The sequence below is a fragment of the Clostridium sp. AF15-41 genome (assembly GCF_003604095.1).
Taxonomy (GTDB): domain Bacteria; phylum Bacillota; class Clostridia; order Lachnospirales; family Lachnospiraceae; genus Coprococcus.
Window position 1 is genome coordinate 80,607 of record NZ_QTMQ01000004.1, and the last position, 57,671, is coordinate 138,277.

At 41.2% G+C, this 57,671-nt stretch carries 57 protein-coding genes and 1 pseudogene (1 of these 58 only partly in view); 5 read left to right on the forward strand and 53 right to left on the reverse strand.

Translation table 11 applies throughout. The features are described 5' to 3' along the window. Window positions 1-144: 144 nt before the first annotated feature. The 17 genes from DWW43_RS04215 to gabT all read right to left on the reverse strand — a co-directional run bounded on the left by DWW43_RS04215 (window position 145) and on the right by gabT (window position 15,771). The gene (locus DWW43_RS04215) at window positions 145-525 is read right to left on the reverse strand and encodes a VOC family protein (protein WP_008402179.1); all 381 of its coding nucleotides are present in this window, start codon (window positions 523-525) and stop codon (window positions 145-147) included. Between the two features lie 62 nt (window positions 526-587). Beyond that, window positions 588-1,010 (reverse strand): PPC domain-containing DNA-binding protein, encoded by a 423-nt coding sequence (locus DWW43_RS04220; protein WP_119962817.1) that lies wholly within the window; start codon window positions 1,008-1,010, stop codon window positions 588-590. Between the two features lie 23 nt (window positions 1,011-1,033). Further along, window positions 1,034-1,459: an N-acetyltransferase gene (locus tag DWW43_RS04225; protein ID WP_117785785.1), complete on the reverse strand. Its 426-nt coding sequence runs from the start codon at window positions 1,457-1,459 to the stop codon at window positions 1,034-1,036. A gap of 81 nt (window positions 1,460-1,540) precedes the next feature. Next, the gene (locus DWW43_RS04230; RefSeq protein ID WP_117808274.1) at window positions 1,541-1,747 is read right to left on the reverse strand and encodes a helix-turn-helix transcriptional regulator; all 207 of its coding nucleotides are present in this window, start codon (window positions 1,745-1,747) and stop codon (window positions 1,541-1,543) included. A gap of 300 nt (window positions 1,748-2,047) precedes the next feature. Further along, window positions 2,048-2,635 carry a helix-turn-helix transcriptional regulator gene (locus DWW43_RS04235; RefSeq protein ID WP_044945802.1) on the reverse strand — a complete coding sequence of 196 codons (588 nt, stop codon included), beginning with the start codon at window positions 2,633-2,635 and terminating at the stop codon, window positions 2,048-2,050. Between the two features lie 155 nt (window positions 2,636-2,790). After that, window positions 2,791-3,099 carry an AzlD domain-containing protein gene (locus tag DWW43_RS04240; protein ID WP_118662450.1) on the reverse strand — a complete coding sequence of 103 codons (309 nt, stop codon included), beginning with the start codon at window positions 3,097-3,099 and terminating at the stop codon, window positions 2,791-2,793. A 2-nt stretch (window positions 3,100-3,101) separates the two neighbouring features. Continuing rightward, window positions 3,102-3,803 (reverse strand): AzlC family ABC transporter permease, encoded by a 702-nt coding sequence (locus tag DWW43_RS04245; protein ID WP_008402167.1) that lies wholly within the window; start codon window positions 3,801-3,803, stop codon window positions 3,102-3,104. 19 nt (window positions 3,804-3,822) lie between these two features. Continuing rightward, the gene (truA, locus tag DWW43_RS04250; RefSeq protein WP_021943194.1) at window positions 3,823-4,572 is read right to left on the reverse strand and encodes a tRNA pseudouridine(38-40) synthase TruA; all 750 of its coding nucleotides are present in this window, start codon (window positions 4,570-4,572) and stop codon (window positions 3,823-3,825) included. A 78-nt stretch (window positions 4,573-4,650) separates the two neighbouring features. Then, window positions 4,651-5,637, reverse strand: coding sequence for a 2-hydroxyacid dehydrogenase (locus tag DWW43_RS04255; RefSeq protein WP_119962818.1), 987 nt, complete (start codon window positions 5,635-5,637; stop codon window positions 4,651-4,653). 324 nt (window positions 5,638-5,961) lie between these two features. After that, the gene (locus DWW43_RS04260) at window positions 5,962-7,122 is read right to left on the reverse strand and encodes an SGNH/GDSL hydrolase family protein (RefSeq protein ID WP_243104390.1); all 1,161 of its coding nucleotides are present in this window, start codon (window positions 7,120-7,122) and stop codon (window positions 5,962-5,964) included. 17 nt (window positions 7,123-7,139) lie between these two features. Then, complete coding sequence (locus DWW43_RS04265) at window positions 7,140-8,729, reverse strand: MBOAT family O-acyltransferase (protein ID WP_044945800.1); 1,590 nt, start codon at window positions 8,727-8,729, stop codon at window positions 7,140-7,142. 11 nt (window positions 8,730-8,740) lie between these two features. Then, window positions 8,741-8,968, reverse strand: a complete 228-nt coding sequence (locus DWW43_RS04270) for an acyl carrier protein (RefSeq protein WP_008402160.1) — start codon at window positions 8,966-8,968, stop codon at window positions 8,741-8,743. 18 nt (window positions 8,969-8,986) lie between these two features. Then, complete coding sequence (locus DWW43_RS04275; RefSeq protein ID WP_119962820.1) at window positions 8,987-10,546, reverse strand: AMP-binding protein; 1,560 nt, start codon at window positions 10,544-10,546, stop codon at window positions 8,987-8,989. A 33-nt stretch (window positions 10,547-10,579) separates the two neighbouring features. Continuing rightward, on the reverse strand, window positions 10,580-12,157 hold the full coding sequence (locus DWW43_RS04280; protein WP_119962821.1) for a HAMP domain-containing sensor histidine kinase: 1,578 nt from the start codon (window positions 12,155-12,157) through the stop codon (window positions 10,580-10,582). Window positions 12,158-12,179: 22 nt separating this feature from the next. Then, on the reverse strand, window positions 12,180-12,935 hold the full coding sequence (locus tag DWW43_RS04285; RefSeq protein ID WP_243104391.1) for a response regulator transcription factor: 756 nt from the start codon (window positions 12,933-12,935) through the stop codon (window positions 12,180-12,182). Window positions 12,936-13,127: 192 nt separating this feature from the next. Continuing rightward, entirely contained in the window at window positions 13,128-13,895 is a 768-nt protein-coding gene (locus DWW43_RS04290; RefSeq protein WP_119962822.1) for a YdcF family protein, read from the reverse strand. 517 nt (window positions 13,896-14,412) lie between these two features. After that, the gene (gabT, locus tag DWW43_RS04295; RefSeq protein ID WP_119962823.1) at window positions 14,413-15,771 is read right to left on the reverse strand and encodes a 4-aminobutyrate--2-oxoglutarate transaminase; all 1,359 of its coding nucleotides are present in this window, start codon (window positions 15,769-15,771) and stop codon (window positions 14,413-14,415) included. Between the two features lie 419 nt (window positions 15,772-16,190). On the opposite strand from gabT, the gene DWW43_RS04300 reads away from it, so the two are divergent. Then, window positions 16,191-17,447, forward strand: coding sequence for a PucR family transcriptional regulator (locus DWW43_RS04300; RefSeq protein ID WP_119962824.1), 1,257 nt, complete (start codon window positions 16,191-16,193; stop codon window positions 17,445-17,447). Between the two features lie 59 nt (window positions 17,448-17,506). On the opposite strand, the gene DWW43_RS04305 is transcribed toward DWW43_RS04300, so the two are convergent. Together DWW43_RS04305 and trkA are read right to left on the reverse strand one after the other, a co-directional pair. Further along, a complete protein-coding gene (locus DWW43_RS04305) occupies window positions 17,507-18,967 on the reverse strand; it encodes a TrkH family potassium uptake protein (RefSeq protein ID WP_119962825.1) in 1,461 nt (486 codons plus the stop codon). Window positions 18,968-19,004: 37 nt separating this feature from the next. After that, window positions 19,005-20,414, reverse strand: a complete 1,410-nt coding sequence (trkA, locus tag DWW43_RS04310; RefSeq protein WP_117808263.1) for a Trk system potassium transporter TrkA — start codon at window positions 20,412-20,414, stop codon at window positions 19,005-19,007. Between the two features lie 179 nt (window positions 20,415-20,593). On the opposite strand from trkA, the gene DWW43_RS04315 reads away from it, so the two are divergent. Beyond that, entirely contained in the window at window positions 20,594-21,160 is a 567-nt protein-coding gene (locus DWW43_RS04315; protein ID WP_119962826.1) for a chromate transporter, read from the forward strand. Further along, a complete protein-coding gene (locus DWW43_RS04320; RefSeq protein ID WP_119962827.1) occupies window positions 21,157-21,738 on the forward strand; it encodes a chromate transporter in 582 nt (193 codons plus the stop codon). Before DWW43_RS04315 ends, DWW43_RS04320 begins: the two co-directional genes overlap by 4 nt. Before the next feature lie 91 nt (window positions 21,739-21,829). On the opposite strand, the gene DWW43_RS04325 is transcribed toward DWW43_RS04320, so the two are convergent. Next, window positions 21,830-22,420, reverse strand: coding sequence for a zinc dependent phospholipase C family protein (locus DWW43_RS04325; protein WP_119962828.1), 591 nt, complete (start codon window positions 22,418-22,420; stop codon window positions 21,830-21,832). 322 nt (window positions 22,421-22,742) lie between these two features. Between DWW43_RS04325 and DWW43_RS04330 the strand changes: the two genes are divergently transcribed. Beyond that, entirely contained in the window at window positions 22,743-23,045 is a 303-nt protein-coding gene (locus DWW43_RS04330; protein ID WP_207665993.1) for a hypothetical protein, read from the forward strand. Window positions 23,046-23,241: 196 nt separating this feature from the next. Here the strand turns inward: DWW43_RS04330 and DWW43_RS04335 are convergent, their stop codons facing one another. The 12 genes from DWW43_RS04335 to DWW43_RS04390 all read right to left on the reverse strand — a co-directional run bounded on the left by DWW43_RS04335 (window position 23,242) and on the right by DWW43_RS04390 (window position 35,221). Further along, a complete protein-coding gene (locus tag DWW43_RS04335) occupies window positions 23,242-23,826 on the reverse strand; it encodes a restriction endonuclease subunit S (RefSeq protein WP_119962829.1) in 585 nt (194 codons plus the stop codon). 39 nt (window positions 23,827-23,865) lie between these two features. Further along, a complete protein-coding gene (locus DWW43_RS04340) occupies window positions 23,866-24,015 on the reverse strand; it encodes a hypothetical protein (RefSeq protein ID WP_330584394.1) in 150 nt (49 codons plus the stop codon). 29 nt (window positions 24,016-24,044) lie between these two features. Further along, window positions 24,045-24,368, reverse strand: a complete 324-nt coding sequence (locus tag DWW43_RS04345; protein WP_117808258.1) for a cupin domain-containing protein — start codon at window positions 24,366-24,368, stop codon at window positions 24,045-24,047. A 147-nt stretch (window positions 24,369-24,515) separates the two neighbouring features. Then, a complete protein-coding gene (locus DWW43_RS04350) occupies window positions 24,516-25,256 on the reverse strand; it encodes a hypothetical protein (protein WP_119962830.1) in 741 nt (246 codons plus the stop codon). Window positions 25,257-25,496: 240 nt separating this feature from the next. After that, window positions 25,497-26,567, reverse strand: a complete 1,071-nt coding sequence (gene trpS, locus DWW43_RS04355; RefSeq protein WP_008402142.1) for a tryptophan--tRNA ligase — start codon at window positions 26,565-26,567, stop codon at window positions 25,497-25,499. Between the two features lie 81 nt (window positions 26,568-26,648). Beyond that, complete coding sequence (locus tag DWW43_RS04360) at window positions 26,649-28,715, reverse strand: ABC transporter permease (RefSeq protein WP_119962831.1); 2,067 nt, start codon at window positions 28,713-28,715, stop codon at window positions 26,649-26,651. Continuing rightward, on the reverse strand, window positions 28,702-29,469 hold the full coding sequence (locus DWW43_RS04365) for an ABC transporter ATP-binding protein (protein ID WP_119962832.1): 768 nt from the start codon (window positions 29,467-29,469) through the stop codon (window positions 28,702-28,704). The genes DWW43_RS04360 and DWW43_RS04365 overlap by 14 nt, the downstream gene beginning before the upstream one ends. 490 nt (window positions 29,470-29,959) lie before the next feature. Further along, window positions 29,960-30,979 (reverse strand): sensor histidine kinase, encoded by a 1,020-nt coding sequence (locus tag DWW43_RS04370; protein WP_119962833.1) that lies wholly within the window; start codon window positions 30,977-30,979, stop codon window positions 29,960-29,962. Next, window positions 30,976-31,638, reverse strand: coding sequence for a response regulator transcription factor (locus tag DWW43_RS04375; protein WP_119962834.1), 663 nt, complete (start codon window positions 31,636-31,638; stop codon window positions 30,976-30,978). The genes DWW43_RS04370 and DWW43_RS04375 overlap by 4 nt, the downstream gene beginning before the upstream one ends. 893 nt (window positions 31,639-32,531) lie before the next feature. Beyond that, complete coding sequence (locus DWW43_RS04380; RefSeq protein ID WP_044945817.1) at window positions 32,532-33,374, reverse strand: MetQ/NlpA family ABC transporter substrate-binding protein; 843 nt, start codon at window positions 33,372-33,374, stop codon at window positions 32,532-32,534. 139 nt (window positions 33,375-33,513) lie between these two features. Beyond that, entirely contained in the window at window positions 33,514-34,176 is a 663-nt protein-coding gene (locus DWW43_RS04385) for a methionine ABC transporter permease (protein ID WP_008402135.1), read from the reverse strand. Beyond that, window positions 34,157-35,221: an ATP-binding cassette domain-containing protein gene (locus DWW43_RS04390; protein ID WP_119962835.1), complete on the reverse strand. Its 1,065-nt coding sequence runs from the start codon at window positions 35,219-35,221 to the stop codon at window positions 34,157-34,159. Before DWW43_RS04390 ends, DWW43_RS04385 begins: the two co-directional genes overlap by 20 nt. A 667-nt stretch (window positions 35,222-35,888) precedes the next feature. Here DWW43_RS04390 and DWW43_RS04395 point away from each other — a divergent pair. After that, window positions 35,889-37,364 carry a hypothetical protein gene (locus tag DWW43_RS04395; RefSeq protein WP_119962836.1) on the forward strand — a complete coding sequence of 492 codons (1,476 nt, stop codon included), beginning with the start codon at window positions 35,889-35,891 and terminating at the stop codon, window positions 37,362-37,364. Window positions 37,365-37,585: 221 nt separating this feature from the next. Here the strand turns inward: DWW43_RS04395 and DWW43_RS04400 are convergent, their stop codons facing one another. From DWW43_RS04400 to DWW43_RS04495, 21 genes and pseudogenes are all read right to left on the reverse strand, one after another. Beyond that, window positions 37,586-38,437 carry a DUF11 domain-containing protein gene (locus DWW43_RS04400; protein ID WP_119962837.1) on the reverse strand — a complete coding sequence of 284 codons (852 nt, stop codon included), beginning with the start codon at window positions 38,435-38,437 and terminating at the stop codon, window positions 37,586-37,588. A 72-nt stretch (window positions 38,438-38,509) separates the two neighbouring features. Continuing rightward, on the reverse strand, window positions 38,510-40,624 hold the full coding sequence (locus tag DWW43_RS04405) for a SulP family inorganic anion transporter (RefSeq protein ID WP_119962838.1): 2,115 nt from the start codon (window positions 40,622-40,624) through the stop codon (window positions 38,510-38,512). A gap of 150 nt (window positions 40,625-40,774) precedes the next feature. After that, the gene (locus tag DWW43_RS04410) at window positions 40,775-42,118 is read right to left on the reverse strand and encodes an acetyl-CoA hydrolase/transferase C-terminal domain-containing protein (protein WP_008402129.1); all 1,344 of its coding nucleotides are present in this window, start codon (window positions 42,116-42,118) and stop codon (window positions 40,775-40,777) included. A 37-nt stretch (window positions 42,119-42,155) separates the two neighbouring features. Next, on the reverse strand, window positions 42,156-43,223 hold the full coding sequence (locus DWW43_RS04415) for an iron-containing alcohol dehydrogenase family protein (RefSeq protein ID WP_192919814.1): 1,068 nt from the start codon (window positions 43,221-43,223) through the stop codon (window positions 42,156-42,158). Window positions 43,224-43,579: 356 nt separating this feature from the next. Continuing rightward, a pseudogene (locus DWW43_RS04420) lies at window positions 43,580-43,753 on the reverse strand (ABC transporter); the annotation flags it as partial. After that, window positions 43,734-43,880: a hypothetical protein gene (locus DWW43_RS12075; protein ID WP_165853014.1), complete on the reverse strand. Its 147-nt coding sequence runs from the start codon at window positions 43,878-43,880 to the stop codon at window positions 43,734-43,736. The gene DWW43_RS12075 and the pseudogene DWW43_RS04420, both read right to left, overlap by 20 nt. Before the next feature lie 94 nt (window positions 43,881-43,974). Next, window positions 43,975-44,580 (reverse strand): TetR/AcrR family transcriptional regulator, encoded by a 606-nt coding sequence (locus DWW43_RS04425; protein WP_243104392.1) that lies wholly within the window; start codon window positions 44,578-44,580, stop codon window positions 43,975-43,977. Between the two features lie 158 nt (window positions 44,581-44,738). Beyond that, a complete protein-coding gene (locus DWW43_RS04430) occupies window positions 44,739-46,631 on the reverse strand; it encodes a hypothetical protein (RefSeq protein ID WP_133302396.1) in 1,893 nt (630 codons plus the stop codon). 201 nt (window positions 46,632-46,832) lie between these two features. After that, entirely contained in the window at window positions 46,833-47,312 is a 480-nt protein-coding gene (locus DWW43_RS04435; RefSeq protein WP_008402123.1) for a GNAT family N-acetyltransferase, read from the reverse strand. A 39-nt stretch (window positions 47,313-47,351) separates the two neighbouring features. Next, a complete protein-coding gene (locus tag DWW43_RS04440; protein ID WP_021943411.1) occupies window positions 47,352-47,639 on the reverse strand; it encodes a hypothetical protein in 288 nt (95 codons plus the stop codon). Between the two features lie 225 nt (window positions 47,640-47,864). After that, a complete protein-coding gene (locus tag DWW43_RS04445) occupies window positions 47,865-48,575 on the reverse strand; it encodes a phage tail tape measure protein (protein ID WP_008402121.1) in 711 nt (236 codons plus the stop codon). A gap of 98 nt (window positions 48,576-48,673) precedes the next feature. Beyond that, complete coding sequence (locus tag DWW43_RS04450; protein WP_008402120.1) at window positions 48,674-49,687, reverse strand: DUF4238 domain-containing protein; 1,014 nt, start codon at window positions 49,685-49,687, stop codon at window positions 48,674-48,676. Between the two features lie 53 nt (window positions 49,688-49,740). After that, complete coding sequence (locus tag DWW43_RS12080; protein ID WP_008402119.1) at window positions 49,741-49,944, reverse strand: hypothetical protein; 204 nt, start codon at window positions 49,942-49,944, stop codon at window positions 49,741-49,743. Window positions 49,945-50,114: 170 nt separating this feature from the next. Beyond that, complete coding sequence (locus tag DWW43_RS04455; RefSeq protein WP_008402118.1) at window positions 50,115-50,687, reverse strand: CDP-alcohol phosphatidyltransferase family protein; 573 nt, start codon at window positions 50,685-50,687, stop codon at window positions 50,115-50,117. Then, a complete protein-coding gene (locus tag DWW43_RS04460; RefSeq protein WP_117785758.1) occupies window positions 50,677-51,741 on the reverse strand; it encodes an FUSC family protein in 1,065 nt (354 codons plus the stop codon). Before DWW43_RS04460 ends, DWW43_RS04455 begins: the two co-directional genes overlap by 11 nt. A 33-nt stretch (window positions 51,742-51,774) precedes the next feature. Beyond that, window positions 51,775-52,818: a HAMP domain-containing sensor histidine kinase gene (locus DWW43_RS04465; RefSeq protein ID WP_005421561.1), complete on the reverse strand. Its 1,044-nt coding sequence runs from the start codon at window positions 52,816-52,818 to the stop codon at window positions 51,775-51,777. Further along, a complete protein-coding gene (locus DWW43_RS04470) occupies window positions 52,818-53,528 on the reverse strand; it encodes a response regulator transcription factor (protein ID WP_005421560.1) in 711 nt (236 codons plus the stop codon). Before DWW43_RS04470 ends, DWW43_RS04465 begins: the two co-directional genes overlap by 1 nt. After that, on the reverse strand, window positions 53,507-54,940 hold the full coding sequence (locus tag DWW43_RS04475) for a phospholipase D family protein (RefSeq protein WP_119962841.1): 1,434 nt from the start codon (window positions 54,938-54,940) through the stop codon (window positions 53,507-53,509). The genes DWW43_RS04470 and DWW43_RS04475 overlap by 22 nt, the downstream gene beginning before the upstream one ends. A 461-nt stretch (window positions 54,941-55,401) precedes the next feature. Then, window positions 55,402-55,626 carry a cysteine-rich KTR domain-containing protein gene (locus DWW43_RS04485; protein WP_117808204.1) on the reverse strand — a complete coding sequence of 75 codons (225 nt, stop codon included), beginning with the start codon at window positions 55,624-55,626 and terminating at the stop codon, window positions 55,402-55,404. A 320-nt stretch (window positions 55,627-55,946) separates the two neighbouring features. Further along, window positions 55,947-56,648 carry a response regulator transcription factor gene (locus tag DWW43_RS04490; protein WP_119962842.1) on the reverse strand — a complete coding sequence of 234 codons (702 nt, stop codon included), beginning with the start codon at window positions 56,646-56,648 and terminating at the stop codon, window positions 55,947-55,949. After that, on the reverse strand, window positions 56,641-57,671 hold the 3' end of the coding sequence (locus DWW43_RS04495) for a sensor histidine kinase KdpD (protein ID WP_119962843.1). Its footprint extends 1,663 nt past the window's final position; the window shows 1,031 of its 2,694 coding nt (coding positions 1,664-2,694); its start codon lies beyond the right edge, outside the window; the stop codon is at window positions 56,641-56,643. The genes DWW43_RS04490 and DWW43_RS04495 overlap by 8 nt, the downstream gene beginning before the upstream one ends.

Here is a 57,671-nt window from a genome sequence, read left to right on the forward strand (position 1 = left end):
CGATTTTATTGTCTCTATTATACCATAATGATACTATTATAAAAAAGCAAAAAGAGCTCCTTCGAGCTCTTTGGGGTCAGTTCTGCAAACTTGAAGTTATAAAATCACAGTCCAAAACAGGGCACATCTTTTAACTGCAATACTTTATTCGTGAATTTCCAAGGGTAGATTGTCAGGGTCATAAAAGAATGTCATTCTTTTACCTGTGTAAATATCGAGTCTAATCGGCTCAGTTATGATGCCCCTTTTATTCAATTCTCTTACGGTATTATCGACCGAGTCTACAGCAAAGGCAAGATGCCGGAGACCGTACGCCTCTGGATAACTGGGGCGCTTCGGACAATTTTTAATGATAAAAAGTTCTAATTCCATCTCATCGAGTTGAAGATCAATTTTGTAATCATCACGTTCTGGTCTGTAATTTTCTCGAATAATAGAAAAACCTAATAGATCCACATAAAAATGCTTTGATTGCTCATAGTTGCTCCCAATAATGGCAATATGATGAACTTTTTTCAAATTCATGGTGTATTTACCTCTTTCCTACTTTGTTTGAATACATGAAGTATAATATCATAAGAACGCATCTAATCAAACTTAAATACATTAAGCCCTGTTTTTTCATCATAAACTCTGTCAACTTTTCCATCAATAACCGTAATTACCATCTCACAGGTTGCACTCACGACAGCTCTGTTCAGATGTCCTCCAAACACTTCACCTTTCTCATTTCCGACACTCATATGAAGATGCGCATAATATTCTCCATCCATTGTATTGATCGTACCTGTCAGTGATGTAATTTCATAATACCCTTTAAAACTGTTTGAGTAATATTTCTTCTCATCTGTCTTATATACTCCGATTGTAAAATCATTGATAGCTCCAAGAGCATTGATACTGGCAAGCTTTATATTCGCATTTACAGCAATTGCTTTCAGTTGTTCTAAAATCTCCTCCCCCTTGTCAATTCTCGCTATTATTACATTATCAAATTTTCTGTATTCCATTTTGTTTCTCCCTTCTGGAATTTCTATTTGTGTTGCCATGTCATTACATAATCTTTTTCTCCAGTAGCCTCATCTAAGCCACTATGCTGAATCTCAAATCCTTCTCTCTTATAAAAGGATATTGCCCGTGCGTTCTTTTGGTATACGTTCAAGAACAACTTATTCCTTTTATCCTTTGCATAATTCAGCAGAATTTTACCTATACCCTGCGATTGCATTTCACCAGAAACAAAAATGCCCTCAACATATTCATCATTTAACCCTATAAAGCCCTGTATTTCTGTATCATACTCATACACATAAATCTCTGCTTGTGACAGTGCTTCTTTTACTGATTTGAAATTGCCTTTCCAGTATTCGGCGGGGATAAAATTATGTGCCTTTATATTTGTACCCAACCATATATCCGCAACTTTATTTATATCATCCCTTTGAAATTCTCTAATCATAACGGTGGTCCTCCATAAACTTGAAGTTGTTGCTCTCTTTATTATAAAAAAACAACCATTTCATAATCTGACAAAATTTTTCTAAAAATAAAACAAATCTTCAAATTTCTTTTCCAAAGCAAAACACAATAATAATGCTAGCTTTGCTGTAGGGTTAAATTGTCCCGTCTCAATCGAACTAATTGTATTACGAGATACACCTACCAAATCAGCCAATGCAGCCTGTGATAATTTTTTTTCAGTTCGAGCTTCTTTAATATTATTTTTCAATTCAAGTGAATCGTTCATAATTAATGCCCCATGCAAAATCTAACAATTGCCATAATCGCTGTTGCAAACATAATAACTGATATAATCAAATGTTCTTTATGGAGCACACTCCTACAACTTAAAACTTACTGCACTTTTTCACTAAGTTTTAATTCCCTATAGTTGCATATCAAACTCCGAAAAAATAAAGACGACCAGTCTTATCATAAAACCAATCATCTTTATTTATTCGTATATTGTATTTTGTATCTCATCCTTTGGACAAAATCGAATCATTTCTACGTTCTCTCTAAACCGGAAGTTTACGGTCTACCACTATTAGTTCATAAAAATATGCATCAGAAATCCGATTAATACACAAACAACAAATGTTATCAGTGCACTACCTATAACTAAAAAAATCTTCTGATATGGACGTTTACCTATTTCTCTCTGCTTTTGTATATCATCCAATAGTTTCCCCTCAGAAAATGCAACAATTTCTTTATAGGTTTGAACATCATTATCTTTTTTTACCTTTTCAACCTGAAAGGCAAAGTACATAGAGAGTGCCCAAATGATCCCCCAAGGGATGAATGCCCAAACGCCAAGCCACATAAATAGCGGAACTGCCGAAACTACAGTGACAATCAGCATTATAGTGTAGATTTTTCCATAGCGGTTCATTTTTACAATTTCTTCTTTTTGAATTACATCTTTCATAACTTCAATATCTCCTTTGATTAGATTATCAAGAGAAATTTGAAAGATTTCACTCAGTAATACCAAACTATTCACATCTGGATAGCTTTTATCATTTTCCCAATTTGAGATTGTTTGTCTTGAAACATAAACTCGATCGGCTAACTTCTCTTGGGATAATTGTACTTCCTGACGATGTTTTTTTATTTGTTTTCCGAGTTCCATCTCTTCACCTCCTAGTATACTCATACTAATCAAAAAGTCATATTTGGGCTATCAAAGAACATTGACATCAAGGTTTTTAGCGTGTCAAAAGTCTTTTACATTCCAGGTCGGCAATATAGCAAGTTCTTTGTCCTCACTTTTCGGATTCACACCCCCTATAAAAACGCCAATATTCTCTCCACTACAAACACTGTCACACAGGCGGCGGCAGCTACGACTACCAGCCCTTTTTCACGGATACCAAGGATAACCGCTACAACAAATCCTGTGATCGCACTGATAACACTTTCCGTACTGTAGAAAATCGCCGGAAGGGTAAGTGCCGTTAGGCAGGCATATGGCACATAGTATAAAAACGAACTTAAAAAACGATTCTCTATCTTTTTTCTGAATAACACCAATGGCACTGCACGGATCAGATATGTGACAACCGCCATTGCGATAATATATGTATATACACTCATCTCTATTCTTCTCCTTTTTTCTTAACCGGCGCAACGATTGCACCGATTGCTGCTGCCGCTACTGTACATATAACGATCGATATTCCGGTCGAGATAAAGTGAAATATCGGAACATAATATAAAAGGATACTGAACAAAGCTGCCACGCATACCACAAATAACACAGATTTTGACTTCTTGGCAACCGGAACAACGATCGCCACGAACATGCCATAAAGTGCAAGACTGAGTGCGCTGCACACAGACTTTGGAAGCAGCCCGCTGGCTACTGCTCCGGCAAATGTACCACCGCCCCATCCAAGGATCGGAAGGATCTGAAGTCCTAACATATACGGAAAGGTCACTTCTTTGAAATATCCCATTGCAACTGCAAAGATCTCATCTGTATTTGCAAATGCGATGATCAGACGCTTCCAGATGCCTACATCGTCAGCTAACTTCTGCGTAAGTGAAAGACTCATCAGACCATATCTCAGATTGATGATAAGCTGAGTGAGGATCACCTCAAGGATCGTTCCCCCGGCAATGATGATCTGAAGTCCGGCAAACTGACCGGCACTTGTAACATTTGTAACGCTGGTAAGAACTGCCTGAAAGACACTGAGTCCGCCTTTGATCGCAAGAATACCAAAACTAAAACTAACTGCAAAATACCCCAGGGCGATCGGGATTCCATCCTTCAGCCCATTTTTAAATTCATTCATTTGTACTACTTACTCCATATTACTTTTTTTCATAATCAACCTGCATCAGGCACAAGCCCTGTGGTGGTGCGGTCGGCCCTGCGAGCTGTCTGCACCGGCCTGTAAGCACCTCTTCCATGTACGCCGGTTCCATTCTGCCTGCCCCGACCTCTACCAGAGTACCGGTCAGGATACGAACCATATTCTGTAAGAATCCGGCTCCGTGGAAATCAAGAATCACATAATCGCCATCTTCCTTAATATCGATCGCAAATAACTTCCGAACCGTCGATTTCTTCATCTGCTTATTGCCACAGAAGCTCTTGAAATCATGTTCACCGACCAGATAAGCTGCTGCCTTTCGCATCCGTTCACAGTCGATCGTCTCACCCTCATCCAGAGTCCAGACGTATTTCCGGTCAAATACCGGCTTCAGCCTGCCACGATAAATCGTGTAACGGTAATGCTTGCCCTTTGCATTAAATCTTGCATGAAAGCGTTCTGCTGCCGGAGTAACCTCCAAAATGCAAATATCATCCGGCAGATAATGATTCATATAATCCCGGATCTCCTCCGGTGTCTTATCTGTCGGAACCGGGCCGCTTGCGACCATTGCCCTTGCATGCACACCTGCATCGGTTCTTCCCGCTCCGTTGATCCGTACTTCTTCGCCTGCCATCAGGGAAAGCACTGATTCGATCTTTCCCTGTATGGTCACAACGTCTTTTTTATGTTCCCACCCATGATATCTCGTCCCATCATAGGCGATCAGAAATCTGTAATTCTGCATAATCGTTTCCTTTTCTACATAGCTTTCATTTTCTCTATGACGATTGTCTTCCGCACTTCTTTAATCTTGCATATATTTCTACACGGCATTTATATCCTTGATCGTGCCATTCTCATAATCTCTCGCATTGTCCAGTGTGGTACGGCTGATCGCTTCCAGTGCTTCTTCCGTCAGGAAGCCCTGATGGGAGGTTACGATGACATTCGGGAACGACAGCAGTCTTGCCGTGATCGAGGATTCCAGAATATCATCCTCACGATTCTCAAATACATTATTTGTTTCTTCCTCATACACATCCAGACCGATACCAAAGAATTTCTTATTTCGATTTCCCGTGATCAGATCCTCCGTCTTGATCAGTGCGCCTCTCGATGTATTTACAAGGATCACATTATCCTTCATCTTATTGATCGTCTCTGTGCATATCATATGATACGAATCATCTGTCAGCGGACAGTGAAGGGAGATCAGATCACTGGTCGATAACAGCGTATCCAGATCCACATACTCTACAAAATCCAGGGATGGATTCCGGTACATATCATATGCCAGAACCTTCATGCCAAATCCATGACAGATCCGGCACATAGCCGCTCCGATCTTACCGGTTCCGATGATACCCGCGGTCTTGCCATAGAAGTTCATACCTGTAAGACCTACCAAACTGAAATTATTCTCACGAACCTTGATATAGCTCTTATGGATTCTTCTGGTAACCGCAAGTGCCAGTGCCATCGCATGCTCTGCAACCGCCTCCGGTGAATAACCCGGAACACGGAGCACCGTGATACCACAACGGTTTGTTGCATCCAGATCCACATTATTGAATCCGGCACAGCGCATTAACACTAATTTTACACCATTTGCAGCCAGACACTCAACTACTTTTTCACTGACATCAGAACTTACAAATGCACAGATCGCATCATATCCTTTTGCAAGAGCTGCTGTTCTCGGTGAAAGATCTGCTTCTAAGAACTCTACCTCCAGATCTGAATATTCCGGTAATATCTTTTCAAATGAATCTCTGTCATATTTCTTCGTATCATAAAATAAAATCTTCATATTCCATATCCTCCTATCATATCCTGCCACCAGACATCTGTGAAAGCATCGTATACTGCCATAATTCCGCTTATTTCCCGGCATGCCTGTACAATTTTCTATATTTCTGCAACTATTATTTACATTTCATTGCCATTTTATCACAAGAAGCTGTTATTTACACAAAAATAAATAACAAATACCATTTTCTTACCTTAAAATTTATTCCATGTTTATGCAGGCATATAAAAGTATCCGATTCATAAAAAGAGAGATCATGGCGCTCCCAGATCTGCAAATCCATATCTGTGTCTCCATGATCTCCCTTATATACTTTACAATCTCTTACTGCTGAGTTGTGGTTGCTTCCGTACTTGCACTTTCTGTTACTACTTCCGTAGCTGTACTTTCTGTCGTTGTCTCCGACTTGTTCTCAGTCGTTGTTTTTTCTGTTTTCTGCTTTTTTGCATCAGATGTATCTGACTGTTTGCTGTCAGCTTTCTTCGACTTCTTGTGTTTCTTATCGGAAGACTTCTTATCTGTCTTCATAAACTGCTTATATTCCTTATAAGACTTATTCCAGCTCTTATACTCCGGATCTTTCTTCTTATTCGTAAATGTATAGTTCTCTGAAATATACTTACCGATCTCTCTTGTTACCTTCTTAGCTCCATAACAGTTCAGATGTCTTCCGCCATCTCTGGTATCCTTCTTCCAGTTGATCGCATTCTTACCCTCTGTGGTATTCAGATCAACAAATGGAATGCCAAGCTCCTTGGCATACTTTGTCATGCCATTGTGCTTCTTATAATTCCATGAATTAGCTGTCGGCATCTCGACAAACATCACATCGATATCATTTTCTTCACAGAGATCAAGGAACATCTTAAGGAAGAACCTGGATGACTTCGGTACCGATTCGACATCAGCAGTCTTTACCATCATGTCTTCACCCGTATATGGTACAACCGTTTTACTTAAGTACTGTCCTCTGCTTGAAGAACGATATGTGTAGTTCTTTGCTTTAAAACTATCACCCAGCACAAAGCCTTTCCATCTGTCATGATACTTCATGATCGGAATATATTTGTAGATCAGAGATTTCACATTTCCTTCTACTCTGGATACCTGTGTCTTACCCTGCCATAAAAGGTCAACATCCAAAATGATCAGCTTCGGCTTCTGACATGTCAGAAGCTCCTCTAATATATTAACAGTCTCGGCAATATTCTGTGCGCCTTCCGCAACAACATAGGAAGGAATACCATATTTCTTCCACATCAGCATCGGTGAATATGCACTGTAGGCATTACTGTTTCCCATAACGACCAGATCGATGGAATTCTTTGGTTCTCCATAGAAGCCTCTGGCATTTGGATTTGATAAGCCGCCTTCCGGATCACTCGTTTTCGGATAAAGCATGACGGAGCCGAGTGCCATAAAGCCACAGAAGATCAGCATAAACACGATAACTTTTATAATGTTTTTTACTCTTTCTTTTTTCATGTCTCTCACCATCTATCCTAAAATTGTGCATATATGAATCCGGCCACTTCATAACCGCTTCCATATGCGCCCAGAATGATCACAGAAAAGATCAGTCCATAATATAATACCCAACGAAGAACGATATTCTTTGTTGCTATCTCCTCACGGATATGATGTCCCTTCTCCTGATATAAACCTACCAGCAGTAATACCAGTGCACCAAATGCAAGTAACAGGAAATCATAGACATCAAGCTTTACTTCAAACAGATCTCCGCTTGTAAGCACTGAAAATGTGAAATTATGGAACATCGATACGAGCATCTGTCCAAAGATCTTAAGGTCATCCGCACGGAACATCAGCATACCGATATTTACGAAAATAAATGTTCTTACTACCTGAAGTGCCTTATAAATCTTGCCCTCCCGGTTCACATGCATCTTCTCATACAGCTTCTTAAATAACGGTTCTGTCAGAAGTCCAAGTATCATAATGAGACAGTAGTAAATACCGTACATAACATACTTCCAGCTGGCTCCATGCCAGATACCGGTTCCGAACCACACCGCGAGCATCGCGATAGAGGTCGGGATCAGAGTTGCAAAAAATGCATTGAACTTCTCTCTTGTCTTCTTACTGAGCTTCATAAATGCCTTGGACAATGAGATGGAATAGAATACATAATCTTTAAACCATGCACCAAGTGTCATATGCCATCTTCTCCAGAATTCACTGACTGTCTTTGACATAAATGGTCTTGCAAAGTTCTCAGACATCTGAATACCAAACATCTGAGCACTACCTCTTACGATATCCATACAGCCGGAGAATTCTGCATATAACTGCAAGGTATATAACAGCATTCCGACAACTACATATAAGCCATCATACTGATCATGGAAATTGAAGATCTGGTTTACATACATATTTGCGCGATCTGCTATAACGATCTTCTTAAACAGACCCCATAAAACAAGCTGCAAGCCCTGAGTCATATTATTATAGTTGAACTCGTGACCTTCATAAACCTGATCACCCAGCAGGTCAAATCGCCCGATTGGACCTTCCACGATATGTGGGAAGAAAATCAGGAACAGATTCACCTTCCAGAAATTATCGGATGCTCTGTATTTTCCTCTGTAAACATCAACGATATAACTGATCGCCGACAATGTATAGAACGAGATACCAAGCGGCAGCATCATATTCTGCATTGGATTCGTCTTATTAATACGGAGCAGACTTAATATATCACAGAAAACCTGTCCAAAGAATACTGAATATTTCAGATATACAAGAATACCAAGGTTCAACAGAACGATTGAAACGCACACACATTTCTTCTGCCATCCGATGATCGCTTTATATTCCTTCTTATTTTCTTTTGGCAGTACCTTCTTTGCCATACTGAAGCCATCATCGATCTTATTCAGCAGTCGTCCGCCGAAATAGATGGATAACGATGAAAACAATATAAACACAACATATTTACCTGAATTAATGAAATAAAACAGGTAACTGAATATCAACAGGACCTTCCATTTATGCTTTAACGGCACAACGGAATAGAAAAAGAATGATCCCATCAATATAAATCCTAAATAAGCTATCGATGTATATGACATTATTTTACTCCCTAGTCGTCACTTAATCTCTGGATCATATCATAGATCGTCTGAACTGTTTTGAAGTTCTCAGGTACGATATCTACAGGTGTGATCTCGATGTCAAATGCATCGTTAAGCTCAAGCACCAGTGTTACCATTGTAATAGAATCCAGTATACCATGACCAACCAGATCTGTATCATTTGCAAAATCAACTCCGGGCTTTACTTCATTTAAAATCTCTAATAATTCTTCCATTTCTTTGTCCTCACTTTTTTATAATTTATAATTATTTTTCAGCCACTTACGATCAATCTTTCCATTTTGATTATGTGGCATACTTTTCACTCTTACAAACTGGTTCGGTTCCATATAATGCGGAACCTTCTTCTTGAACTCTCCAAGCAGGAATGCGTCATCCAGTTTCTTTCCTTCATATATAAATACGATCTTGTCTTCTGCATCATCATAGATACATGCGTAACTTCTGATACCCTCGATTGCACCGGCAGCCGCCTCGATCTCACCAAGCTCGATACGATAGCCCATATGCTTGATCTGATAATCTTTTCTTGAGATATAGACCAGTTCTCCATATTTATTATATTTGACAAGATCTCCGGTCTTATAGATCAGCTCCGGATAATTCGGATTCAACGGATTCTGAACAAATGCTTCCTTTGTCTTTTCTGCATTTCCATAATATCCAAGAGCGACAAATGAACCTCTGGCATATAATTCTCCTTCTGCACTGAAGCCTGTCTCAGGATTGATCTCCGGTGAAACCACCTTGCCATCTTCACCAAGTACAAATACATCACAGTTGTTACATGCATTTCCCATCGGAAGCGGCTCATCATCACGGAACTTTCTGTTTACCACATAATAAGTACAGATATCCGTCGTCTCTGTCGGGCCAAACAGATTGGCATACATGGCATCCGGCAGATTCTCGATCCAGTAATTTAATGGCCTGGTCGGCATAACCTCACCGGCAAATAATACTTTTTTCAACTCCGGAAGCTCAGCATACCGAAACATCTTATAGTTTGCAATGATCGAAAGTGCCGACGGAACCCAGTAGATCGTATTGACCTTTTTCTCATTCAGAAACTCCATAAGCTTGATCGGGAACGAGAAATAAGCTTTTGGTATTATATACAATGTTGCACCATTTTTCAATGTGCTATATAAATCCGAGACTGACATACTGAAATAAAACGGCGTCTGATTACCAAATATTGTCGTCTCGTTAATATCAAATGCTTCCGTATACCATGTAATATAGGAAAGGATATTCGCATGTGATATAACAGCCCCCTTCGGAACACCTGTTGAACCTGAGGTAAATAATGCATATACCGGATCTGTATCGATCATATGTGCTCTGACATCTGCAAGGCAGCTCTGTTCTATAGTCTGATCCAGCTCATCCATATTAAAGAGTTTAAGTCCATATCCCTGACCATCCTCTGTCTCAACCTGTAACTCTGCAGCCTTATCCAGATGCTTGCTGTCTGTTACAGCAGCTTCCGGCTGCAATGCCTTTAAGATCTTATTCACTCTGTCTACCGGCATTTCTGCATCTATAACCACATAAAAATTCCCACTGTACACAACTCCCATAAAAGCCGCAACGCTCTTCGGTTCCTTATCAAGAAGTACGACAACCGGACGGTTCTTACATCCGCCAAGTCCCTGATACAACCATGCACCAATCTGTTTTGCTGTCTGTTCCAGTTCCTTATAAGTCAAACCGCCGTTTATATCGGCTACAGACAACTTATCCGGATACTTTTCTGCTGATCTTTCAATAAATTCCAGTACATTCTTCATAGACATCTGTTCCAGAGTATCTCTGGACCTCCTTTACTTTACAATTACAAATATCAGCCTGACTGTATATCTGTCTTTTTTCTCATTTGCTGAAAACTCTATTTCCATTTCCTGTGCGATCTTCTCACAGGTTTTGAGTCCAATTCTGGTACTTTCAGCTTCATTTCTGTTTTTATTTATATAATTACTGATCACCAGCTCTACCTTCGATTCGGTTGTGTGATATGTGATATCTACCGGCTTGCTGTAATCAGAATATTTTCTTATATTTATAAATATATTATCAAACAATCGTTTCAGATATGGGGCATCGATCTTTATCAGCGGTGAATTGTCCTCTGTTGTGATCCGGAAAGTGATTCCCTTTTCTTCAAGCAGGCACATATATTCTCCGATCATCTGCCGGAAAAACTCCTTTGCATGATAAACTTCCATTTTCAGTTCATCGGTATGCCCAGAATAAACGAAGAAATATCGGAACAGCTTGTCTGACAGATCTTTCAACTGTCCTGCTTTGGCAACGCATATATCAACATACTGTTTGTACTCTTCGTCAGATTCAAATTCCCCTGTCTCAAGCAGATCCAGATATCCGCTTAACACCGTAAGCGGTGTCCGGATATCATGCGCCATCGCTGTGACCAGATCCCGATTCGCCTGCCATGCTTCTTTTTCCTTACTCATCTGATCAATGATCGAATTTCTCATGCTGTCTATATTCTCAGCAAGTGTCAGGATCTCGTCATGTCCCGACTTCGTAATCGTCGCATTGATATCTGTTTTCTTGATCTTTGACACCTCATGTGTCAATCTCTTTACACGCCTTACTACCCGGCCGTTATAGAGCATAACCAACAACATAAATATAAATGAACATACCAGAAAGCCTATCGTCACCCATATGTAATAGACCTTTTTCTCGGAATAATCTACGATGCAGACATCATATAATCCATCTTCAAAACGAACCGAATAGAATGCATAACTGCCATACTGGGATGCAAAGTCTTCCACATCCGAAGCATTGGACGGAATCGTCTCTGTATAATCCGTCTCCGTAGAGGACGTATCATCGAAGATACTCTGATCTGATCGTTCTTCCTGTTTTTTTGACTCTGCTTTCTTCCGATAAATCTCAAGCAAATGTTTGCTTTTGATGTTATTCAGCATCTGCCTTTTGTCTTCTTCAGACTCTGCAAGCTTTCTGCCTTTCTGATTCCCATTGGATATTTTATTAAAAAAACGTTCCACCATGGTTCGTCTTTTTTGCTTTGTTGAATCATATATTACATTCTCATTCTGGTAAACCAGAAGATATACACTTCCCTCTTCCCGCTGCCAACTGAGAATAGCATTCATATCTGTGGATTTAACTTTATTCTTACTGACATAATCAGAGAAACGGTCAATCTTTTCTTCCGTTCTCCGTGCTACAGTTGCCTCGTTCAGATATTTCTTATCAATCACATATACGGTTGTCTTCAGCCAGATAAAGAACAATACGACCGCAAGCAACAGGCTTCCTGCTATTACAAGAATCAGCTTTGTATTTAATGTAAGCCTTTTTTCTGCATCTTTTTCAAATCTTTTCTGTTCTGCTCTGTCCTTCATACCGCATACTTTCTACCGGCTGTTAATCCACCTGATAGCCCTTTCCATATATGGTTCTGATGATTTCCGGTTGTGCCGGATTATCCTCGATTTTCTGCCGAAGTCTTAATACATGTACCATAACCGTATTTGATGAGGACGGAAGATATTTTTCCTGCCAGATGTTCTCATATAATTCATCCAGATTCCAGGATCTTCCACGATTCTTCACAAGGAAAAACAGCAATGCAAATTCTTTATCCGTCAGATGGATAACTTCATTGTCTTTCGTCACAACACGTTTATACGGATCGATCGATATTGCTCCGACTCGGAGAATACCGTCATTGTTATCCTCTCTTCCTTTATATATATTATACCGACGGATAAGTGCTTTCACCTTTCGAACCAGTTCACTCTGTTCAAATGGCTTGCTTAAGAAATCATCTCCACCTGTATCATATGCCTCATTCTTATCCGGCTCCTGCGTCTTGGCTGTTAAAAACAGCACAGGAACAGATGAAAATTCTCGAATGGCAGAGCAACTCTCAGTTCCTGACATTTCAGGCATCATAATATCCATAATGATCAGATCGATATCGGAATTCTCTCTCACCAGATCAATCGCCTGTTTTCCGTTTTCGGCTTCCAGGATCTGATATCCCTGTCTCTTCAGATAGATTCCAACCAGCTTTCTTATATCCTTTTCATCATCAACGATCAGTATCTTCTCTGCATTTTCAGGCTGCATAGCACCTTTTATCTTTTCATCTATTCTTTTGTCATTGTCTAAAATCATAACCATATCCTCTCTTTTTCCAATATGTCCTGATTTTAATTTTCAATAACCATCCACACATTATAGCATTTGCATCTATAATTCAAGTATGCGTCAGGTGTTGTTAAGATTTGTTAAGTCAGGTTATATCAAAAAATTACATCCATTTTGTATCCAAATTTTTAAGATTCTTAAGTTTTTTGTTTAAGCTATCTAAAAAATCCATTCAAAGACGATTCCGTAAAGCTCCCTCAGATAATAAGTTGGCAGTAACCACCACGCTGTTTTCCCGCACACCGCCGATGGTGTTATACCTGTATGTTCTGCGATAACAGATGCCCGGTATTCATGAAATTCATTTGTTACAATAATGACCCGGAAATCCAGATGTTCCTCTTCCATGATCTTCTTTGAGTACAGAAGATTCTCTCTGGTCGAAGTTGACCGTTCTTCCTTATATAAACGTTCTTTTGCAATTCCCTTTTCTGTCAGATACCGGTACATGCACTCCGCTTCACTGATATTCTCACCTTTTCCCTGTCCTCCGGACAGAATACCCACAACCTCTTCATGTGTATTCAGATAATCATACGCTGCATCTAAGCGTTCCGTCAACATCAGGCTTGGTCGGTCGCCATTTACACCACAGCCAAGCACGATCATGACAGTTTCATCCTTCGGTGCTGTCTTCGATGCTCGTACCATGCATATCGTACCTGCTGCCGCAAAGCCGACTGCAATCACTACGATCAGTAAAACGATTCCGCATATTACTTTTCCGGTAGTCCGGGTCAGCCATTTTTTCACCCGGCAATTCACCCTGTGGAACCATGCCGCATATAAGATCAGGCAGATACCAAGAACAACTCCCGTAAGATTTCCTATGTTTTTAATCCCCTTCGTAACAAATGGATACAGAAATATGAATACTCCTGCAAATCCTGCTATGAATAATACTATTCTAAGCCACAATTTCTTCAATTTTCCCTACATACCTCCCGTCTTTTTACATAATTCTCCTTTTTCCGGAGTTTACTCCATGTTTATAGCATCCAAATGCATCAAAATGCCATCATCTCTATTGCAGAGGCGTTAAGATTTGTTTAAAGGCAATCCCTCCGACTGGCAATTGGTATGGTTATCATGACTTGTTCCGTTTTCTGTTCGATGCACATGGCTGATTCGCTCATGCTCCTGCGCAAACTCGTCCTACGGACTCAGACATGCGCCCGCATTCGCTGCCAATGTGCATCTCACGACGAAATACTCACAATGTCATGGATAACCATACCAATTGCCAGTCAGAGGGGATACCAGATAATAATTTGCCTCACAACATCATGAATATCCATACCGCTAGGAACCAGAGGGGAATATAAAAATAACCGCTATGGTAAGACAGCGTCTAGGGATTGACCCTAGGGATTGTCTCGCCACAGCGGTTGTTTGTGCGATTCATATATATAAGGATTGTTGTTTTGTTTATGTTAAGATTTCTTTAGTGGTTCAGACATTCTTTGATGGATGCTTCAAAAATATCAAGACCGGCTGCAAGCTGCTCATCTGTCATGACAAGCGGTGCAAGGAAACGGATTACATTGTTGTAAGTTCCTGCGCCTTCTACTAACAGACCTTTCTTCGCACAAGTCTGGATCAGGTCAGATGTAAATCCTGCATCCGGTTCTTTTGTTTCCTGATCTTTTACGAATTCGATACCGATCATACCGCCAAGTCCTCTGACATCACCGATAACCGGATATTTCTTCTGCATTTCCAGATAACGCTCTGTCACTTTTTTACCGATCTCACAGGAACGCTCTGCCAGATGATCTCTCTCCATAATCTCGATCGTCTTTAAGGATGCGGCACATGCCAGTGGATTTCCACAATAGGTTCCACCGATCGTTCCTGCCGGAACTGCATCCATAACCTCAGTTCTTGCAATAATTGCCGACAATGGAACACCTGCTGCAATGGATTTTGCTGTTGCGATGATATCAGGCTCTACACCTGCCTCCTGCCAGTAAACAGAAGCAAACATACGACCGGTTCTGCAGAAACCGCTCTGTACCTCATCTGCGATCAGCAGGATACCATTTTCATCACAGATCTTACGAACTGCTTTTACCCATTCGATCGGAGCAGGAATGAAACCACCTTCGCCCTGAAGCGGCTCAACAACGATCGCTGCGATCGTGTCTGCTGCTGCACACTGTTCAAATACATCGTAGATAGATTTGATATAGTAATCAACTGCCTTATCCTCAGGCATTCCTTCCGGATTTCTATAATAATATGGGAACTGTGCACGGAACACGCCGGCTGCTAACGGTCCCATATCCTTTGCATATGCTTTCTTGGATGTCATTGCCATTGTAAAATGTGTTCTTCCATGGAATGCACCGGAGAATACGATGATATTCGGACGTTTTGTATATGCCTTTGCTACCTTAACGGCATTCTCGTCTGCTTCTGCTCCACTATTTGCAAAGAATGCTTTCTTGCTGTCGCCCTTTACAGGTGCAATGCCGGATAACTTCTCTGCAAGTGCTACATAGCCTTCATGTGTTACAACATTGAACATGCCGTGAAAATATTTATCTGCCTGTGCTTTTACTGCTTCAACGACTTCCGGCTGGGAAAATCCGATATTCAATACACCGACACCACCGATCCAATCCAAGAACTTGTTGCCATCGACATCCTCGATCATGGCGCCTTCACCTCGTTCTATAACAACCGGATATCCACAACGGATCGCATTTGGAACTGCCTGCGCTCTTCTGTCTATAATTGCCTGTGCCTTAGGACCGGGCAAAGTCTCTGTTATTATTTCCGGTAAATCTGTTCTTAACATATGTATCATCCTCCATCTTCTTATACGGACGGCCTTTATATCTGTGCCGCTCATTTATTTGCTCTTTTGAATTTACTACAGTATGTCATTCATAAAAACCGATCACCATATCCCATCAGCACAAAAACTTCCGCCCTGTTTTGTGCTGATAGCACAAGTATATGTTTGACAGGCACATATTTTCTATGATATTGTTGGGTTATTGTAATAAGTAGCACAAATCAATGGTTTAATATATTAAGTAGCAGTCGGCAAACGCCTTATATAATTAAGCATATTTCGGGCAGACATACACAAACTGCCTCAAAGCAACAAGCTGCAACCGACTCAATACACACATATCACATTTGGGTCAAACTGACTTCTTATCCATAGACGAATAATAATTATCAAACGCTGCCAAGAAAGGAATCTTAAACATGGCAATATTATTAAGAGATTTATATAAAGAGACAAAAAGCACCTATGGTCTGGATCTGATTGCAGGAGAAGAAGGGCTGGATAACCTCATGAACTGGGTCTATATATCAGAAGATCCCGGCACACTGGAATTTCTGCACGGCGGTGAACTGATCATTACGACCGGCGTCCTGTGTGGAAATGAATACTGGTTATATAACTTCATCAAAGGGCTGATCGAGCATAAAACCTGCGGGCTTATTATCAATATTGGGGGACATCTGAACCGTTCCGATATCTCCGACCGTATCCGTATGCTGTGCGACCGGAAGCATTACCCGCTCTTTCTTATGCCATGGGAAACACGGATCTTCGATATTACGCACGATTATTACAATCGGATATTTGACGATACACAGACCAGTCAGGCTATCTCAACTGCCCTTTCGCGCGTGATTCTTCACCCAAATGACAAAGCCCTGATGGAGATCAGCCTGCCTGTCTTATATGAACATGGTTTTCAGGGAGATGCACAATACCATCTCGTATATATATCAGATCTGAGAGCTACAGCATCCGTGGGACCATCCATTGCACTGACAAATACCTCTAGCCCACACTCCGATCGTTTCTCCACCCCACCCGCTTATGCTAACACCGCCGGAAGCTTTCTCCGGAATCTGTTGACACGGCTGGTCGGAATCTATAATCTGCCATATACATTTGTCAACGGCACCAACTATACTCTGCTGATCTGCCCCGCGCGGTCAAATGAACGGCTCGAACAGGAGCTTAGCCGGCTTCTGTATCATATGGGAGAATCTGCCGGAACAACTTCCATGTATATCGGAATCAGTGCGCCAACCAAAGACCTGACCGGATTAAGTCAGGCATTTTTACAGGGACAGTGCGCCGCCCTGATGGCACAAAAAAAGAACAGTAGCCTGTTCTTCTTCGATGATATGGGATTCTATAAGCTTCTTTTATCTGTAAGTGATATGGATGTTCTTAGAGAATATGTAAACGATACTCTGGGATCCATCATTACATACGATGAGCAGCACCATACGAATTATCTGGAAACGCTCTATCAGTATCTGCTCTGTGATGGCAGTATACAAAAAATCGCCGGTGCCCTGTTCTGTCACAGGAACACCGTCAATTATCGTGTTCGTATATTAAGAGAGGACTTACATCTTGCCTTAGATGATCCGTCCACTCGTTTTGAACTGATGACCGCATTTCAGGTACGCAGTTATCTGGATTTGTTTTCCTGAACCTGCTACAGCACATTTTAATATCATGTACAGCATATATCCAGTCATTAATTGGCCTGTTATTTTCTGCGTCTGACCGCCAGTAATTCTTTCCATGCCGGCGGATAGAACAACAAGAGCAATGGGAACAGCTCCAGTCTTCCGGCAAGCATATCGAACATCAACACATATTTGGAAAATGTACCATATACATTAAAATTCTTCGTTGGTCCTACCAGCTCCAGTCCCGGTCCGATGTTATTGATCGTTGCCGCAACCGCAGTAAAGTTTGATGTCATATCTTTTCCCTCAAAGGAGATCAGCAGTACGGATGTTGTAAACAGGATGATAAATGTTATAAAATATACATTTACCGCACGTACCACTTCATGCTCTATCGGCTTGCCGTCCATTTTGATCTTCTTGATACTCTTTGGATGCAGATAGGAATTCAACTCTTTTATCACACTTTTTACCACGATGATAAATCGGGATACCTTGATACCACCACCGGTACTGCCTGCACATGCACCAATGAACATCAGAATAACCAGTATCGTCCTACATGTCTGGTTCCACAGGTCAAAATCCACACTGGAGAATCCGGTTGTTGTTATGATCGAAGCGACCTGGAACGATGCATGACGGAGTACTGTCCAGAATCCATCCATTGTATGAATCAGATTCAATACAAGAACTGCGATCGCCGCCACAATAATGAGGAAATAGGTTCGCACCTCATCCATCTTCAATGCCTTTTTGATATTGCCAAATAAAATCAGATAGTATGCATTAAAATTCACACCGAATAAGATCATAAAGATCGTTACCACCCACTGCAGATATGGCGAAAAGCTGGCAAAGCTATCATTCTTTGTTCCGAATCCACCTGTACCCGCTGTTCCGAATCCGGTACAGAATGCATGGAATACCGGCATTTTCCCGGCTATTAACAAGATGATCTCTATAGCCGTTAATACAATGTAAATAACATATAATATTCGCGCCGTATACTTAATCTTCGGTACAAGCTTACCAACAGAAGGTCCTGGGCTCTCTGCTTTCATCAGATTGATATTTGATCCGCCACTAAGCGGCAATACCGCAAGCAGAAACACCAGCACACCCATGCCACCGATCCAGTGTGTAAAGCTTCGCCAGAACAACGTCGTCCGGGATAATGCTTCCACATCGTTTAAGATACTGGCTCCTGTGGTTGTAAAACCGGAGATCGTCTCAAATAACGCATCTGTGAAAGATGGGATATCTCCTGATATGCACATTGGAAGTGCACCAAATATACTCAGTGCTATCCAACTCAATGCTGTAGCGATACAGCCCTCTTTCAGATAGAATACATTTACTTTAGGTTTATGTTTTACAATGATGGCTCCAAGCAGCATACAGATAACTGCCATCACCAGATAATCAATTCCTTCACTTTCCTGATAAATCAACGAAACCAGACATGGCAGAAGAAGCATAACCCCCTCCAGCATGACCACATGTCCGACTACGTATAAAATCATTGACCGATTCATAGCTTCCTATTTTCCCTTTTACAAAAATACTCATTACTTATACCAGAATATCCCTGATATCATTAAATCCTGTATGAGTCGTTACTACCATAGCGGTATCCCCGACTTCGATCGTATCATGACCGGATGGTGTAATGATCGTACCGTTTCGATTGATAAATGCGATCAGCACATCCTTCTTTAACTTCAGATCCATCAGTGGCTTACCCGTTACCTCGGATGCTTCATCCACACGGAACTCGATCGCCTCTACCCGGAAATCAAACATATGATATAACGTCTGCACACTGCTGTTCATGGAACGTGTATTTGATTTCGCACGAACATAAGCAGTAATAGTCTCCGCTGTAATAAAACTCGGATAAAATACACTTCCAAGGTTCAAATTATTAATTATTTCCTTGAAATTACTACGGTTGATCTTCGTGATGGTCTTTGCATCTGAAACATGTCTGGCGTGCAGTGTCAGGAGGATATTTTCCTCGTCAATCCCGGTTAAAGCAACAAAGGATTCTGCATTGCTTAAGCCTTCTTCCTTTAATACGTCCTGATCGGTTCCGTCTGCATTGATAATAACTGCTTTTGGAAGCAGAATACTGAGTCGCTCACAACGATCCTTCTCTTTCTCAATGATCTTTACATTGATTCCCATATTGATCAACTGACTTGCAAGATAATATGCAACGTCACCACCGCCGACGATCATCGCATCACTGACACGATTTGTCTTGAATCCGATAAAATCAAGAAATGCACGGCTCATCGGACGGGATCCTACAAACGAAAGAACATCTCCTGCATGCAGTTTAAAATGACCGGATGGAATATAGACTTCTCCATCTCTTTCAACCGCACAAATCAGAATATTGATATTCTTCGCTCGATCCATAAGCTGCTGACCAAGATGTGCCACAGACAGTCCGTCTAACATATTATGCTCCGGAATCTTGATCTTCGTCATCTCTGCCTGACCATGTGCAAAGGAATTGATCTCCAGAGCTGTCGGCATATAAAGTACACGCGCAACCTCCGTTGCTGTTTCAAGCTCCGGATTGATGACCATGGTAAGTCCCAGACTCTTTTTCAGATATTTTATCTCCTTGCTGTAGTCCGGATTTCTGACACGCGCTACCGTTGCGCAGTCACGTCCCTGTTTTGCGATCGTACAGCAAAGCAGGTTCAGCTCGTCAGAATTTGTTACCGCGATCACAAGATCGGCATTCTCCACACCGGCTTCCATCAGCACGCTGTAGCTTGCACCATTTCCGCAGATTCCCATAACGTCATACTGATTGACGTTCATCTCAACCTTATCCGCATTTTTATCAATGACTGTTATATCATGCCCTTCCTTGCATAACTGTCTGGTCAGTGCCGTTCCGACCTTACCGCATCCTATGATCAATATATTAAGACCCGTTTTCTTCGCGCCTCGTTGCTTAAACATCACTTACCTCCACCGACTTCGGCTATATATTATACATACTTTTTGTGCATAAAACGCTCACTTTATTATAGCGTCAATCTTGATTGTAACATCTTTTTCCTATATGTACAGTGATATTTGAAAATTTTATTTAAAGTTTAGTTTGATTCTGTGTTATACTCCTGTCTGGAGGATTTGATATGTTATTTTCTTTATTTATTAATTTTTTCAAAATCGGATTATTTACATTTGGCGGCGGTTATGCGATGATCGCACAGATCCGGGAAGAAGTAGTTGCAAAACGAAACTGGCTCACGGAAGACGAACTGATCGAAGTGATTGCGATCGCTGAATCAACGCCCGGGCCGTTGGCGATCAACCTCGCTACTTTTGTCGGTTATAAACAAAGAGGCATCCGCGGAAGTCTGGCAGCCACCCTCGGTGTCTGTATCCCATCCGTTATTATTATATTTGTCATTTCTCTGTTTTTTGATGCTTTCATTGCAAATAAATATGTAGCATATGCCTTCGTTGGCATTAAATGTGCCGTTGCTTTTCTGATCCTTACAACCGGAATCAGCATGATGAAAACACTCGACCGAAAAAAAATACCGGTTCTTGTATTTGTAGTTACTTTTATAATCATGGTGATCGGAGAACTGCTTTCCAAATCCGTTAATGCAATTCTTCTGATCCTCGCAGGCGGCATCATCGGAATTTTCTGTACCTCTTTTAAAAGGATCCGAAAGGAGGATGCAGACAAATGATATATCTGACATTGTTTATTGAATTCTTTAAAGTAGGACTGTTCAGCTTCGGAGGCGGCTTCGGCATGATACCGCTGATCCAGGATGCTGTCATCCGCCATAACTGGATGAGTGAAGATGCCTTTTACAATTTTATCGGTGTCTGCGAATCTACACCGGGTCCGATCGCAGTCAACATGGCGACCTATGTCGGATCGACGCAGGCAGGACTTCCGGGCGGTATCGTCGCTACTCTCGGTGTCATCACGCCGTCCTTTTTCATTATATTATTAATTGCCGCAGTTATAAAAAATCTGACGAAAAATACCTACGTGCAGGGCTTTCTGTATGGCATCAAACCGGTTATCCTGGCCCTGATCCTTGCAACCGGAATCAACATGCTGTTAAAGTCTACCGGGTATGTCAGCTTATCCGAATATGATGTGAATATCCCTGCTATCATTATTCTGTGCCTGCTTGCAGGAATCCATTTCTTCATCCGGCGCAAATGGAAGCAGAAGCTGTCAGCGATCTCTCTGATCCTGCTTTCCGCGGTTCTGGGAATCGTGGTATCCGTGATTGCCGAACACATCAGATAAAAAGTCACCTGATACAATGCAAAGTATCAGGTGACTTCATATTTTTCATTGGCAGTCATAATTATCCTTTTATATCAGATTGCTCTGCCTTTTATTTTCGATAGGATGGAGCAAGTGCGTATGCCGGAACATACTCCTCTGCTGCCACACTGTTCATGGCAAATGCCCGTACCAGAAACGTACCGATGGTTTTTGATGCATTCCGAATATAGCGTGCATCCGTTTCATTATCTCCGGCCTCCGTCATATACAGTGCATGTTTTTTCTTCAGATACTCGACCGCTTCCTCCACGGAATGAACCATTTCCCCGATCCGGCTCGTTTCTTCCTGTTCTACATGTCCATGTCCAAATAAAAACTTCTGAAATCCACTTTCATATGCAACATGTTCAGAAAATCCGCCTTCAAAAATGGAGTTATGCGCATATGTGAAGAAATCCTCCACATAATGAAGTACATATCCGAGTTTCAGGAAAGAATATCTGCTGTTCTTCCCCTTTTCTTCCAGCTTCTGTATCCGGTTCACTGTATTATCAAATGAACTTTTCCAGGTATGCTTCTTAATATAGGTATGAACCAATATATCCGGCAGAATACTGCCTAACAATAACCACTTCCTTTTGTTCTGTGGAACCTGTTCTATGATTTCTCTGGTTACAAATAAATGACTTCTTTTTTTCATATCAGTCTCCTTCCCACTTTTAACTCGGCACAACTTTTCCGTTGTTCCTATCTATATTTTACCGCAGGAAGTATGAAATACAAGCTATTTCACAGAATTTTCTTAAAATTAGAAAAATTTTCTAACAATTTTTACACGGGGCAATTCTGCCCTCCTGCCTGTCTCCCCTGCCGCCTCCCACGCCCCCCTGCTGTAAGTACTTGCTGCGTTTTCTGTTCGCTTCACATGCCTTATTCGTAAATACTCCTGTGCGAACTCGCCTTCGGCTCAGACACGCACCCGTATTTACTGGCAATGTGCAGCTCACGACGAAATACTCGCAATGTACTTACAGCAGGGGGGGCGTGGGAGGCAGCAGGGGAGACAGGTAACAAATATTCAGGAAATGGCAGAGCAGAATAAGTGCTATCGTACGGCACTCTGGACCGGCTGTCATTTGCAAATGACCTTAATGAGCATTCCGCCTTGCCGCGATATCGGTGCAAAACTTCATCCGGACATGGATCAGCTCATCCGTGTTGAAAAAGGAAATGCTATGGTCATGACAGGAAACTGCCCACACAATCTGAACTGTGAGCAGCGTATGTGTAAAGGTGATGCCGTATTCGTTCCTGCCAGAACATGACACAACATCAAGAACACAGGCAAATGTCCGCTCAGGCTGTCTACCATTTACGCCCCACCACATCATCCGTTTGGAACCGTGGAATACACAAAAGAGGATGCTTAAGGAAGCCTTCACTTAGAGATTATAAGAAAACCCGCTTTTGAATATCTTCAAGCAAAACTCAAAAGTATAATGGTTCCACTAGAGTATCGATTTACTCTAGTGGAAATTTTATATATATATATTTCAAGTGATTTTTTACTAATTTTTGTACTTCAAATTTCAATTTGTCGCAAAACTGGGCACAATCAGCAAACTCATTTTGTAATTCAATGGATGGAACAATTATATTAACACCCTTAACAAGATCTGTATTAAGATTTTCCACAGTTGTACCATTTGCTAAAGCATTAAACTGAGACTGCACTTGATTTGCTCTCAACTCATAATAAAAGAATAATGTGTTTAATGATTCTTGATAATCAGATATTATCAACCAACCATCATGAACGCATCCTTCAATACCTAGAATATATGGTCTACCAAATGACATGGAATTTGAAAGAATAAAATCCCCTGGTGTAACATACCTTGTTTTTTTGGCTCCTTCCTTAGTGATTTTTTCAGCCGTATGTGTGACATATATATCATCAATTGATATATCACCAATTTTTATCCAATTTACTCCATTTACATCTTCAGTCAAATAATCTGATATTGGTCTTGGAGAAGCCCCTCTACAAATATTAGCTACCTCAGCTATAGATTTTGAAGGATATCTTTTCTCATCCCCGAACATTTCGGCAAATTTATAGTTTAGTCATATAGTCCACATATACTATACTTCTCCAATCACATTATCAAGGTATACATCCAGTTCATCAAGCATATAGCCTTTTCTTCCAGCCATTCTGTCTTCATCAACAGCAAGCAGTTCCTCTCTTAATTTCAACATCTTTTCCCAACGATTGTAGATTTCAATATCCATAACAACAAAATCTCCCAAATAATTCAGGCTTAGAAAGATACAGTCAATAACATCTTGAACTGTTCTTCGCCATATACAGCATGTGGAACATCCTTTGGCATAATGAGTGTCTCACCCTCTGTTAAGATGAATATCTCACCGCCTACGGTAAAACGTCCTGTACCATCAAGGACAGTTACCATTGCATCTCCGCCGGATGCATGTGTAGAGATTTCCTCGCCTTTGTCAAATGAGAAAACAGTCACGCTTACATAGTCATTCTGAACGAGTGTCTTGCTAACTACCTGTCCCTCCTGATATTCTACCTGATCCTTTAATAATAATTTTGTCTTTTTTTCAATATTCTTGTACATATTTCTTTGTCCTTTCGCTTTCAAAATTATTTTTTATTTCTTTTCCATTATCAATCCACTGTCTTATATATGCATTGGTCTGTCTGTATTCATTATACCTTATTGTATGTGTTTCATACAGTTTTCTTTTTATCCGATTGTCTTTCATTAATACATATCATTATAAAAGTCTTCCATACCTTCCGGCATCTCGGTTTCATAAAAACCCCGTCCATTTCTGGTGCCCATTCGGATCGTCATGCCGAGATCCTCATAGACACTGGTGCACTCATAGTCAATCGGCTCTGTCGTTCTGACAAGCTTCTCCAGCTCTTCTGCAGCCGCCATATATTCGTCACCATCAAAGCCACCGATCGCCGGTCCTGACGCCCCATAATATAAAGTCAGATAGATCACCTTACCATCCTTATCTTCTGCCGCGATCGTATAGTCCAGTAACTCCTCATTATTCTCGGTTGTCTCCTTATCGCCAAATAATGTAACGATCTGACCAATGAACAGACCATGATATTCTGCAAGTGCTTCGTCCTCATATACATTTAACAACAAATAACTGCCTGCCAGGTCCACATCATCATTTACTCTATAAAATGTATAATTCTCGCACGAATATCTCGCTTCCTCTGTCCCATCTGTCTTTTCTGTTGTGCTGTCTTTTTTCTGTGTATTCATATGATCTGAACTTCCCCCCGCTTCTTTTTCTGATGCTGCTTCTGTCTTCTCCGCTGTCGCATCTACTTCTATTGTCCGGTAATTCTCAGTTGTTCCATCCATACTGTATTCGGATGTAGCTACCCATTCTCCATAATCTGTCGTGATACCTTCATCGGCACACCCTGTCATCATAAGCACTCCAACTGCCCCTAATAATAAAATCGTCTTTTTCATATCCGGTGTCTCCCCATATATTTATTTTACCCCTGTAAACCTATCAGATCTAGTTTATATATCGTTCGCTCTAACTTCATCTGATCCAGGAACATTTTTTGCAACTTTTCCACCCATATTATGCCTTATTTTTGCAACTTTTCCAACCTTATTATGCCCCATTTTTGCAACTTTTCCAACTTTTTGCTGTACGACAAAAGGACGGCCGTTTTCACGACCGTCCTCTTATGTCTGTCAATTTTATTTATAATCATTCTCCAGCCCGTCTGCATCAAAGTAATTGATCTTCATAGCAGAACGTACATCATGAAGAGTTGCTGCTGCTTTCTTCTGTGCAGCCTCGCTTCCTGCCTTTAAGATGTCAAGAACATCCGGAATACGGCTCTCCCACATCTTACGACGTTCACGGATCGGTGTAAGCTCTGCCTGTAATACATTGTTCAGGAACTTCTTCACCTTAACATCACCAAGACCACCACGGCTGTAATGCTCCTTCAGTTCATCCAGATTCTTATAATCCGGCAGGAACTGTTCAAAATGCTCCGGACGACAGAATGCATCCAGATATGTAAATACGGAATTTCCCTCGATCTGTCCCGGATCCTCCACACGGATATGATTTGGATCTGTATACATGGACATAACCTTCTTCTTTACTTCATCTGCTTCATCCGAAAGATAGATGCAGTTGCCAAGAGATTTGCTCATCTTTGCTTTTCCATCGATACCCGGAAGTCTGAGACACGCTTTGTTAGACGGTAATACGATCTCAGGATCTGTCAGAGTTTCGCCATATACGGAATTGAATTTGTGAACGATCTCCTTGCACTGTTCCAGCATAGGAAGCTGATCTTCACCAACCGGCACTTCTGTTGCACGGAAAGCCGTGATATCTGCTGCCTGACTGATCGGATAGCAGAAGAATCCAACCGGAATACTTGCTTCAAAATTACGCATCTTGATCTCGGATTTTACAGTAGGATTTCTCTGTACACGAGATACTGTAACGAGATTCATATAATAGAAAGATAATTCTGTCAGTTCCGGAACCATGGACTGAATGAAGATCGTTGATTTCTCAGGATCGATCCCACATGCCAGATAATCAAGTGCAACCTGGATAATGTTCTGTCTTACCTTCTCCGGATGCTCGGCATTATCTGTAAGTGCCTGTGCATCTGCGATCATTATATATATCTCGTCATAGTTTCCTGAATTCTGAAGCTTTACACGCTCAGAAAGGGAACCAACATAATGTCCAACGTGAAGTCGTCCTGTAGGGCGGTCACCGGTTAAAATAATTCTACTCATCTTAAAAAGTCTCCTTCATTTCTTCGTTCGATAATCCTGCCCCCAATTATACCGCGAGATATTGTCATCGTCAAGGAAACCCTACTGCTCACTGATGATCTTTCTGCCACTGAAATAGGTGATCAGGAAATATCCGCCATAGATCACAACCAGAACAACAACGGTCATAAGCATGGCTGCTCCCATGTCATCGGTTCCCATCAGCGAAAGGATCTGTCTGCTGAATTTCAATCCAAATATCGAATGAATGACTGCAAGTGCAAGCGGGAACAGGAAGAACAGACCCATCTGTGCAAATAACGCATGATTGATCATCTTCTGATCCACCCCTAGTTTTCGAAGCATCTTATATCGTTCCACATTATCGGTGCTTTCTGACAATTCCTTTAATGCGAGGATCGCTGCGCCGGAGATCAGGAAGATCATTCCAATATATAAGCCGATAAAGGATGCGATCGCACCCAGTCCGATACTGGCAGCTTTTACATTTTCTTTTGTATTCAGACTCAGCCTGACATCCGAGTCATCATCCAGATTAATATGTTCATTTCTCGCCATGATCTTATCCGTATCGGTCGTATTATAGATTGCAAGCAAGCTTTCAGAGATCGGAGTTACTCCTGTAAGCACCCCATCCGGCACAATAATGATACCGATATTAATGGCCTGCGTTGAGATCTGGACATCACCGGCCTGACATTTGCTCATTCCCGGCTTCAGCTCATAACCATTTACCTGAATCGTTGTACCGGCCTGCAATGACATATCTCTGTATTTCACCATCTGCTTATAATTCGCCACGATTCCATATTCATCATCTTTGATCGACACAGCTTCAAAACCACACAGCTTTGCCACACGATTATAATCGGACACTGTCATGACATTTTCCATGATATCCATCATGCCATACATCGGCTGGTCACCAAGGAACGCATCCTTTGCCTGTTCACTGAATGTATCCCCGTATGTGCAATCCGGCAGTGAATATATATACACATCTTCATAGGCTGAAAACATAGACGGCAAATCAATTCCATGTTCCTTATATATATCGCAAATATCGCGTTTATCCCATGTCGGATCATAGTAAGCATCCTCATCCGCACCCTTACCGGCTGCAACATCATAATCAGAACTTCTTACCTGTCTGGTAATATTTACATCAACGGTAGCATACCTTCTTAACCCCTCATTCAAACCATTTCGGATCGTAAGCGCCGAAGTCAGCACACAGATCGTAACAAATAACATAATACAAATGATCGAGATTGACAGTACATTTGTATTTACACGACTGCTCATCTGACGGATGACAAATGAATTCAGTCCTTTATAATAAACACGCTTCACGGAAGAAACTAACCGGAACAACATACCGGAAATCGACCAGAAAAACAAAAATGTGCAGACGCATCCAAGTCCGATACAGAAATAGATATCTTTCATATAGAGATCTGTTGTATTTGAATTAATATAGTAATATGCATATCCAAGTCCTGCTACGGAAAGAAGAAATACAAATACCGATATCCACGGATTTTTCATCTTAACAGTCTCTGATTTTCTTCCCCTCTGGAACAGATCGATCAATTTGCATCGTCCGATTGCAATCGTATTAAACAGGATCACAACCACATAGATGATGGCAAAATAGAAACAGGTTTTTACAAATGCGGGACTTGAAAATACAAAATTATATGATGACATATCCGCTTCGAACATATTTGCAACTAACAGACTGGTAAGCTGGGAAATCCCGATACCGGAAAGAAGTCCAACGCCAAGTGAAACCAGACCGATGATCAGTGTCTCAATAAACAGCATCTTTGACACCTTCCATTTGCCCATTCCAAGCAGCAGATACAATCCAAATTCTTTGTTACGCCGTTTCATCAGGAATCGGCTGGCATATATAATCAGGAAACCAAGCACAAATGCAATGAATACGCTGACACCGGAAATGATATTTGCCATCAGCTCTACAATTTCTCTGGTATCTTTGGAGATCCTCATCATTGCTGTCTGTGTCTCGATCGCATTAAAAATATAGAAGATTGCTACGCCAAGAACTAAAGTGAAGAAATAGATTGCATAGTCCTTCAGGCTTTTCTTCATATTACTAAGGGATAACTTAAAGAGCGTCATTTAAGTCACCTCCAAGTAAAGTTACGACATCTATGATCTTGTTGAAGAATTCTTTTCGGCTGTCTGCTCCACGGCGAAGTTCATGGAATACTTTACCGTCCTTGATGAACAGGATGCGACCGGCATAACTTGCGGTAAAGGAATCATGTGTTACCATCAGAATCGTAGCTGACAGTTCTTCATTCAGATGTTTCAGACTTTCAAGCAACAGCTTTGCGGATTTGGAATCCAGTGCTCCGGTCGGTTCATCGGCAAGGATCAGCTTCGGGTTCGTAATGATCGCTCTCGCAGATGCCACTCTCTGTTTCTGACCACCGGACATCTGATATGGATATTTATTCAGGACTTCTTCGATGGCAAGCTCCTTTGCGATCTTCTTTATCTTTTCATCAATCTTCTTTGCAGGAGTGTTCTGTATCGATAATGCCAATGCAATGTTCTCATATGCTGTCAGTGTATCTAACAGGTTGAAATCCTGAAAGATAAATCCCAGTTCTTCCCGGCGGAAGCGATTCAACTGGTTGCCGCGAAGCTTTGTGATATCATCTCTTCCTACATAGATATGACCGCTGCTGACACGGTCTATGGTGGAAATGCAGTTAAGCAGTGTCGTCTTTCCACTTCCGGATGCTCCCATGATCGCAACGTACTCACCTTTTTCTACACTAAATGAAATGTTATCAATGGCTTTTGTAATGTTGGATTTGTTGCCGTAATACTTTTCGATATTCTCAATCTTTAAAATTGTTTCCACTTTTATCTCTCCTTGCTATCCGGTGTGTGACTAAATCGTTCAGGTAACACTTACATGTTTTTTGTGACCATTGTTCCACCAGTGAGCATCCCGTAAAATCACGTTTGCCTTTCCTCATGTTCTGCCATCCTATCTGCACATGTCTCTGTCGCGATAAAACCATTGCTCCGACGACATGGCACAGGATAGCAGAACACTCAGTCGGCTGCTCTATGGATTTTAGGGATTGCTCACTGTCAGAACAACAGCCCCATAAAAACATCCACGAAATACTAAAACGATTTACCCACACACCATTTTCTATTAATAACTGAGTTAAGAGTTGTTGATCCTGTCAACACCTCATCTCCTGTTTACAAGTGTAAGTATATCGTTTTCAAGGGAGAGTGTCGTTTTTCTTATGTTACAGAAGGTTACAGTTTTGTAAGGTTAAGACATTGGGCATTTTTTATCTGTCTGTCAGATAAGGGGCACATGGTAAAGTATAGTTTTATTCATCCACCAGATAATAGTCGTTTCCGCCAAAGGTTACAGCGACGTCTGTTCCGATATTTTCTTTGGAAGTGATGGTAAGATGGTGTCCTAGCTGGTCGCACAGACCTTTTACGATATATAAGCCCATACCTGTTGACTTGGCAAAACGACGTCCGTTCTCGCCGGTGAACGATTTTTCGCAAACGCGAGGAAGGTCTGCTTCGGAAATTCCGATTCCATTATCTCTGATATGGAGTGTGATATCGTCACCTGCTTTTGTCGCCCAGATCCGGATCTGCCGATCCTCATCCGGCTTCATATATTTGATGCTATTGCTCATGATCTGGTTTATCATGAATTCCAGCCATTTGGCATCTGTCGTAACGCTGACATCAACGTCATGCACATCCAGACAAATGGCACTCTCCAGCAACATATCTTTATTCTTCAACGCCACTTTATTCACAACCGACTTGATTCGCACTGAATCAAACCGATAATCTTTGCTCGCATGCTCTGCCCGGACATAATACAGCACCTGATCGGCATATGCATCCAGACGATTCACCTGATCTTCGTATTTCTTCGGTATCTTATCCTGATTATTGTGGCACATCAGTACCAGACTTGCGATCGGCAGTTTGATCTCATGCACCCATATTTCGATAAAATCCTTGAAATCATCTACACTCTGCCGGTACTCCTTCACATGCTCTGTCATGGATTTGTTGATCTCATATAACGCCTCATAGACCAGCTTTCCCTCATAGAAACCCGGCTCCTCTAACGTATCCATGACCAGATATTTCTGATCCAACTGCTCCATATGTGCATAAAGGGAATTATAGAAATGTCTGCGTTTTATATAGTCTGTTAATATGACAGTTACCAGAAGCAAAACTGTCAGCACAAGAAAGATCACCGTCAACTCCCCTGGTGTCCGCATCGCACGAAAAGCAATTAACATGATCGCTATAAATAACAGATAACCGATCAGAATACCCGCTTTATCTTTTATATATTCACAAATTCTCATATCAGACGATACCCCTGTTTCTTTCTTGTCTCGATCGCATCCGGCAGTCCAAGCTCCGCAAGCTTTGTCCGAAGCCTGCTGATATTAACCGTAAGTGCATTATCATTTACATATTCTTCATTATCCCAGAGATCTGTCATGATCTCATCTCTGGATACGATTTTGTCCTTACTGCTTAACAGCCGTTGGAAAATGATCATCTCATTCTTCGTCAGAACCTGTTCTTTCTCACCAAGCCGGATTGTCCCTTTGCTGAAATTCACCTCTGCTCCACGATAGGATGCTGCATTCTGGCTTCCCTCCATCCGTTTCAGCACTGCTGCGATCCGCAGCAACAGGATCGTCGGATTATACGGCTTCGTGATATAATCATCTGCCCCATAGCTCATCGACAGAACCTCGTCCATCTCTGATGTACGACTAGTCACCATAATAACCGGGATATCCGATTCCTTCCGAATCTCCTTTAACAGATTTCTGCCATTTATGCCCGGAATATTAATATCCATCAAAATCAGATCTGCCCTCGCTGCCAGAATCTCCTCTTTTGAATGTTCAAAATCAGTCAGATAGGATGCTGCATAGCCTTCGTTCTCCAAAATCTCAACAAGCTCCATGCATATGCTCTTATCATCTTCCACAATAAAAATCTTTTTCATAACGCTCTCTACCGGCTCCTTTTATCGCCTATATTTACCCAACAGGCAACCACACTGCCCAGCTGTCTGTCGGCATTATTATAGCATACACCCCAAATTTTTCACCATATTTGTTTCAGGGTATTTTATTACAAGATGCTAGCCCGTTGGTCTTTTTTGCGAGGAATAATTACTATTAACAATCCAAACTATAAAAAGCCATTAGAGCAATAAGAGAAAAATTCATGTATTTTTTATTCAGCTTGCGCACTGATTTGTCAGCAGTCGCCCTAACTCACCCTAAAGGGTTCAGACAAGGGCTTGGTGCTGACAGTTAGCGCAAGCTTCATTACAAAAATACTATGAACATTTTTCTTCTTATTTGCCTAATTCCTTTTTCTTGTTTGTATTGTTATTATAGTTTTCTGTTTCTCGCAAGAAAGACCAACGGACCAGCATCTCACAACCACGAAATTGAAGTGAATATCGCAAATACATTCCTTAAAGTCTGTGCTCTAAAGTATATACCAACTAACACCGTAAAGCTTTGCCTATGTCTATTATTACTAACTGCAGCTCTTCCTTACAGGAAGTAGAAATGCAGCACAACAATTTATGATACAAAAAAGCCATTAGGCAGCTAAGAAGGAAACATCACATATTCTATTCAGCTCACATGGCTGAAATGCAACTAGCATCCCGTAATAAAAAAGCCCTGAAACAGATATGGTGAAAAACATTCATGTAGTATTCGTGATAAAGTTTGTGCTAACTGTCAGCACCAAGCCCTTGTCTGAACCCGTCAGGGTGAGTTAGGGCGACTGCTGACAAATCAGTGCACGAACTTTATAGAATACGAAATGAGTTTTTCACCATATCTGTCTCAGGGTATTTTATTACGGGATGCGAGCGGCTTACTCTTCGTAAGGAAGAACTGCTCCATCGTAAGTTTCTTTGATGTAGTTCTTTACGTCGTCAGACTTTAATACGTCAACGAGTGCCTTGATTGCTTCGTTGTTTTCGTTGCCTTCCTTAACAGCGATAACGTTTACATAGGTCTTAGCTGCTTCTGAATCATTCTGCTCATATGCAAGAGCATCTTTTCCTACTGAGAAGCCTGCTGCAAGTGCATAGTTACCATTTAAAACGACATACGCTGTCTCGTTTACAACTCTGGCAACCTGTGCTGCCTCAAGTTCAACGATTTCTACATTGTGTGGGTTTTCTTCGATATCATTAACAGTTGCATTGATACCTGCGCCATCTTTTAACTTGATGATTCCGTTGTCCTGTAATAACAGAAGGGCTCTTGCTTCATTTGTTGTATCATTCGGAACTGCGATAGAATCACCATCAGCGATCTCGTCTAAGCTTTTCTTTGTACCCGGATAGATACCGAATGGCTCATAGTGGATCTTGCCTGCAACTACAAGGTGTGTACCTTTTTCTTCATTGAAGCTCTCAAGGTATGGAACATGCTGGAAGTAGTTTGCATCGAACTCGCCGCTTTCTACAACCTCATTTGGCTTTACATAATCATCAAATACTGTAACCTGAAGATCATATCCTTTTTCCTTTAATGCTGTCTTTGCATACTCAAGAATCTCAGCATGTGGTGTTGCAGATGCTGCAATCGTAATTGTCTTTGAATCTGTTTTGCTGTCTTTATCTTCTTTCTTGCCGCAGCCTGAAAGGGCTCCTGCTACTAATACGCCTGTTAATGTAAGTGCTAATAATTTCTTAAATGTCTTTTTCATGGAAGATTCCTCTCTTTCTTTATTTTTTCTTTTCATTTTTATATATCGGATGCCCGGTGTGCACTTTCCTGACATCTGTTTGTAAACCGCCAATAACACTCCGGTACTGATCCGGCTGTCATGGTCAGGGTTTATCTGATTATGATTTTCTCCGGTCTAATCGGTTTGCGATCAGCATTCCGACTGACTGGAAGATCTGAACGATCACGATCAGTAAGATAACTGTCACGATCATGATATCTGTCTGGTATCTATAATATCCATAGCGGACTGCGATATCACCAAGTCCACCACCTCCGACTGCGCCTGCCATCGCAGAATAACCAAGGATGGTTCCGATCGCGATCGTTGCTCCGGTGATCAGCGATGTTCTTGCCTCTACAAGGAGCACACGAAGGATGATCCGCATCGTTCCCGCACCCATTGCACGGGCAGCCTCAACAACTCCGTTGTCAACTTCCTTCAAGGATGACTCTACCATTCTTGCGATAAACGGAATAGCTGCTACCGTAAGCGGTACGATCGTTGCTGTTGATCCGTAACTCTTACCAAGAAGAAATCTGGTAAATGGGATCAATAAGATCAACAGGATCAGGAATGGTACGCTTCGAACGATATTTGCGATAAAATCAAGAATCTTATACAAAACCGGATGCGGTTTCAGTCCGTCTTTATCGCTGATACAGAGGAGCACGCCCATCGGAAGTCCGAATACATATCCAAACAATGTAGAAACAACAGTCATATAAAGTGTCTCTAAGATACCATTTAAGATCATTTCTCTAATTTGTTCCGTCCACATGTTCCTCACCTCCATTCACATTGTTACTTAATTCTTCAAGCTCCAGTCCCCGTTCTTTCAGGTACTGTTCCATCGCTGCAACATTTGTTGAACCCTTCGGAAGCTCAAGTATCATTTCACCCTTCGCCACTCCTCCGACATTCTTTGTCGCTGCTTTTAAGATATTGACCGGCTCCTTAAATGTCAGGATCATATTTGCAATTACCGGTTCAAATGCTGAATTCTCCGTGTATACGATTCGGATTCTGGTTCCATTCTTTATGCGGTCAGTTGTCTTTAATGACTTCGGCTCTGTGGCATTTCCTTCGTCCTTCTGTAACAGCTCTCTGGCTACTTCGGACTTTGGATGATTAAAGATATCAATCGTTCTGCCATGCTCAACGACCTGACCATCCTTCATGATCGCTACCTGATTACAGATTTCACGGACAACTGCCATCTGGTGAGTGATCACAACGATCGTGATTCCAAATCTCTGGTTGATATCCTTTAACAGTTCCAGAATCGACGATGTCGTCTGTGGATCAAGTGCACTGGTTGCCTCATCACAAAGCAGGATCTGCGGATCGGATGCAAGTGCTCTTGCAATCGCAACTCTCTGCTTCTGCCCACCGGACAACTGTGAAGGATATGCTTTTGCACGATCCCGCAAACCAACGATTTCTAACAGTTCATATGCTTTCTTTCTCGCCTCTGCCTTTGATTTTCCCTGAATGAACAGTGGAAAACATACATTATCAAGAACCGATTTCTGCATCAGCAGATTAAAATGCTGGAAGATCATACCGATATGTTCTCTCTGTTTACGAAGCTCTTTATCTGACAGATCTCCAAGCTCCTTATCCTGTACCACAACCGTTCCCGATGTCGGCACTTCTATATGATTGATACATCGTACCAGAGTACTTTTCCCTGCACCGGACATTCCGATGATTCCATAAATGTCGCCAGCTTCAATATTCAGTGATACATCCTTTAAAGCATCGATCGTTCCGTCTTTGGTCTGAAACGTCTTCGACACATGCTCGATCTGAATAATTGCCATATTGTTCTCCCCTTTCAAGTTCTTTTCCTATTATAAATCAGACAGTCTTCTACTTTATCCATGTAATAGATACCATCCTGCCGCATAACAAAAGGCAGTCATCATATGCTTATGACAACTGCCCTTTGTTATATGATAAACAATACTACATATCTAACAAATCAGGTGTTCAAAGCATATGAAATAAACGCCATACAATCACACATCATCCGGCAGCAACACATATTGTTCTTTGCAGTTGTCATGATTCTTTCTGAGCCCATATGCTTATCCTCCTTGTAAATTCTCTGTGATTTATTCTCAGGAACTTTTCATACTATATTGATATGTTTTATCTGTTTTGTTCCTTTCATGTTTCATGATTATAGCGTCCGTTTTTCCGGTTGTCAACCATTATATCCTATTTAAGTTATAGGATATATATTTGACTGGCTATAAGTTTTTCTTATAGCCAACAAATATGCAGTATGATTTATACTCCCAGCTCTTGTTGAATCAGTAGAAAACTACACTTGTCTTCTCTTGTTGCACGCAATGATGTTGACACATATTACGTTTTCAGTTAAACTATACAGATGTAAATACTATTGTTAGGAGGAAGATCGGCTTAACATTACATATTTACTTCCATGTTTTACTAATCTAAAGTTATTGCCGGTATAACTGCATGTCATTTCATTCATTATTAAATTCAATCATCGATTCACAATCCGTAACGAAAAATTCTCTGATCAATGAAACCGGGATCGACCGTTCAAGCTTCTATCAGATCTTGAGCGGCAAACGTATTCCCACAAAAGATCAGATTACAAGTATTATCCGCCAGCTTGATATATCTGCTACCGATGAGATGGCTTTATATGATGCCTTTTATCTGGAACGGCTGGGCGAGACCAATTATCATTACCTGAAATTCACAGAGAAATGTCTGAGGGTGATTGGTTCTCCATATATAGATACCAATGCATCTAACAACCAGACACCTTCCCGCTCACAGGAATTACAAAATAAACTACCTGATAATCCGATTGATACAGATCAGTCACAGGCTACCACAGGAACTATACTTTATCACTCCACGGATGAGATCATCTGTGGTCTGACTAAATTCTTAATACACGCCAGCAAAAAAGAAAACAATCACTTACAGGTATCACTTCCGTTCGACCTGTCATCACGGATCAAACTGTTTTCCAACATTCACTCACTTATCACTTCTGGGAAATTTCAAAATGCAACAATTTCCCAGATACTGCATTTCCAAACAAAAAATCCGGATGACATCACTGAAAAACTGGACGGATTTGCCACTCTGTTAGAATCGATTCTTACAAAGGGGACCAACATCACCTATAACATTTACTATTATTCCAATGAACAAAAAGTCAGCAAGAACTCCGGTGTACTTTTCCCGTTCTATATCATAACGGATGATGCCAGTCTCCTGCTAAATGCCGATGCCAACAAAGGCTGTCTGTTGACCGATCCGAGCCTTATCGGATTTATGCGTAAAGAATTTGCTTCCGTATTTGACCATGCGAAACCATTTCTTTCCAGCTTCAGCCAGAAGGAGCTTCCACAGTTTCAGGCAAGATCCATTCCTGCAGAAGAAGTGATCTTTATCCAGAAGCATCCCGGTGCCTGCCTGATGGTGACCGATGATCTGGTTGAGAAATATGTTCCTGAAGAATTCAAGGAAACCCTAAAACAGCATTTTCATTTCATGCAGCAAATGAATGCCAGTGAGGGCATCACACTGGACGGCATCCGGGAATTTGCAAGAAATCATGTGATTTACGAATCCGGGTTCTATGTGGAAGCAGATACGCCGGATATTATCAATGCTCTGGAACAGTTAAAAGCACGGCTTGACCGGAACCTCTTTGTCCTTGATACCGAAAAAATTCCGGTATCGGATAACTGGGCATTTCTTTTATATACGGATCAGTACGCCCTGCTTGTTCCAAATAAAGAACTGGATTTTATTATCTGTGTATCTGATCCGGATATTATTCATGCTTTAACCTATACCTTTCACTCGGTAGATTTTGAAGATTATGTTTTAGATAATACCCTTATCAGAAATGAGATACAAAAGCTGATTTCTGAAAATGAAAATCGAGTGGCAGATTCAACTTTATAAATGCCACTTCTGGTTTTTTGTACATCAGCATGGTAATATTTAATTGTTTTTATTGTTACATCATTTGATGTTAACTTTATTCATATGAGGGGTAATTTATAGACAGGCGGCTGCTTCTTACAGGTCAAAGAAGCAGCCGCCTTTGTAGTCTTACAATATTATATAATGTCACTACAGACTTTCGTCTGTCTGCTCAACGCAATTCTGCATACAGAAAATCCCTAGATCGTACCTTTTACAACCAATGTACTGACACCCGGATCCGCCGTCCATACACCGGTAGCCGGATTCTGTGTATAGGTTGCAGCCGGAACTGTGATCTGACCCGCAATCGTTGTAAACACTCCTGTTGTCTCATCATAGGTATAGTTTGTTGTCTCTGCCCATGCCGTTCCATTAAAGGATACTGCAAGGTTTGACAAAAGCGGATTAAAGGTATCCACTATCACTGCATCGGTTCCGATATCTGCCGGTGCACTTCCTGCATTCTGGATCAGGAAAGTATAGGTCAATGTTCCGTTTTCTGTTACAGGAACCGGACTTACAGACTTCGTGATTGTAAGGATCGGCGTACTCTCTGTACCGATCGTCTCTGTTACCGTGATCGGAGTAATGCCACCACCGGATACAACTGCTGTATTCGTGATCGTTCCTGCTGCATCCATCGGTGCAAATGCATTCACCTCTGTCTCATAAGCAACTGTGATATTGCCCCCTGCAGGAACTGTCAGTCCTGAAATTGCAAGTGATGGTTCTGCAACAACAACCGGTGTTGACTGAAGCACTCCATTTACATAATATTTCACACTATCAGCCATATAAGTGAGCGGAGTCAGTGTTTCTGTTCCAAATGTGTATGCGCCCAGATTATCTGTAACTGTCAGACCATTAAATGCAGTCGTACCGGAATTTACAACCGTTATAATATACGTTACGGTATCATTCTGACCATATGTCTTTCTGACTGCGGTCTTGCTTGCTGACAATACCTCCAGCAGTTCTCCGACTGCTATATTGGAATTTGCTATGGAATTACCATAGCGAAGCTGTGCCTGATTGGTAAACTGTGCCATAAATTGCTCTCTTCCTTTCTTATATTCAGGTATAGTACAATATATGACAGAATTATTATTTTGTTATTTTTATTAATTATCTTTCTCCCGGAGTTTTACGACCAACTCATAAACCTCAGGATGTTTTTCTTTCAAATGCTCATCCAGCAAATGTCTTCGTTCTTTAAACTTCTCCGCAAGCTCCGGATGTTCCTTTGCAATACGGTCATGGATCTCTCTACGATGCTCCTCGAAGCGTCTGGCAATCGTTTTCTCATCCTTACCTGATATATGAACGATCTCCTTCAGATGCTCTTCCAGATGCTCTAACCACTCATCCTCATCCATAGCTTCCATATGTGACCAGCTTCCATGCAAAAGCTCATCAACATCTCCGGTCTGTTTCAAATGCTCGATCTGAAGTCTGATCTGCTTCTCTATCTCATCTTCACTCTCCGCTCCAAACGCCCAGACAAATTCCTGAACCCTGTTATCTGCACGCTTTCTGGACGCACTTCTCGGCTGATTGTCTACATCACCCTCTAATGGATATGGTCGCTTAATTCCCATATCCTTTAAGGCAATATGTACTGTTCGTCTGACACAGCCTTCCTCAATCAGATAACCAAGTCCCAGCTTACGCAGCTGTTCATTCACATCTGCGATATGTTCTGTCATGTAGAAACGGATTCCCTTATCCTTTAACGACTGATATAACATGGCGATCCTGTCAGCCGCTGTTATATCGATACTGCCGATTCCACTGGCATCTATGATAACCGCCTTTGTCTCAGGCGTGATATGATCTTCAATATCTCTCTGGAGGATCTGTATATTCGCAAAGAACAGATTGCTGCTGAACCGATAGATCAGTACACCGGAGATTGCATGGATCTGGCTGCTCTCCTTCAGATCCCGGAAATGCTTATGACCCGGCTGGATTCCAAGGAAACATCTTGCAGGCTTGGCTGTCCGTATGATCATCTCTGTAAACGAAAGAAGAATGCCGATCAATACACCGTTGATCGTGCCAAGTAACAGCACACCAAAGAATGCCCCGAAAAAGATCAGGCATTCTGTACGGCTGACTTTAAAGAGTCTTGCCGCAAGATCAAATTCCGTTGCTCCAAGCAACGCTGATATCACAATGGCTGTAAGCACAGGAACCGGAAGATAACCGATAAATCCGGTTGCACAGACCAGAACAACGATCATGGAAAGACCTGCTATGATACCGGTAAGCTGTGTCTTTGCCTGATACTGTTCTCCCATTGCCGTTCTTGATACCGAGCCATTGATCGGACAACAACCGGTAAATGCCGCAAGGAAATTCCCCATTGAAAATGCCAGAATCTCCTGGTTATCATTGATCCGGTAACCATTCTTCTGCGCAAAATTATTCTCCGCCAGAAGTGTCTCCGCCATTATAACGACTGCTACCGACAGGCTGATCGTTACAGCCTCACGGATCGATATCACACTAAAATCCGGAACCGTCCAGCGTGGGAGTCCGGTATCAACAGATGCAAGTGTCTGTACACCCCAGTCCTCTATAGGAAGCAGGTATGTCATGCCTGCCCCGGCTATCATCAAAAGAACCGCCATCGGGAATTTTGGGATCAGCTTCTTACATATCAGCAATAGCACAAGAGCCGCAAGTCCCAGTACCACCGACTGCCAATTGATATCTTTGGCTGTCTTTATAATATGTTCTGCCAGCTCAAAAAACTCTCCGGTTCCTGCCGATCCTCCCATCAGCTTCGGTACCTGCATTAGTATAATAGTCGTACAGATTCCGGTAATGAATCCGCCCATAACCGGTGCCGATATATAGTTGACCAGTTTCCCTGCTTTCATAATATAAAACGCCAGAAGCCACAATGCCACAAAGAAGGTCAGTACCGGAACTACCGCCATTGCCTCCTCTGATCCACTCTCTATATGAAGGCTTAACAGCGCTGACCCAATGAGGGCTGCCGGAGCTGCATCCACTCCAAAAATAAACTGAGGCGATGTCGAGAACAGGGCAAATATCAAGATTGGAAATACCGAACCATACAGTCCATAGACCGCAGGAAGTCCGGCAATCTGCGCATATCCCATGGAGATCGGAATGGATACTGCCATGATAATAATACCTGCAAGAAGATCCTTTATGAAATTTTTCTTATCATAATGACGTAATGTAGCCGCTAATGTTATCTTCATCTCTGCCTCTTATATCTGTATATTATTATACTGCCATTATAAAAGAAAAGTGGAGCTATGCACAACCATTATCTTCGCCTTTCTTCTAAGTTAGCCCCCCTGTTATCAACCATCTGATATATGACATATATCAATTTCACCATCCGTCGTCTATCTCCGGCCGGATCTCCGCCAAATCTTTCTTGCTTCCGCTTCCCTGATCAATTCATCTCTGAAATCAGGGTGTGCGATCGATACCAGAGCCTCTGCCCGCTCCCATGTTGAACGGCCTTCCAGATTCACAACCCCATATTCTGTTGCCAGAAAATAAACCTGACTTCTTGGAGAAGTAACGATATCTCCATTAAACTGTGGATGAATTCTTGAATGAACCACCCCTTTACTGTCCTTGTACACAGAACTCATGCAGATAAATGCTTTACCTCCCTTAGATGCAGATGCACCAACGAGGAAATCCAGCTGTCCACCGGTTCCGGATATCTGTCTGACACCTGCACTCTCCGCTGCCACCTGACCATACAGATCAACAGCAACACAGCTATTGATGGAAACCATGTTATCAATCTCACCGATCACTCCGGGACGATTCACGTACTCTAACGGATATGCCGCAACTCCCGGATTATCGTCAATCCAATCATATAGGTTCTTGCTTCCGACCGCACAACCAAATACTCCTTTTCCGCGATCGATCTGCTTGTATTTGTTCGTGAGCTTTCCCGCCAGATACATTTTCAGATATGCATCACTGCAAAGCTCCGTATGCATACCAAGATCCTTCAGATCAGACTCCGCAATGATATCACCCAGTGCATTCGGCATACTTCCAATACCGATCTGCAGGGTTGCTCCATCCACGATATAAGGAATGATCAGTTCCGCAATCTTACGATCAACTGCAGTCGGCTCCGGCATCAGCATATCCGGATACGGTTCATGCTCTCCTTCCACGATATAATCAATATCCGAAATATGGATACACTCATCATAACCGCCGCGAACCTTCGGAAGATTCTCATTGATCTCTACGATCACGATATCTGCCGCACGCACGATTGGTGCTGCCACTCCGGTATTGACCGAATAATTAAAATATCCATGCCGATCCATCGGTGACACACTGAGCATAACTACATTTACCTTAAGAAAATACTCATAATATGCTGCATTATTATGAAATACCATCGGAATATAATAACAGAGTCCACGATCGCATAACGACCGCTCATATGCTGAACAATGCCAGCTGTGATAAGTAAAATGCTCCTGACTCTCATCACATTCTGCAACTGCGATCGGTCCTGAGATCAGATTACCACGGATCTTAACATCAAACAGCTCGTCTCTACGTTTCGCCAATGCACGATCCAGGATCTCCGGCTTTCCAAGTGAACAGGTATAATCCACCCAGTCACCATCTTTTACAACGGAAACCGCTTCCTCCGGTGTGCGGAGTTTTCGTCTGTATTCCTCTAAAAAATGTTCGTATGTCATACTGTTCCCTCCTTCGCTTATCCGTCCCTGACACAAATTATGCCTGTAAAACCTCTGACAGCTTCGTGTCTGACTGCAATACTTCTATCGCTTTCTTTCGGTACTGTTCTTCGTGAAGATAAGTATACCGGAATGGTTTTATAGCCGGTGCTTTTTCGATCGCACGGATGAAATCTTCCCGCTTCATACCGACTGTCTTCACATAATCCCAGAATCCGGTATCTGTAAATACCGTATTGATCCGCTCATATCTGTGATCCTGAACAACACTCATCAGATATGTTGCAACTCCGACCTGAATACCATGAAGCTGCGGACGTTCCAACATCTGATCCAATGCATGTGATATCAGATGCTCACTTCCACTGGTCGGCGCACTGTCTCCTGCAATCTCATTTGCCACACCGCTCATGGCAAGAGAATCTAATAGTTCTTTGATAAACCGTTCATCGTGAATGTCTTTAAACGGTGTCCGCACAAAGCTGTTGACCGCCTTCTTCGATATCATCATCGCAAAGTCATTTACCGAACCATGTCCATGTGCTTCTTCAAAATTCCAGTCATAAAGTGCCGTGATCTTCGATACCATATCACCGATACCGGAAAACAGAAATGCCTCCGGTGCCCCCTTTATCACATCGATATCTGCAAAGATTCCATATGCGATCCCTGCCGGTACGGATTTGCGTCGTCCCTCCACGATCAGAGATGCGCTGGCACTGGAAAATCCATCACTGGATGCCGATGTCGGCACACTGATGAATGGCAGTTTTCTTAAGAAGCCACAATATTTGGCCGCATCAACCACCTTACCGCCTCCGATACCAAGCACTGCCTGTGCTGTATTCGGGAATGAAAATGCAAGCTGCACCAGATCGTCGATCCGAACGGTATCCATCTCCATATATTGGAGTACCTCAACACCGCTGTCTGACATACCCTCCATCACCGTATGTCCAAACATATCAATCAACCCATTGCCAAACAGGATCACAACCTTGTAGATTCCCTCATCTGCAAGATAACCCCCGATCCGTCTGAGCAGATCTTTCTCCACCTTTAATATCGATGGTATCTGTATCTCCCTGGTATCAATCTTCGCCATAATCGCCAACCTCCTGTAGCCCTGTAATTTATTATACATTCTCTTATTCAAAATTTCTGCATTACTCTATATTTTGCACGATTCTATATTCAACATACCCTATTTTAACCCAAACTGCAACTCATTCTCATTCAAACCAAAACTAACATAGAGCAGTGGAAATACCACCGATTGGTATGGTAAAAAAAATCAGGGGTTGGAGTATATATATTTTATGTAGCAGACCTATCAGAATGTCGGTCCTTAGCGATCCGCTGTTAAGTGGGAGCTTAGTACCGTTACATGATGATCGAACGAAAGTGCTCTGCGAAATAAAGATATATACACTCCAACCCCTGATTTTTTATACTACCACTCTACTGGTATTTCCACTGCTCAGACTGTAACTGGAGGTCAACCATATGCTTGTAGATGCCGTTCCTGACTTTCAGGTCCGCAGGTGTCCCCTGCTCCGCAACTACGCCATCCTTCAACACAACGATCTTATCAACACCATCTACCGTACGCATTCTATGTGCAATGATAAATATCATAAAATGGTATCAATGCGATCCAAGCAGAAAGGATCGCAAGAACACAGGACGCATAGGTAAAATACTTATGCCCTCCTGCTATGCCCATGAGTCTGGAAAATGCGCTTTGTTTCTTTTCTTTCATAGTTAACCTCCTATTACTAAAGTTAGTATTTGCTAACCTATATTTATTTTTATAGGACTGATGCATGTTGTATTTCATGCAACAGTCCCTATTATCAGAACTTCATTCCGATCACCGCCTGCCAGCCCGCATAGTTAAATGCTCTGACATTTGCCATAAATTCTTTTGCCTCTTCATAGCTCTTATCATGTGTGATGAGTTCATACACATACTGCCATCCGTTCCTGCAATATACATGGATAAAAAAATCATCTATCGGATGTCCTCCATCCGAAAACTGCTTCACAAACTGTTTATAATAGTATTCTTCCTTTGCCGCAAGCCTGTCAAAATATGTCTCATATTCTGTTCCCGCCGAACAGCAGAAGATCAGTTTGAATTCTTCCTGATGTCTGTAAATATATTCCAGTACAAGATCCGTTCCTTCATCTCCGGCATCCTCCGCCCGGCTGATATCTGTCGCTTCTCCTGCTTTCTTTATGCTGTCAGAATAAATCGCCATTAACTCATCTGCGGCTTCTTTTACAATTGCCGTAAACAATCCGCTCTTGTCACCAAATCTTGTATAGATCGAATTCGTGCTGACACCACTGTCTGCCGATATTCTCCGCAGGCTGGCATCACGGAATCCATATTGTAAGAATTCCTTTCTGGCACTGACAAGTAAATTTTCCGTTACACCTTCTGATTCTTTTCTCATAAACCACACCTTGATCAGTATTTGCATTTATATGCAATATAAAATAACAGTGTTATTATAACGCTGTTATTTTATAAAAGTCAAGATTATTTACATAATTTGTTCTACATTATTTTTCAAATAAGAGAACTACTACTATACCTGTTACCAATACCAGATTACCGTTTTCGGATCGTATACAGACATCCCATTCCTGATACTGCAAGCAGAATATAAAGCACAGCCAGATTCATATCATCTCCTGTCTTGGGTGATGCTGTCTTATCATCTTTTTTCACTTCTGTTGTATCTCCATCACCACTCTGTGTCGTGCTGCCTGTTCCATCTTCTGTACGGTCTGTTGTTGTGCCCTCTGAAGAATTTTCCGTCGTAACTTCTGTTGTCTCTCCGGTTGTGGTCTCTGTTTCCGGTTCTGTTGTTTCTTCTGTTGAAGCTTCTGTTACATCCCCGGTCGTATCCTCCGATGGATCCTCAGTCGTTGCTCCTGTCTGATCCTCTGTTGTCGTCTCAACCTTCTTATATGCGATTGCATAATTTGAAAATCCATCTGTCTGGAACATCACCATTTTAGTTGCCACATCAAAAGAAGCAGGAATAATCTCATAGGTTCCATCCTTTTTCTCATGAATAACTGCCAGCTCACTGTTTGCAGGTTCCCAGTCGGCTTCTATCTGAAGGGATACCTTTGCCGGTTTCTTCAATGTCTCTATATTATTTACCCACAAATTTGCTACTGTATTCTTATACAGGATCTGTGCCAGCTTGATATCAAAATACCCGGTGATGTGATAATCACCTGCTGCCTTTTTAAAAGCCTCAAGCTGTTGCTGTGTGAGAACTGCATCCTTGATCGTCAGTCTATTGTTTCCTGACGTGATCTCATTTTCTGCAAGCTGGATCAATGCTTTTTTCACTTTATCTGTCTTAAGCTCTACCTGATCTTCTGCCTTTGTAAATATGCCGCTGATATGTACATTTTCATCCGGCATTGTATATGAAAATGTAGATGCATCTGACAAAGGCGTTAAAGACTGACCATTTATCGTTATCGATCCAAGCTGATATCCATATTCCGGTACTGCCCGGAGAATAATTTCTGAACCCGGTATAACACTTGCCCATCCATAATTGGTGTCCTGCTCAACACCATCTAAACCAATCGATGTTCCGTCCGGATTTTTGATCTCAAGGATCTCAAGCGTTCCATTCTTTAACAGCTCATAATCTTTCAATCCATTATTACCTGTTTTATCTTTGGCCCATATAATAGTTCTTGGTATGATCGTCGGCTTCTTTGTAACTTTGATCACATATTCACTGGCAGGCGCAATCGTGAATTCCACTGTATCCTTCGTTCCTTCCGGCAATGTGATTGCCTTTCCATTTACTGTGACCGTCCCGATATCTCCATCTCCAAATGCCAGTTGGATCCTGAGCAGATTATAGATTTCACCGGACGCATATCCCTTGCCAGTTCCCTGTATCTGACTGCTCTCAGCTCCGATCTTCGCTGAATTCAGATAAATTTCCATTCCAAATCCATCATAGGTTCCCATGATCTGAATATCATCCGGGTAACCGGGGTTCGGAGGCGTTGATACTTTTTCTATTCTGAAATTCAGATTACCGCTAAAACGGTTTGTATCCAATTTTACATAAGGATTCGAGCTGATATCATACGATTCATCATTGATATATAACTGAAGTTTCACACTTGAGATTCCAAGCAGGTCATCTGGCGAGGAAACATCCAAAACGGTAGTTGCTTTCAGATAATATTCTTTATCTGACAGATCGATCTGCATGTTATTTCCATTGATCGGACAATTTGTGTAACTGTCCATAACAATATCTCTCGTACATAATGTCAGCCTTACTTTATAGGCATCATCAACAGCAAAGGTCGCTTTTCCATTTTCAATAGATGCCCCGATAAAATTCAATGTTGCCATGTTGGTTTCTGCAGCCCTTACCTGTGTGCTGGCAAATGGCAACCATATCATACTGATACACAGCCATAAACTTAGAAAAATCCCTAATTTTTTCCTCATAATTTTGTCCTCCATCTGCTTCCCTCCCCAGGGAAGTTATTTGCAGTCATTCTATCAAAAAGCACCTGATTCCACAAGCGTTTCAGACAAGAAAAATCAGGAAAAAAGTCAGGAAAATAGCGAGTTTGAGGCGTTGCGGCAAACACCGGAACGCAGTGCTATATTTCCTGACTGATATAATTTTTATGTCCGTAATTTGTCTTAGAATTTCTTCTCCATACAAATGAAATGTTTGTCAAACAGATCACATTCCCCGACAGTTCTAAACCCGATCTTTGCATATGTCGAGAGTGCTACCACATGGCCTTCCCGAACCAAAATATGGATTCCTTTCATGCCCCTGTTCTTCAACACATCACCGGCATAATTCATCATCTGCTTTGCGATTCCCTGTCCCTGCATATCCTTTCTTACACAGAGTCTGGACAATTCTCCCGACGGTGCCTGATCCTCATGCCAGCAGGTGAGCGACTCCACGGCATCGTCATGGTCGATTGAGATCGTCGCAATGATCTCTCCCGCATCGTTCTTCATCACAAACAGGTCTTCATTCTTAAGGTCAAATGCGATCGTGTTCTCATCCGGGTATGTCTCGCTCCACTCACATGGTCCCCCGATCATCGCATGGTATAAAGCCAGCAGTTCATCTTTATCTTCTTCTGTTGCATTCATTATCTGCATGGTAAGCCCTCTCTTTTCTGTCTTTCTTCGTTTACTTATTCACTCTGCATCAAACAGGTCTTCCATTTCCTCTACGGCTTCATAGTATTTGTTCATCCACTCGCTCATCCGGTCAATTTGTTCTCTGTCCGCTTCCACCTGTTCAATATCCTCCGGCCATTCATCACCCTCATCTATGCCCTGTTGCAGGAGCCAGTTCTCCGCACACTCAAACCGGCACATTCTGCCATCGTCACTTTCGATTGTTACCAGCACCAGAAGCGGTTCCCCGGGCATCCGCTCCTCGCAGCCATAATCTGCTTCATCTATTCTGGTCACAGACCACATGTTATGCATCTCCTTTTTCTTTTGCAACTATAAATAAATTAATATTCATTATAACACAGGTCATCTCAAAACTGAAAACAGGTTCTACCAACATTTCATTGTCGGTAAAACCTGTTTAAATTTATTCTGTAGTATTCTTTATATTAACAGATATTTTTACTTGTTATGTTTCCTTTTCCTGTCCAAAGTTACCACAAGGTCAATGTTGGAAACCTAACCAACCTTCTAGATCTGCTGTGTGTCATATCCTACAAGAGCCAGATAATTAAGAGCCTCTGCACACTCTGATGCAGAGAATGCAGTTTCTGCACCCATCTTCTTTGCCAGTTTAGAAAGGGTATCCATTGTATTCACTGACTGACCGTTTACCTTTGACATAGAATCTTTTGTGATTCCCATTGTTGCCTGTACCTGTGACATGGAAGATTCAAAATTGGCAGCCGTAGTAACCGATGCGGTTCCAAGAGCAGTCACCCCTGCTGTAACGGGTAATAGTTTCTGTCCGGCAGAGGAAATGTTATCTCCTGTGGTCTTTAACTTTTCTCCGGCTGTGGCTATCTTCTGGACTGCCGTAGCTGACTGATTTGCCTGTGTTTCAAGGTTCTTCAAATCCTGCTCCGTCTCTACGGTTTCCCTTTGAAGGGCATCATACTGTTCCTGTGAGATTTCTCCATTGGCAAGTGCTGTATTTGCCTGTTCTGCTACCGTCTTTAAGGTTGCCAGTTTTTCTTTCGTTTCACCAACGGCCTCAGCAAGCAGTTTATGTTTTTGTGCCAGAAGTTCCGTATTGCCCGGATCCAGTTTCAGCAGTTTGTTAACATCCTTCAGCTTCGACTGGGTGGACTTGATCTGTCCATTCACACCTTTAAGGGCATTCTGTAATTTGGTTGTATCACCACCAATTTCTACGGTAATTCCTTGTATACGGCTTGCCATGAATTCTCACCTCCTCTCTCCTAAATTTTGACATAAAAATGCTCGGATTTCTCCGAGCAAGAAAAAGCACCAACCCACTTAAGGATTGATGCTCTCAACTAAATATCAATATTCTTTTCCTTCAAACTTGATCTTACTTTATCTGCATTTGCATAGCCAAAAAACTGATTCGCATAATCTAGTAACAATGAATTCAAAAAGATAACATCTCTTTTTACTAACTGTTTAATTTTATATTGATACACCATCGCACCAGATTTTAAAAATTTATTTGTAGGTGGTTCTATCGTATCTTCACTCCCAAATCCCAAACACGCAGATAAAGTTGGGGCATGTGGCGGATATATTATCCTTGTACCTGAACCCTTTAAGTGCTGTTTATATGCAGGACTCATTGTAATTATTGCCATATTCCTTGATAAAGGAAATATACCATAATCTTGCGGTGATACCATTTGAAGCAACATAGCATCTTCAATCCGACCACTTTGCATTAGTGCGTTCATCTTTCTTACACCAATAGGTCCCATATATGCAGCCCATCCTCTATCTGTAATAATTAAATCCTCTTTACTATTGTTTGTTCTTACAAATACATTATACGAAAAAACAACATCTTTCACATAATTAAAAAGATTCATGTTCTCGCCTTTATTTGCTATCCTAACCAACTCTTCCTTATTTTGACATTCTAAAATCTTATTCATGTTTTCGTAGAAATCACCACTGAATATATCCTTAAATGGGTCATTCTCAAAAATAAATCCATCTCTTTTTAAGGTCTTATACCAGAGATTATGCTCCATATTTTCATCCTTAACTCTTAAAGTCGTAATAATTAAATACTTCTTTATTGTTAATAAGTCCTCTGATGTTAAAGCAATATTGTAGTTTTCTTTAAGAATTTTGTTGTTCAATATATTAGCAAACTGAACCTCTATCTTGTGACATAAGTCTTTCTCAATATTCTCAGGATAATACCCTTTTTCGGAAAATACTGATTTGGTACTCTTGGACTCTATATTCCCTGAATTCAAATCATAATACTGGATTTTTTCGTCTTCACAAAAATGTCTCAAAATGAGTTGAGGAATAAAATGGCTATTAACCATATAATCACCTCTTTACTGATTTGAGTATAACATATTATTAATAATTATTACCATTAAAACTTGTCGAAATCTTCCTGCGTTGCTAGTTCTGCATATTTGCAATCATCGTTTCTGCTCTCTGCATACATATCATTGATAAGACCTATCGACAGCATATCAAGATCTGCCATCGATAAGCCTAACTGCACACATCGAAGCAGAAACAATGGGGTTGTCATTTCACGCTCAGTTGGGCGAACTTTTTTTAGATTCAACATCCGTTTTTACATTCAGTCCCCAGAGTTCAATCAGCTGTGGAAGAACCTGGTAAATAGAGAATCTAAAATTTTATTAAACCGACTAAAGACTCCATAGTTTGTGTGTTTGACTTACTGTTTATATCTATCTTCTCCTAAATATTTTTCTAGTCATTGCAATATAAAATTGCTTATACAGTCTCTCCCTTAAGAGTCCTGGTATTCTGGATAATATACAGAGCGACCGATATGACCATCATTATAGCGCACAAACCAATCAATAGATCTGATACCATCGGTGTAATGTGGAACCATATAATATGCACCGCTGCAGTTCCATATAATAAAAAGGTTACTATCTTTCCATGCCAGTCTGCACCATATACTTTTCCTGTCTTTCGTATCACAAGACATCCACTGACTACCATATACAACTCTTTACCTGCCATTATTACGATTAAAAGAAGCACATGCGGAAAACGAGTAAACAGACAGATTAACATCGCTGCCTGTGTCAGCTTATCAGCCACCGGATCAAGTATTTTTCCTAAATTACTAATCCTATGGAATCTTCTTGCGATATATCCATCAGCAAGATCCGTAAGACCAGACAGCAATAAGATTTCACCAGCTAACAGAGGATTTTTCTTTACACAATAACTCCATATAATTACCGGAATCAGACAAAGCCGAAAAAAAGAAAGAAGATTAGGAACCGTAATAATTCTATTCAAATTTTCTTCCTGATTCACTTCACTCTGCATGTACGGTCACCTCACTTTCCTTTTTTTTAGACATAAACCAATAAAATATAACACAAAATGCTAAAGCAAACACAACACCAAAAACATTTTGAATCACTCTAAGACTAACCGCTCCTTGTAGTCCATAAGTCTCTGCAGCAATGGCTAAAGCACCAAATGTGTTAAATACTGCCTGCCAGCCATATTGTGCTGAAAATCCTACACCGATTCCACCAAGAATTCCTATATATGCATAGATTGACGAAGGAAGCAGAAAATATAATACTGTAAAACATATAACACCTGCAATATTTCCGACAATCCTTTTACGGACTCTGTAGTGCATATCTTCCATAAACGGCAAAATCACGGACATGGCCGCAATACCAGCCCACATTGCACGTGGCATATTACAAAGTTCTGCAATGCAAAGGACAATCGGTACGCATAAAATCTGACATATCTGCCATTTTGTTCTGGAAGAAGTGATATCAAATTCTTGTATCAAATCTTTCAGATTTCTTTTATAAGTTCTGTTTTTATGATTTCGATAAAATACGAAGCAGGTAAGTGCTGCACCTAAAGCCATTCCGACTAATCGCATCTGATAGCTTTTTCCCGTAACATCATAACCATATAGCAGCAGATACCCAAGAACCAATGTAGATTGATTAAACATGAGTGGATTATGGCATCCGAACAGAATCAACACAGCCAGTGCCGCAATATTTAACAGCATTCCCAATACCGGTGAAAACTGATTTGCTAAATGCGGACATACAGTCATAATTACAAAGAACAAAGCCAAAAGCATCGTAGATTGTCCGGTGTGGATCCCCAAATCCGCATTTCTAAACACCATGAGACATAATAAGACTACTACACCTACAATGCTGTTCTCATTTCCAAATAGGGTGCTGAAAATACTAACAAAGAAAAAACAAAATGCCATTGTAACAGCTATCTTCACCAGATATACCCACATATGATATAATTTTTCTTTTAGTGTTTCACTCTTTTTCAACAGTTTTTTAGAACCTGCCTGATTTAACTGCAACTCCTGATAAAATGTCATATAAATCCTCCTATCTTCTAATTTATCTTAAAACTATATAATCTCATCTTTCTGCTTTGGCAGCTCTATAACAAATCTGCATCCACCATATTCACGGTTTTCTGCTTTGATTGTTCCTCCGGCACTATCTACAATCCGTTTTACAAGTGCAAGACCTAGGCCATTTCCTTCTGCTTTATGAGATCCATCTACCTGATAGAACTTGTCAAATATTCTGGATTTTACATCATCCTCTATTCCTGGTCCTTCATCTTCCAGAATGAACTTAACAGAATCCTGTTCTTGTTTCAGAAACATCGTAATTGTCCCCTTTGAAGGGCTGAACTTAATCGCATTATCCAAAAGATTTATCCAGATATGCATAAAAAGTCCTTCATTCCCAGTATATTTAACTTCCTCCAATTCTACCTGAAAACCAATTTCTTTTTCTGTCCATTTTGTTTCCAATGAAAGAAATGCCTGGCGGATCTGTTCATCCAGACGATATTCCGTTTTTTTCATTGGTATATTCTGATTCTCTAACTTGGATAACAGCAAAATATTACCAACCAATCCGGAAAGCCTTTGGGTGTTAAATAAGATTTTTTCTACATATTCCTCTTGATCCGGAGACAGTTCTTCTCCCTGAAGCAGCATTGTATATCCTTCAATGGCATTAATCGGGGTCTTAAACTCATGAGAAACATTAGATACAAAATCCATCTGCAGCACCTCTGTTGCACGAAGTTCTTTTGTCATAACGTTAAAACTTTGATAAGATTCTCCAACTTCTGCTATACGGCTGTTCGTTTCCAAATGCTGTTCAAAATCTCCCTGAGAAACTTCCTTCATTGCTTTACTAAGTCTGGTAATTGGTTCCAGTAACTTTGCATTGATAAAGGAAGTGATCAGCCCTGCAATCAATGTATTGAAAATCAAAAGCCAGCCAAGCACAGGTATGCTGCCCGGCAGATTAAAAAAATGATTCAAAAAAGCAAATAATAAAGCAGATATGACTGTTGAAAATACAAGTGCAAGCCAGATTGCACCAGTCAGACAGGATCGGATCCGCAATCCTTTTTTTTTCTTTTGTTCCATTATTTTTTCACCACCTTGTATCCAATTCCACGCATTGTTACGATTTCAAAATCTGGGTTATCTTTAAAACGCTCTCTGAGTCTTCCTATATGTACCTCTATTGTATGTGGGTCTGCCTCCGTCTCATATCCCCATACTTCATCCATCAACTGTTGTTTTGTAAATGTTCTGCCTGGCGAAGCTGCAAGCTTATATAAAAGCAGGAATTGTTTTTTAGGTAAAACAAGACTTTCCTTATCAGTTGTAACCGTCATTGCATCATAATCAAACTCTGTTGAACCGATCACAATTTTGTGTTCATTCAATATCTGTGCACGGCGAAGCAGTGCTCCGACTCTTAAAACCATTTCATTCACATTTACCGGTTTTACCATATAATCATCACTTCCCGAAAAAAATCCCTGACGCATATCATCAAAGGAACCTTTCGCAGTGATCATAAGCACTGGTATCTGATATCCTGCTGAACGAAGTTCTGACACCAGTTCATAGCCATCCATAACCGGCATCATAATATCAGAAATGATCAGATCAATATATTCCTTATCCAATACTTCTAATGCCTGTGCTCCATCCGATGCACTTTTGACTTGATATCCATTCTTCTCAAGCACTTTTTGGAATAGCTGGCTTAATTCTTTATCATCTTCTACAATCAATATTTGAAACACGTTTTCCTTCCTCCTTATTAAAACAGATACCTTGCCCATCCAAGCAGATGCTGTACCAAAAATATTTTTCTCTGACGTTTCTTTGTTAATTCGATTGGCTCTACATGATATGGATCATTATAAGTTCCGCCTTCTAATATCTGGCGGGACACTTTTTCATATTCCATCATGCCCTCTTCCAACTGTTTATTAATATCTTTACTGCGTATTACAAGCATCAGTTCCGTATCCAGATATACACTTCTCATGTCCATATTAAAGGAACCGATTACAGACAGATCATCGTCAATCAGAATACTTTTTCCGTGGTATGAATAACCGCCTTCATATTCCCAGATATTAATTCCTGTACTTAAGATTCTATTTCTGTTTTTCGCATAATCGGCAGACCCAAATGGATTCCTATTATTCGCAACTGAATTTGTCATGATAGAAAAATCTGAAACGTTCTCTGCAATCTCCTCCCATGTATTATACATCATATCATTACAGATAATATATGGCGTGTGGATCTTCACACGATTTTTTGCATTTTTCATCAATTCTCCCAACTGATACCACACTACTGGTTCTTTGGAACCTGTGTGAATAGGATTTGACACTAATGTAATCTTTTCTGTCTCAAAAGTTTCGTCCGTATAATCGGTCTCGCAGATTCTTTCCTTATTCTCCTCAAAATATTTCTGATAGCTGTTCTGCAGCTCTAAAACTGCGTTCTTTACAGATTTTCTATTTGCCAGTTTTTTATTGTTATGAAAATAACCACTGTCTTTCTGATTCCATATGGTTTCAAAATACTCTGACAACTGGTTAACTGAATTTTCTTTCTCAGGTTCATCGCAAACCACTAACACGTCTCTGTCATAGTTCTTATGTCCCGGAAAATCACCCAGGAAATAATTGTGTATATTTCTTCCCCCAAGAATATATCTCTTTCCATCTGCAATCAAATATTTATCATGCATTCTACCCATCATTTTCCACGGTTTCAACGGATTGGCCTTATTATACAGTTTAATTTCAACATTCTCATGGGAAGATAATCCATAGAAATACGGATTTCCTTCCATATCAATCCAGCTCTCCATTCCATCTACTAACAGACGAATATGTACACCTCTGTCTGCCGCATCATGCAGTGCTCCTAAAATCAATTTTCCACTTTCATCGGATTGAAATGCAAAAGTAGAAAGAATAATTTCCTTTTTTGCATTCTTAATCAAACGCACTCTTTGTAAAAGCGCTTCTGGATTCTTTTCTATGATTACTGCCCGTTCTGTATTTTCACTGCATTCGTTCCATGACCCATTTATTGTTTCTTTTTTGGTTGTATTGGACACTTCCGGCTGCTTTTTATATGCAACGCAGATTCCGAGCAATTCATAAAAAACCACACATAAAAAAATTGCCAGTATAACAAGAAGGATTTTACATATTTTATGCTTTATCATTGTACATCACCTGATTCCTTTTTATTTCATACTTATACAATACAAAGTCAATCTCAATTTAACCTCAACAAAATTTATTTTTCATGCGTCATTTCATCTGTTATGATTAGATATGGCGTCATAAACCAACAATATTTTTCAGCTTTATTTATCATACTGATATAAACTTCTTCTCCTACTTGTATAAACTTCAGGATAAAGTTCCCGAAGGTTAATTTTCTTCATTATGTACCTCCATTTCGATTCACGGATGATTGACGGGTGAATCGAATGGAGGCGGAGACCGACACCGGCAGGCAACCGGGTCACCTCCGAAAAAATGGCAACAAAAAACGCCAGATTTCCGTGAGGGAAAACTGGCGCGCCAAGAACAGCCATTATTATACTGAATTACATGGAACGATAATGCCGATGCAATGTTATACTTGCCCGGAGGAGGAGGGCGGCAGAAATGTTTGGTTTCAACCGCCGCGACATCTCAAGCGCAAATCATCGCTGTTAAATAGCAACGGTTTTGTGTTTGGCTCTTTGATAACTGTTGTATTCAATTCATTTACATTTATCAGCGTTGTCTGTTTACACTTCGGACAGTAAAGAGGATAATTTATCAAAACCGTATCTTTCCGTATTTGATCACGAGTTTTTCCTCCACATACGGGGCATATTAACCAACTGCTGTTCATCATCAAATTTTCAACTCCAAAATAAAGTTTATAATCTGATTGAACCCATAATCTAAAAACTTGCTTTCAGAGATAGAAAATTGCTTTGATATGAATTGTCCTTTCATTTGTGCAAGGGTAAGGAACGAAGTAATGCTTGACCAAAAAATGTAAAATGTCAACATCGGAATTATGTCTTGCCGTACAACGCCTTTTCCTTGTCCATTTTCAATAAATGTAGCAAGTGTGGTATTGATTTTCTTTCCAAATAACAAAAAATGATTAGGGCAATCCGAAACTCAATCGTCTATTTTTCATAGAGAACACTGGCCGTCCTCATAGCGTTATTCTATTTTCATCATGCGGTAGCCCACACCAATATGTGTTTGAATATATTGTGGAGACTCCTCTGTTGGCTCCAGTTTTTTTCGCAATGTTGCCATAAATACCCGCAGCGAAGCCACATCGTTATCCCAACTGCGGCCCCAGATATTTTGTGTGATAAAGGTATGGGTCAGTACCTTGCCGACATTCTTGGACAGCAGACACAACAGCTTATACTCAATGGGTGTCAGGTGAAGTTCGCTTTCATCCAGATAAGCGCATCCCCCGGCATAATCCACTTTCAACTTACCATTCACAAATACAGAACTGGCAGTAAACATCTCTGCCGTCATCAGAGAGAGTCTTCGCTGCGTCACCCGAAGTCGTGCCAGCAGTTCTTCTACCGAAAAGGGCTTTGTCAAATAATCGTCCGCTCCGGCATCCAGCGCCTTGATTTTATCGTTATCCTCGCTTCGGGCGCTGATTACAATAATCGGAACATTGGACCAAGAGCGAACCGTTTGAATGACTTGAATGCCATCCATATCCGGCAAGCCCAAATCCAGTAAGATGATTTCAGGATTGTGCGATGTGGCCTCCATAATGGCTGCCGAGCCATTAGGTGCTACCACATAACGATAATCATTTGTTTTTAAAGTGGTCGTAATGAGATTTCGTACAGACGGGTCATCCTCAACCACTAATATCAAAGGTTTATTCATGAAGTTCTACCTCCTCTGCAGGTAATGTAAATTTAAAAACAGTGCCATTTGGCTGATTGTCTGATACGGAAATCGTGCCGCCGTGGGCGGTCACAATGGACTTACAGAGGGACAGCCCCAATCCAAGGCTTCTGCGGCTGTCGACCACTTTATTGGCCCCACTATAAAACATATCGAAAATACGGGGTTTCTGCTCATCGGGAATCCCAGGGCCGTTGTCGGAAACGGAAACCGTGACCCATTGCTCTTTTTGATCGGTGTGTATTTCAATTACTGAACCGACAGGGGTATATTTGATGGCGTTGTCAACCAAATTGATAATCACCTGAACGATCAGCTTCGCGTCAATGTGGGCAAGGATAAAGTCTTTACCGCTGGTCACACGAATGGTGTGTTCTTTACTTTTTCTGTTGATGTGCTTCAGCGCTTCAGAAACGACCTCATCCATGAGTTCGATACTCCAAGTTAGATTGACCTGTCCTCCCTCAATTCGTGTGACTGCTAACAAATTTTCAACCAGATTGATTAGCCACATGGAATCGTCATAAATATCAGTAAAGGTCTGCTCCCGTAGTGCATCGTCCATTTTTTTATAATTTGCAAGCAAATTGTCTGCGCTGCCGGAAATCGCTGTCAAAGGCGTCCGAAGATCATGGGAGATTGCCCGCAGCAGATTGGCACGAAGTTGTTCATTTTGTGCCAGGACAGCCGCTTCCTCCTTCTCCTTGGCATTTTTGATGTTTTCCAGCGCCAATGCGCACTCGCCAAGAATGGAAAGAAGCACGCTATTTTCAAAAGAGTCCAATGGAGTATCGTTCACAGCAATACCAGCTACTCCATATACATTCTGGTTAACCCGAATCGCAAGGTATAAACACTTTGCACTGGATAATGTATCTGTTGTGGCACCGGCGTGTTTATTGTTTCGGAAGGCCCAATCGGCGACTGCTTTCTCGTTCTCAGAAATTAAATCTTCCTGAATGCTATTAACAGCACGAAAAACGTTAGGGGTGGCAAGTTCTT

Excerpts from the sequence above, each read along its gene's own strand:
- DWW43_RS04215 (WP_008402179.1), bottom strand. The coding sequence starts at position 525 with ATGAATTTGAAAAAAGTTCATCATATTGCCATTATTGGGAGCAACTAT.
- DWW43_RS04220 (WP_119962817.1), bottom strand. The coding sequence starts at position 1,010 with ATGGAATACAGAAAATTTGATAATGTAATAATAGCGAGAATTGACAAG.
- DWW43_RS04225 (WP_117785785.1), bottom strand. The coding sequence starts at position 1,459 with ATGATTAGAGAATTTCAAAGGGATGATATAAATAAAGTTGCGGATATA.
- DWW43_RS04230 (WP_117808274.1), bottom strand. The coding sequence starts at position 1,747 with ATGAACGATTCACTTGAATTGAAAAATAATATTAAAGAAGCTCGAACT.
- DWW43_RS04235 (WP_044945802.1), bottom strand. The coding sequence starts at position 2,635 with ATGGAACTCGGAAAACAAATAAAAAAACATCGTCAGGAAGTACAATTA.
- DWW43_RS04240 (WP_118662450.1), bottom strand. The coding sequence starts at position 3,099 with ATGAGTGTATATACATATATTATCGCAATGGCGGTTGTCACATATCTG.
- DWW43_RS04245 (WP_008402167.1), bottom strand. The coding sequence starts at position 3,803 with ATGAATGAATTTAAAAATGGGCTGAAGGATGGAATCCCGATCGCCCTG.
- truA (WP_021943194.1), bottom strand. The coding sequence starts at position 4,572 with ATGCAGAATTACAGATTTCTGATCGCCTATGATGGGACGAGATATCAT.
- DWW43_RS04255 (WP_119962818.1), bottom strand. The coding sequence starts at position 5,637 with ATGAAGATTTTATTTTATGATACGAAGAAATATGACAGAGATTCATTT.
- DWW43_RS04260 (WP_243104390.1), bottom strand. The coding sequence starts at position 7,122 with ATGAAAAAAGAAAGAGTAAAAAACATTATAAAAGTTATCGTGTTTATG.
- DWW43_RS04265 (WP_044945800.1), bottom strand. The coding sequence starts at position 8,729 with ATGTCATATACATCGATAGCTTATTTAGGATTTATATTGATGGGATCA.
- DWW43_RS04270 (WP_008402160.1), bottom strand. The coding sequence starts at position 8,968 with ATGGAAGAATTATTAGAGATTTTAAATGAAGTAAAGCCCGGAGTTGAT.
- DWW43_RS04275 (WP_119962820.1), bottom strand. The coding sequence starts at position 10,546 with ATGAAGAATGTACTGGAATTTATTGAAAGATCAGCAGAAAAGTATCCG.
- DWW43_RS04280 (WP_119962821.1), bottom strand. The coding sequence starts at position 12,157 with ATGAAGGACAGAGCAGAACAGAAAAGATTTGAAAAAGATGCAGAAAAA.
- DWW43_RS04285 (WP_243104391.1), bottom strand. The coding sequence starts at position 12,935 with ATGATTTTAGACAATGACAAAAGAATAGATGAAAAGATAAAAGGTGCT.
- gabT (WP_119962823.1), bottom strand. The coding sequence starts at position 15,771 with ATGTTAAGAACAGATTTACCGGAAATAATAACAGAGACTTTGCCCGGT.
- DWW43_RS04300 (WP_119962824.1), top strand. The coding sequence starts at position 16,191 with ATGGCAATATTATTAAGAGATTTATATAAAGAGACAAAAAGCACCTAT.
- DWW43_RS04305 (WP_119962825.1), bottom strand. The coding sequence starts at position 18,967 with ATGAATCGGTCAATGATTTTATACGTAGTCGGACATGTGGTCATGCTG.
- trkA (WP_117808263.1), bottom strand. The coding sequence starts at position 20,414 with ATGTTTAAGCAACGAGGCGCGAAGAAAACGGGTCTTAATATATTGATC.
- DWW43_RS04315 (WP_119962826.1), top strand. The coding sequence starts at position 20,594 with ATGTTATTTTCTTTATTTATTAATTTTTTCAAAATCGGATTATTTACA.
- DWW43_RS04320 (WP_119962827.1), top strand. The coding sequence starts at position 21,157 with ATGATATATCTGACATTGTTTATTGAATTCTTTAAAGTAGGACTGTTC.
- DWW43_RS04325 (WP_119962828.1), bottom strand. The coding sequence starts at position 22,420 with ATGAAAAAAAGAAGTCATTTATTTGTAACCAGAGAAATCATAGAACAG.
- DWW43_RS04330 (WP_207665993.1), top strand. The coding sequence starts at position 22,743 with ATGTACTTACAGCAGGGGGGGCGTGGGAGGCAGCAGGGGAGACAGGTA.
- DWW43_RS04335 (WP_119962829.1), bottom strand. The coding sequence starts at position 23,826 with ATGTTCGGGGATGAGAAAAGATATCCTTCAAAATCTATAGCTGAGGTA.
- DWW43_RS04340 (WP_330584394.1), bottom strand. The coding sequence starts at position 24,015 with ATGGATATTGAAATCTACAATCGTTGGGAAAAGATGTTGAAATTAAGA.
- DWW43_RS04345 (WP_117808258.1), bottom strand. The coding sequence starts at position 24,368 with ATGTACAAGAATATTGAAAAAAAGACAAAATTATTATTAAAGGATCAG.
- DWW43_RS04350 (WP_119962830.1), bottom strand. The coding sequence starts at position 25,256 with ATGAAAAAGACGATTTTATTATTAGGGGCAGTTGGAGTGCTTATGATG.
- trpS (WP_008402142.1), bottom strand. The coding sequence starts at position 26,567 with ATGAGTAGAATTATTTTAACCGGTGACCGCCCTACAGGACGACTTCAC.
- DWW43_RS04360 (WP_119962831.1), bottom strand. The coding sequence starts at position 28,715 with ATGACGCTCTTTAAGTTATCCCTTAGTAATATGAAGAAAAGCCTGAAG.
- DWW43_RS04370 (WP_119962833.1), bottom strand. The coding sequence starts at position 30,979 with ATGAGAATTTGTGAATATATAAAAGATAAAGCGGGTATTCTGATCGGT.
- DWW43_RS04375 (WP_119962834.1), bottom strand. The coding sequence starts at position 31,638 with ATGAAAAAGATTTTTATTGTGGAAGATGATAAGAGCATATGCATGGAG.
- DWW43_RS04380 (WP_044945817.1), bottom strand. The coding sequence starts at position 33,374 with ATGAAAAAGACATTTAAGAAATTATTAGCACTTACATTAACAGGCGTA.
- DWW43_RS04385 (WP_008402135.1), bottom strand. The coding sequence starts at position 34,176 with ATGTGGACGGAACAAATTAGAGAAATGATCTTAAATGGTATCTTAGAG.
- DWW43_RS04390 (WP_119962835.1), bottom strand. The coding sequence starts at position 35,221 with ATGGCAATTATTCAGATCGAGCATGTGTCGAAGACGTTTCAGACCAAA.
- DWW43_RS04395 (WP_119962836.1), top strand. The coding sequence starts at position 35,889 with ATGTCATTTCATTCATTATTAAATTCAATCATCGATTCACAATCCGTA.
- DWW43_RS04400 (WP_119962837.1), bottom strand. The coding sequence starts at position 38,437 with ATGGCACAGTTTACCAATCAGGCACAGCTTCGCTATGGTAATTCCATA.
- DWW43_RS04405 (WP_119962838.1), bottom strand. The coding sequence starts at position 40,624 with ATGAAGATAACATTAGCGGCTACATTACGTCATTATGATAAGAAAAAT.
- DWW43_RS04410 (WP_008402129.1), bottom strand. The coding sequence starts at position 42,118 with ATGACATACGAACATTTTTTAGAGGAATACAGACGAAAACTCCGCACA.
- DWW43_RS04415 (WP_192919814.1), bottom strand. The coding sequence starts at position 43,223 with ATGGCGAAGATTGATACCAGGGAGATACAGATACCATCGATATTAAAG.
- DWW43_RS12075 (WP_165853014.1), bottom strand. The coding sequence starts at position 43,880 with ATGAAAGAAAAGAAACAAAGCGCATTTTCCAGACTCATGGGCATAGCA.
- DWW43_RS04425 (WP_243104392.1), bottom strand. The coding sequence starts at position 44,580 with ATGAGAAAAGAATCAGAAGGTGTAACGGAAAATTTACTTGTCAGTGCC.
- DWW43_RS04430 (WP_133302396.1), bottom strand. The coding sequence starts at position 46,631 with ATGAGGAAAAAATTAGGGATTTTTCTAAGTTTATGGCTGTGTATCAGT.
- DWW43_RS04435 (WP_008402123.1), bottom strand. The coding sequence starts at position 47,312 with ATGCAGATAATGAATGCAACAGAAGAAGATAAAGATGAACTGCTGGCT.
- DWW43_RS04440 (WP_021943411.1), bottom strand. The coding sequence starts at position 47,639 with ATGTGGTCTGTGACCAGAATAGATGAAGCAGATTATGGCTGCGAGGAG.
- DWW43_RS04445 (WP_008402121.1), bottom strand. The coding sequence starts at position 48,575 with ATGGCAAGCCGTATACAAGGAATTACCGTAGAAATTGGTGGTGATACA.
- DWW43_RS04450 (WP_008402120.1), bottom strand. The coding sequence starts at position 49,687 with ATGGTTAATAGCCATTTTATTCCTCAACTCATTTTGAGACATTTTTGT.
- DWW43_RS12080 (WP_008402119.1), bottom strand. The coding sequence starts at position 49,944 with ATGTTGAATCTAAAAAAAGTTCGCCCAACTGAGCGTGAAATGACAACC.
- DWW43_RS04455 (WP_008402118.1), bottom strand. The coding sequence starts at position 50,687 with ATGCAGAGTGAAGTGAATCAGGAAGAAAATTTGAATAGAATTATTACG.
- DWW43_RS04460 (WP_117785758.1), bottom strand. The coding sequence starts at position 51,741 with ATGACATTTTATCAGGAGTTGCAGTTAAATCAGGCAGGTTCTAAAAAA.
- DWW43_RS04465 (WP_005421561.1), bottom strand. The coding sequence starts at position 52,818 with ATGGAACAAAAGAAAAAAAAAGGATTGCGGATCCGATCCTGTCTGACT.
- DWW43_RS04470 (WP_005421560.1), bottom strand. The coding sequence starts at position 53,528 with ATGGGCAAGGTATCTGTTTTAATAAGGAGGAAGGAAAACGTGTTTCAA.
- DWW43_RS04475 (WP_119962841.1), bottom strand. The coding sequence starts at position 54,940 with ATGATAAAGCATAAAATATGTAAAATCCTTCTTGTTATACTGGCAATT.
- DWW43_RS04485 (WP_117808204.1), bottom strand. The coding sequence starts at position 55,626 with ATGATGAACAGCAGTTGGTTAATATGCCCCGTATGTGGAGGAAAAACT.
- DWW43_RS04490 (WP_119962842.1), bottom strand. The coding sequence starts at position 56,648 with ATGAATAAACCTTTGATATTAGTGGTTGAGGATGACCCGTCTGTACGA.